The following is a 57091-nucleotide window of genomic DNA, read 5'->3' as shown; positions in this document are numbered from 1 at the left end:
GCCGAGGCGTCCGGCCTGCGGCACCTCCCGGACGGGGTCTTCGCGCCGCTCACCGCCACCACGTACGGCAGCGGTGAGCTGCTGCGGGCGGCGCTCGACGCGGGCGCCCGCACGATCGTCTTCGGCGTCGGCGGCAGCGCCACGACCGATGGCGGCGCCGGAATGCTGAGCGCGCTCGGCGCGCGCTTCCTGCGCGGCGACGGCACGCCCGTCGCGCCGGGCGGCGGCCCGCTGGGCGAACTGGCGACGGCGGACCTCTCTGGCCTGGACCCGCGGCTCGCGTCGGCGGAGATCGTGCTGGCCAGCGACGTCGACAACCCGCTGACCGGGCCGAAGGGCGCGGCGGCGGTCTACGGGCCGCAGAAGGGTGCGAGCGAGGCCGATGTCGCGGCCCTGGACGCCGCGCTCGCCACGTACGTACGCGCCCTGGAGCGGGCCGTCGGGGCGCGCGCCGCCGAGTACGCCGCCGCGCCGGGTGCGGGCGCCGCGGGCGGCATCGGCTTCGGCGCGCTGCTGGGCCTCGGCGCGGCCTTCCGTCCCGGCATCGACGTGATGCTGGACGTGCTGGGCTTCGCGGCCGCGCTGGAGGGGGCCGACCTGGTGATCACGGGGGAGGGCTCGCTGGATGAGCAGACCCTGCACGGCAAGGCCCCGGCGGGTGTCGCGGCGGCGGCGCGGGCGCGGGGCATCGACGTGGTCGCGGTCTGCGGCCGCCTCGCCCTGACCCCGGCGGCCCTGGGCGGCGCGGGGATCCGCCGCGCGTACCCCCTGACCGACCTGGAACCGGACCCCACCCGCTGCATCGCCGAAGCGGGCCCCCTCCTGGAGCGCGCGGCCGAACGCCTGGCGGCGGACTTCCTGGCCTGACCCGAGGCGGTGCGCCGGGACCTTGCCCCCACCCCGCCCCTCCCCGGGCCCTGGGGCGTGGTGGGCCTGCAGCCCCGGCCCAGGACGCCGGACGGGCACCAGGTGTTTGTCCCCCACCCCGCCCCTTCCCGAACTGGGGGCTTCGCCCCCGGGCCCCCGCCGGGCCTGCGCCCCGGGTCCGCGCTGGGCCTGCGCCCCGGGCCTGCGCCCCGGGTCCGCGCCGGGCCTGCGCCCCGGGTCCGCGCTGGGCTGTGCCTCGGGGCTGGTCGCTGGGTGGGTGCCGGGGGTTTGTGCCCCGCCCCGCCCCTTCCCGAACTGGGGGCTCCGCCCCCAGGCCCCCCGCCGGGCACGCCCCGGGCCGTGCCTCGGCCCCGGACGCGGGGTGGGGACCGGGAGTTTGTTCCCGCCCCGCCCCGCCCCTTCCCGATCCGGGGGCTGCCGCCCCTGGGCCGTGCCGGGCTCCGCCCTGACCTGGACGCTGGGTGGGTGCCGGGGGTTTGCGCAGCCCGGCGGGGGGCTGGGGCGGAGCACAGCGCGGCAGGTCGGGTGGGGCCCGGGGCTTGCCCCGGTTCGGGAAGGGGCGGGGTGGGGAAGACCAGCGCCACCCAGACGCGGCAGCATCAGGCGGGAAACGCCGTGGGGCCCGAGCGTGTCGCTCGGGCCCCACGGCGTATGCGTAGGCGGGCCTAGGGGATCTGGGCCGCCCTCGCCTCGCGGCGGTTGTCGCGGAACGCGTTGACGCGGCGGGCCGTGGCGAAGAGGGGGATCACCGCGCCCATGACGACCTGGAGCGCGCACGCCGACTGGAGCAGCAGCTCACCGCCGGGGGCCTCGAAGGCCCAGGCGGCCAGCAGGGCCATGCTGGTGACGATCCAGCCGAGCATGGCCACGGCGAGGCGGCCGCGCGGCTTGGGGTACTCGACGCGGCTCACCATCAGCCACGCCACGCCGATGATCGCCAGCAGGGTCGGCACGAAGGGCAGGCCCAGCAGGACGACCGAGACGACCGTCAAAGCACCGAAGGGGCTCGGCATGCCCTGGAAGACGCCGTCCCGGAGCGTGACACAGGAGAATCTGGCCAGGCGGAGGACGACGGCCAAGAGGACGATGATGGCGCCCACCACCGAGACCCGCTCGTAGGGACTGTCGGCGACCATGCCCCAGACGAGGACGAAGTACGCCGGGGCGAGCCCGAAGCTGATCAGGTCGGAGAGGTTGTCCAGCTCCGCGCCCATGGCCGAGCTGCGCAGCTTCCGTGCGACGAGGCCGTCGAAGAGGTCGAAGACGGAGGCCAGCAGCATCAGCATGACCGCCGAGGCGGCGCTGTGGCGGGTCATGCCGCCGTCCTCGCTGCCCGTGAGGTGCGGGATGAGGACGCCGGTGGTGGTGAAGTAGACCGCCAGGAAGCCACAGGTGGCGTTGCCGAGGGTCAGGGTGTCCGCTATCGACAGCCGCGTCGACAGCGGCATGTCGTCCGTCTCGTCGACGCCGTCCGCGTCGGCCTCGGGCACCCAGGCGGCCTGAGTGTCTGGATCAATCACGGTCAAGGCGAGTCACCCCCGCGGTGGTGGCCTGGCCGACCTCGACCGCGACATCGACGCCCTCGGGAAGGTAGACGTCCACGCGCGAGCCGAAGCGGATGAGACCGATCCGCTCACCCTGCTCGACCTTGGTGCTCTGCGGCACGTACGGAACGATTCGGCGCGCGACCGCGCCCGCGATCTGGACCATCTCGATGTCGCCCAGCTCGGTGTCGAAGTGCCAGACGACCCGCTCGTTGTTCTCGCTTTCCTTGTTGAACGCGGGAACGAAGCCGCCCGGGATGTGCTCGACGGAGGTCACGGTGCCGGCCAGCGGAGCGCGGTTCACGTGGACGTTGAGCGGGCTCATGAAGATCGCGACGCGGGTGCGCCCGTCCTTCCACGGCATGATGCTCTGCACCACACCGTCGGCCGGGGAGATGACGCGGCCCTGAGAGATCTCTCTCTCGGGGTCACGGAAAAACCACAGCATGCCCGCCGCGAGCGCGGTGGCGGGCACGGCGACTGCCGCCCAGCGTCCGGAGCGACGGGCGCGGGTGAGGCTGACCGCCGCCGTGGCGACGGTCGGGAGGAGCCACGGCGACGCTCCGCGCGCGAGGCGGACGCGGCCGCGTTGTGCAGAGGATTGGCTGTGGGGCATGGATGACCTTCGTAGCGGAGGATGCCGCGACGCAAGACTGGGGACGGCGGCTTTCCCGGATGGTATCGGTTGCGAGCGGTAACTGGGCAAGCGCCAGGGCCTGTCGGTGGCTTGTCAGTGGCCGAAGACCCATGGCGCGGTGTGACCTTCTTCTCTCGGATACCACCCCAAAAGGGACATCAGCCTTGGGTTCGGTAATCCTCCAGCAGTCGTCGTCCAATAATCATTTTCTGAATCTCAGCGGTACCTTCGCCGATGAGGAGCATCGGTGCCTCGCGGTAGAGGCGCTCGATCTCGTATTCCTTGGAGAAGCCGTACCCGCCGTGGATGCGGAAGGCGTCCTCCACGACCTCTTTGCAGTACTCCGACGCCAGGTACTTCGCCATTCCCGCTTCGAGGTCGTTGCGCGCACCCGCGTCCTTCTTGCGGGCCGCATTGACCATCATCGCATGCGCCGCCTCGACCTTTGTTCCCATTTCGGCCAGTTTGAACTGGATGGCTTGATGCTGGGCGATCGGCTTCCCGAACGTGTGACGCTGCTGTGCGTACGCAACGCCCAGCTCGAATGCGCGCTGTGCCACGCCACAGCCGCGCGCGGCGACATTGACCCGGCCGACCTCCACCCCGTCCATCATTTGGTAAAAACCGCGGTTGGTCTCTCCGCCGAGCACCCGATCGGCCGGAATGCGCAGTCCGTCCATGATGAGCTCGGTGGTGTCGACCCCCTTGTAGCCCATCTTCTCGATCTTGCCGGGAATGGTCAGTCCGGGCCGCACCTCGCCGAAGCCCGGCTCCTTCTCGACCAGGAAGGTGGTCATGGACTTGTGTGGAGCCACGCCCTCCCGCTGGTCACCGGTCCGGCACAGGACCGCCACCAGAGTGGAGGTGCCGCCGTTGGTCAGCCACATCTTCTGGCCGGTCAGCACGTACTCGTCGCCGTCCGGCACCGCCTTGCTGGTGATCGCCGACACGTCCGAGCCCAGCGCGGGCTCCGACATCGAGAAGGCGCCGCGGATCTCCCCGAGCGCCATCTTGGGCAGGAAATAGTCCTTCTGCTCCTGGGTGCCGTGCTGCTTCAGCATGTACGCCACGATGAAGTGCGTGTTGATGATGCCGGACACGCTCATCCAGCCGCGGGCGATCTCCTCCACGCACAGCGCGTAAGTGAGCAGTGACTCGCCCAGGCCGCCGTATTCCTCGGGGATCATCAGCCCGAAGAGGCCCAGCTCCTTCAGGCCCTCCACGATCCGGGTCGGATATTCGTCGCGGTGCTCCAGTTCGGTGGCGACCGGCAGGATCTCCTTGTCGACAAAATCCCTGACCGTGGAGAGGATCTCCCGCTGGATGTCGGTCAGCCCCTCGGTCTGCGCCAGACGGCCCATATCACTGCCCTCCCAGCTCCGGGCGGCCCGGCTGCTCGCCGCCCCGCTCCTTGATGTACGTGGCGGTGGGCACCATCACCTTGCGCCGGAAGACGCATACGAGCGTGCCGTCCTGCTTGTAGCCCTTCGTCTCCACATACACGATTCCGCGGTCGGTTTTGGACTTCGACGGCGTCTTGTCCAGCACCTTGGTCTCGCCGTAGATGGTGTCGCCATGGAACGTCGGCGCGACGTGCTTCAGCGACTCGACCTCCAGGTTGGCGATGGCCTTTCCGGAGACGTCCGGGACCGACATGCCGAGCAGCAGCGAGTAGATGTAGTTCCCGACTACGACGTTCTTGCCGAAATCGGTCGTCTTCTCGGCGTAGTTGCTGTCCATGTGCAGCGGGTGATGATTCATGGTGAGCAGACAGAAGAGATGGTCGTCGTACTCGGTGACCGTCTTCCCCGGCCAGTGCCGGTAGACATCGCCCACCGCGAACTCTTCGTAAGTGCGGCCGAACTGCATCTCGCTCACGCCTCCGGGGGCTCGAAGGTGGACGTACGGGTCATCCCGGCCGCACGGCCCTTGCCCGCGATGACCAGCGCCATCTTGCGGCTGGCCTCGTCGATCATCTCGTCGCCCAGCATCGCCGAGCCCTTGCGGCCGCCCGCCTCGGACGTGCAGTACTCGTACGCGTCCAGGATCAGCTCGGCGTGGTCGTAGTCCTCCTGCGACGGCGAGAAGACCTCGTTCGCCGCGTCGACCTGGCCCGGGTGCAGCACCCACTTGCCGTCGAAGCCGAGCGCCGCCGCGCGCCCGGCGACCTCGCGGTAGCCGTCCACGTTCTTGATCTGGAGGTACGGGCCGTCGATGGCCTGCAGGTCATGGGTGCGGGCGGCCATCAGGATGCGCATCAGGATGTAGTGATACGCGTCCGCCGGGTAGCCGGGCGGCTGCTCGCCCACGACCAGCGACTTCATGTTGATGGACGCCATGAAGTCGGCCGGGCCGAAGATGATCGTCTCCAGCCGGGGCGAGGCACCGGCGATGGCGTCGACGTTCACCAGGCCCTTGGCGTTCTCGATCTGCGCCTCGATGCCGATCCGCCCGACCTCGAAGCCCATCGTCTTCTCGATCTGGGTGAGCAGCAGATCCAGCGCCTGCACCTGCTGGGCGTCCTGCACCTTGGGCAGCATGACGCAGTCCAGGTTCGGGCCCGCGCCCTCGACCACCGTGATGACGTCCCGGTACGTCCAGTGGGTGGTCCAGTCGTTGACCCGCACGGCCCGGGTCTTCCCCGTCCAGTCGCCCTCGTTCAGCGCCTTGACGATGGAGTGCCGGGCGTCCTCCTTGGCCAGCGGCGCGCACGCGTCCTCCAGGTCGAGGAACACCTGGTCGGCGGGGAGGCCCTGGGCCTTCTCCAGGAAGCGCGGATTGGACCCGGGCACGGCCAGGCAGGAGCGGCGCGGCCGCAGCACTCGGTCTGCGGGGGCGGGCGCGGTCATACGGGAACCTCCAGTGCGGGAAGCGTGTTCGCGGTACGGATCTCGTCGACGATACGGCCGATGATCTCCGTGATACCGAAGTCCTTGGGGGTGAAGACGGCCGCGACACCCGCCGCGCGCAGTGCGGCGGCGTCCGCGGCCGGGATGATGCCGCCCACGATGACGGGAATGTCCTGCGCCCCGGCCAGCCGCAGCCGCTCCAGGACGTCGGGCACCAGCTCGGCGTGCGAGCCGGAGAGGATCGACAGGCCGACGCAGTGCACGTCCTCGTCGACGGCCGCCATGACGATCTGCTCAGGGGTGAGCCGGATCCCCTGGTAGATCACCTCGAACCCGGCGTCCCGGGCCCGTACGGCGATCTGCTCGGCGCCGTTGCTGTGGCCGTCCAGGCCGGGCTTGCCGACGAGCAGCCGCAGCCGCCCACCGCCCAGCTCGGCCGAGGTCTTCTCGACCTTCTCGCGTACGGTCGCGAGCTGGCTGCCCGCCTCCGCGGTGACGGCCAGCGGCGCCCCGCCGACCCCGGTGGGGGCCCGGAACTCGCCGAACACATCGCGCAGCGCCCAGGCCCACTCGCCGGTCGTGACCCCGGCGCGGGCGCACTCCACGGTCGCGGCCATCAGGTTGTCGGTGCCCGCGGCGGCCCTGCGGAGCGCCGAGAGGGCGGTCTCGGCGCGGTGGGCGTCGCGCTGCTCACGCCAGGTGTGCAGGGCGGAGACCACCCGGGCCTCGTTCGCCGGGTCCACCGTCATGATCGCGGTGTCCAGGTCGGCGGTGAGCGGATTGGGCTCGGTGGACTCGTAGGAGTTGACGCCGACGATCTTCTCCTCGCCCGATTCGATCCGGGCCCGGCGCGCCGCGTGCGAGGCGACCAGCTGCGCCTTGAGGTAGCCGGACTCGACGGCGGCCATCGCCCCGCCCATCTCCTGGATGCGCTCGATCTCGGCCTCGGCGTCGGCGGTCAGCTCGGCGACCTTGGCCTCGATGACGTGCGAGCCCGCGAAGATGTCGTCGTACTCCAGCAGATCGCTCTCCTGCGCCAGCACCTGCTGGATGCGCAGCGACCACTGCTGGTCCCAGGGCCGGGGCAGCCCCAGCGCCTCGTTCCAGGCGGGGAGCTGGACGGCGCGGGCGCGGGCGTCCTTGGAGAGGGTGACGGCGAGCATCTCCAGCACGATGCGCTGGACGTTGTTCTCCGGCTGGGCCTCGGTCAGCCCGAGCGAGTTGACCTGGACGCCGTAGCGGAAGCGGCGGTGTTTGGGGTTGTCGATGCCGTACCGCTCGCGGGTGATCCGGTCCCAGATGCGGCCGAAGGCACGCATCTTGCACATCTCCTCGATGAACCGGACGCCCGCGTTCACGAAGAAGGAGATCCGGGCCACCACATCGCCCTTGCGCTCCTCGGGCACCTGCCCGGAGTCGAACACCGCGTCCAGCACGGCGATCGCCGTCGACATGGCGTACGCGATCTCCTGCACCGGAGTGGCCCCGGCCTCCTGCAGGTGGTAGCTGCAGATGTTGATCGGGTTCCACTTGGGGATGTGGTGGACCGTGTACGCGATCATGTCGGTGGTCAGCCGCAGGCTCGGCCCCGGCGGGAAGACATGCGTCCCGCGCGACAGGTACTCCTTGACGATGTCGTTCTGCGTCGTCCCCTGGAGCTTCGCCGGATCGGCGCCGTGCTCCTCCGCGACCACCTGGTACAGCGCCAGCAGCCACATGGCGGTGGCGTTGATGGTCATGGAGGTGTTCATCTGCTCCAGCGGGATGTCCTGGAACAGCCGCCGCATGTCGCCCAGATGGGAGACCGGGACCCCGACCCGGCCCACCTCGCCACGGGCGAGGATGTGGTCGGGGTCGTAACCGGTCTGGGTGGGCAGGTCGAAGGCGACCGAGAGACCGGTCTGGCCCTTGGCCAGGTTGCGCCGGTACAGCTCGTTGGACGCCTCGGCGGTGGAGTGCCCGGCGTAGGTCCGCATGAGCCACGGGCGGTCCTTGGGGCGGGGTTCGCCACTCATCACACGTCCCTGCTGTGCCTGATGGTCCGCTCCGACAAGTCGTCACGGAACAGGTTGATCGCGTCGATGTGCTGGTCGCGCATCGCCTGGTCGCGCACGCCCATGCCCTCCTCGGGGGCCAGGCACAGCACGCCGACCTTGCCCTGGTGGAGGTTGCGGTGGACGTCGTACGCGGCCTGGCCGGTCTCGTCCATCCGGTACGTCTTGGACAGCGTCGGGTGGATCTTGCCCTTGGCGATGAGGCGGTTGGCCTCCCACGCCTCGCGGTAGTTGGCGAAGTGCGAGCCGACGATCCGCTTCAGCGACATCCACAGGTAGCGGTTGTCGTACTCGTGGGTGTAGCCGGACGTCGAGGCGCAGGTGACGATCGTGCCGCCCTTGCGGGTGACGTACACGCTCGCGCCGAAGGTCTCGCGGCCCGGGTGCTCGAAGACGATGTCCACGTCCTCGCCGCCGGTCAGTTCGCGGATCTTACTTCCGAACCGCTTCCACTCGCGCGGGTCCTGGGTGCGCTCGTCCTTCCAGAAGCGGTAGTCCTCGGCGGCGCGGTCGATGATCGCCTGGGCGCCCATCTTCCGGCAGATCTCGGCCTTCTGGGGGGAGGAGACGACGCAGATCGGGTTCGCCCCGCCCGCCAGCGCGAACTGGGTGGCGTAGGAGCCGAGTCCACCGCTCGCGCCCCAGATCAGCACGTTGTCGCCCTGCTTCATCCCGGCGCCGTTGCGGGAGACGAGCTGCCGGTACGCGGTCGAGTTGACCAGGCCAGGCGCGGCCGCCTCCTCCCAGCTCAGATGCTTGGGCTTGGGCATGAGCTGGTTGGACTTGACGAGGGCGATCTCGGCGAGCCCGCCGAAGTTGGTCTCGAAGCCCCAGATGCGCTGCTCGGGGTCGAGCATGGTGTCGTCGTGGCCGTCGGCGCTCTCCAGCTCGACCGACAGGCAGTGCGCGACGACCTCGGCGCCCGGCTTCCAGGCGTTCACACCGGGGCCGGTGCGCAGCACGACGCCCGCGAGGTCGGAGCCGATGATGTGGTACGGCAGATCGTGCCGCTTGGCGAGCGGGGAGAGCTTGCCGTACCGCTCCAGGAAGGCGAACGTGGACACCGGCTCGAAGATCGACGTCCACACGGAGTTGTAGTTGACCGAGCTGGCCATCACGGCGACGAGTGCCTCGCCGGGGCCGAGTTCGGGCAGCGGGACCTCGTCCACGTGCAGGGACTTGCGGGGGTCCTTCTCCTTGGTGGTGAGGCCCGCGAACATATCGGCCTCGTCCTTGCGGACGGTCACCGCGCGGTACGACTCGGGGACGCGCAGGGCGGCGAAGTCCTGGGGGCTCGTGTCCGACGCGAGGATCGCGTCAAGTATCTCGTTCATCGGTGCCTCCGGCGAAGCGTCCGGAAAGGACGCCTGAGGGAACGCTGGGCTCGTGACGGGGGTGAAAGCTGCTGGCTGGCTGCTGTGCCGTCGGTTCGGCGGAGGTTCTTCGGCCGTGGGGCGCGGGTGAGCGCCGTGGGCCCGCCTGGTGACGCAGGCGGTGTCCGGGCGGCGCAAGGCGCGCGTGGGCGGCTTGCGGGGACAGCCGGCGCGCGAGGTGTGCAGCGCGCCGGCCGCCCGGACTCCTTCACCGTATGGCACGGTGTGCCACCCCGCAAGACACTGAGTGCCAACAAATTCTCTCACTTGTCATCTCGGCTGCACGCATGAGCAAGAAACGGCCGCCCCGGGAGGGGCGGCCGTGACGGATGGTGTGCGGTTGTGTGTCTTTAGCTGGCCTTCTCCAGGGACAGTGCGAAGACGTGGGCCCGGGCGGTGCCCGACGCCGGGGCGGCCAGGGTGATCGCGGACAGCTCCTTGGCCGGGTCCAGGGCCACCGCCTGGTGGAAGATCGCCGCCTTCGTGCCGACCGGACCGCTCCGGGCGTGGATCTGGCTGGTCCGTACCGCCTCGGTCTCCCCGTACGCCGGTCCCGACAGCCACGCCGTGAGCTGGACGCTCACCGTCGCGGTCGAGCCGTCCGCGTACGAGGCGACTGCCGGGATCGTCACATTGCCGGTGTCGCCCGCGCCCAGCACATGGAGCCTGGCGTAGCTCCCCGCCGGGACCGCGACCTGCTGGCCCGCCGCGATCACGTTGTTGGGTGACCCCTCGCTGCCGTTGGTGAACGCGAAGGTGATCCCGTCGTCCTCGGTCTGCCCGGTCTGCGGCAGCTGCACCATCGGGTACGTGCGCCCCGTACCGTCGAAGTCCCCGTCGCCGTAGTACATCTCGGTGGTGATGGCGTCGTTGTCGAAGGCGCCCGTCAGGTCGACCTGGGTGACCTGGCCCGTCTGCGGCAGCTCCGGAAGCCCCCAGCGGTCGGCGGGCTCCGAGATCTTCACCGGGGCGAGGTGGAAGTCCGGGCGGGGGCCTGCGGCCGGGTAGATCACCGCCTCCTCGTCGCGGCCGAGGTCCAGCTCGATCACGCCGTCGCCGAGGTCGCGCCACGTGGGAGCCGGGCCGCGCACCCCCGCGACCCTGATCCGCCCGGTCAGTGAGTGCCGCACCCGGCACGGCTCCCCGGCCAGGCTCCGCACCCGCGCCCAGCGCGTCCTGCCGCCCTTGCGCACCGCGCTGACCAGGAACGCGCCCTCGGTGCGGAAGTCGTGCAGCGCCACGTCCCGCCAGGCGTCCGGCACCCCGGGGAAGAAGCGGATGGTCCCGCCCCAGCTCTGGCAGAGCATGTCGTGGATCGCCTGCGCGCCCGAGAGCGGGGTCTCGATGACCGGACCCGCCTCGTAGTAGTGGGTGTTGGGCTGGATGAAGCGCGCCACCAGCTCGCGGAGGTACTTCAGGGCGTCGTCGCCCCGGCCCATCTGGGTGGAGATCGAGGCCGCGCCGGAGAAGCTGTAGCCGCGCAGGGCGCCCTCGAAACCGATCCAGTGCTCCAGCGAGCGGGTGATCAGGTCGCGGCTCTCCTGCTGGTCCCAGTTGACCAGGTAGAGCGGGTAGACGGAGAGCATGTGCGAGTAGTGGCGGTGCGACTTGGCGAACGGGACGCCGGTGCCGACCATGAAGCCGTTCTCGTCCACCGGATACGGGACGAGCTTGTCCAGCACCTCGCGCCACCTGGGCGCCAGCGGGTCGTCCTCGCCCAGCAGTTCGACCGTCTCCAGCAGCGTCTGGCACGACCAGCGCAGCAGCGCCAGGTCGTAGTTGCAGTCCGGGGCCGGGCCGTACTCGGGCGAGAAGGTCTTCGGCAGATGCAGCTTCCCGTCGGCCTGTTCGGTCAGGAAGTGCAGGTAGTAGTTGGTGGAGCGGCGCAGCAGCGGATACAGCACGTCCTCCAGCAGGCCCCGGTCCATGGAGTGCCGGTAGTGGAGCCATACGTTGTGCAGCGCCCACGGCAGATTGCCGACCTCCGCCGAGTCGCCGACGCCGGGCACCGGCACCGTGCCGTTGTCCTCGCACTGCGCGTCGGTGGAGCGGCGCAGCGCGGCCGAGTCGGCGCGGTACTCCGGTTTGAGGGCGCTGATCAGGACGTCGGTGTTCTCGGCGAGGGTGCGCGGAATCGCGTCCAGCTCCAGGTGGTTGGAGCCCAGCACCGGCCAGTACTCCAGCTGGACGTTGAGGTTCCACCACACCCCCGGCCAGGGGGTCGGCTCCACCCAGGGGCCGGTGGTGGCCATCACGGGGGCGTGCTCGCGGGCCGCGCACGCGAGCTTGTAGAGCTGGATCCAGTAGAAGCTCTGCAGCATCGCGTCGGGGACCGACAGAAAGCTCTTGCGGTAGAAGCGGTGCCACCAGTCGCGGTGGGAGCGCAGCAGGCTGGAGACCGGCAGCGCGGACGCCTTGCGGACCGTGGTGACGGCCCGGCCCTCCGCGTCCGTGCCGGGGTGGGAGTGCGCCACGGCCAGGTAGTACGTCCGCTCCCGGCCCGTGCCGCGCTCCTTGTACGCGGTCACCGTCTGGCCGCCCGCGACCATCGGCTGGACGGTGATGCCGAGCCCGTCCTCGGTGCGGCTGACCGGCTTCGGGTTGGGCTCGAACCCCTTCGGCGGGTCCTCGCGGACGATGCGCGGGCTGACGGCGGGGGAGGGGCGGTACTCCCAGCGGAACCCCTCCTCGCCCGCGCTCGCCTCGACCGTCGCCAGCAGCATCGTCCGGTCGTTGTGGATCAGCGCGCGGAGCGTGAGACGGCCCTTGTCGGTGGTGATCGTGCCGCGCAACTCGGCGTCCCACAGGGTGAGTCGCAGATCGACGCCGGTGATCTTCCCGGCCGGGCGCAGCAGCAGATTGCCGACCGGCAGCCGCGCCACGCCCCAGTCGCTGCCGCCCTGGGTGGGGCGGTGGTCCTGCACCTCGCTGTGGTGGACGGTGAAGCGCAGGGCGTTCTCGCCGGGCTCCTGGTAGACCATGGAACCGAGCAGGCCGTTGCCCAGGAACGGGCCCTCGTACCAGGTGCGCGGCATCCGCTTCCAGACCAGGTCCTGCCCGGCCAGGAAGCGTTGCCACTCGGTGTCGGTCCGCATGCCGGTGAGGACCGCGGAGCGCTCGTGCCCGGCCGCCTCCGCCTCCGGTGCGGGGAGGGCGACCCCCGCCGTCGACCCCGCGGCGGCGCCTGCGGCCACCCGGCCCAGGAAACCGCGTCTGCTGACTGCCATCGTCGATCAGCTCCGTCCGAAGAGACATCGAAGTTGCGGAGATTGGTCCGATGATTTGGCTAGACGGGAGCGTAGGAAGGGACTAAAGATGCGTCAAGGCGCCGAATAGATCTGATGTATGGGCTTGCTGTGTCGGACTGTCGCGCCGTTATATCGCCACATGTTCCGTGGGAGGGAACGATGCGCGTCATTCGGTCCAGGGTCACCAGAGCCGCGGCGGGCATCGCCTGCACGGCGGCCGTCCTCGTACCACTCCAGGCCGAAGCCGCAGGTCAGGCGGGCGGCTCGAACGGCTCGGACGCCCGCAGCTGGCGGCTGACCGGGGAGGGGCGGGTCAGCGGGCAGCTCAGCCTCACCCGCGACGGCGGCCTCACCCTCACCGCCCGGCACGGCTCCACCACCGTGCTGCGCCCCTCCGCGCTCGGGATCCGCACCGCCGACACCGACTTCGGAAAGGGCTTGCGGTTCGAGGGGCGCAGCGACCGCGCCATCCACGAGACCTACACGACCACCACCGGTCGCCGGACCCACCACACCTCCGATGCCTCCGAGTCGACCTTCACCTTCCGCAAGGACGGACGGACGCTGAAGGTGATCGTCCGCGTCTCGGCGGACGGGGTGGCGTACCGCTACGCGCTGCCCGGCAAGGGCACGGTCACCGTGCTCGGCGAGACCACGGAGTTCGCCGTGCCGCCGACCGCCGACTCCTATCTGCTGCCGTACGACAACGGGCGCTCGGACTACGAGTCCGCCCACGCTCGCGGCAGCGTCGCCGACGCCAAGGCGGGCGACTACGGCTATCCGTCGCTCTTCCGCGTCGGCAAGAGCTGGATGCTCGTCGAGGAAGCCGACCTGAACAGCTCGTACGGCGGCTCCCGGCTCACCCTCGACGCCGCCACCGACCGCTTCCACCTCACCCTCCCCGACCCCGCCGAGGTCAGCGGCCCGGGCCTCACCACGCCGTGGCGCACGATGGTCATCGGCGACCTCGCCACCGTCACCGAAAGCGACCTGCCGACCGACCTCGCCGAGCCGTCGAAGGTCGCCGACACCTCATGGATCAAGCCGGGCAAGGCGGCCTGGTCGTGGTGGTCGGACGGCTCCAGCCCGACCAGCCTCGCGGCGCAGAAGAAGTTCGTCGACTTCGCCGCCCGGGAGGGCTGGGAGTACGTCCTGGTCGACTCCGGCTGGAGCAACGACTGGATGCCCCAACTCACCGCGTACGCCAAGGAGAAGGGCGTCGGCATCTGGGCCTGGGTGCGGTGGCAGACCATCGACCAGCAGAGCGAGCGGGACCGGCTGTTCGCCCAGTACAAGACCTGGGGCATCGTCGGGCTCAAGGTCGACTTCCTGGAGTCGGACGGCCAGGACCGGATGCGGTGGTACGACGCCGTCTTCAAGGACAGCGCCAAGCACCGGCTGATGCTGAACTTCCACGGCGCGACGATTCCGCGTGGCCAGGAGCGGACGTGGCCGCAGATGATGAGCGTCGAGGCGGTCAAGGGCGCCGAGGGCACCCGCCCCAAGCCCGGCCGCGAGCCGTTCCCGGCGGCCCACTACACGACGCTGCCGTTCACCCGGAACCTCATCGGCTCCATGGACTTCACCCCCGTGACCTTCACCGGCGTGCGGCCTACGAGTGACGCCGCCGAGCTGGCGCTGTCCGTGGTGTACGAGTCCGGGGTGCAGCACTTCGCCGACAGCGTCGAGTCGTACGACGCCCACCCGGCCGCCCTCTCGTTCCTGCGCCAGGTGCCCACGGTGTGGGACGACACCCAGCTCGTCGACGGCGCCCCCGGCGACCGAGCGGTCCTCGCCCGCCGCTCCGGCGACGACTGGTACCTGGGCGCCATCACCTCGGGCGACGCCCGCACCCTGTCCGAGCCCCTGCGCTTCCTGGGCCCCGGCAAGTGGCGCGCCGAGCTGTTCCGCGACGGCGAGGACGGCAAGATCACCACGGAAACCCGCGAGGTCACATCCTCCACCCGCCTCTCGGTACCCGTCCCGAAGAACGGCGGCTACGCGGCCCGCTTCACCCCAGCGAACTAACCATCCCCCACCCCGCCCCTCCCCGTAACCGGGGGCTGCGCCCCCGGCCCCCCGCCAGGGCCCGTCCGGGGCTGGGGGTCGCCTTGGCGGTGGTGTGGTGTGCCTCGCTCGGCCCGGTGGCGGGGTTTGTTCCCCACCCCGCCCCTTCCCGTAACCGGGGGCTGCGCCCCCGGCCCCCCGCCAGGGGCTGCGCTCCCGGGGCCCGTCAGGGGCTGCGCCCCCGGCCCCCGCCAGGGCCCGCCCGGGGCTGGGGGTCGCCTTGGCGGTGGTGTGGTGTGCCTTGCCTGGCCCGGTGGCGGGGTTTGTTCCCCACCCCGCCCCTTCCCGTAACCGGGGGCTGCCGCCCCCGGCCCCCGCCAGGGGCTGTGCTCCCGGACCTCGGCTGCCCTGGGCCCGGGATCGGGGGGTTCTCCGAGTGGGTGTGCTTGAGCGCCGGACGGGGCGCTGGAAATCCAGCCCGTCCGGCGATTGAGGACCGGGGGCCGGGGCGGAGGCCCGGTTCGGGAAGGGGCGGGGCGGGGGGGACGCCGCTGCGCCGGAGCTACCGCTTCAGGGCTCGTTCGATCGTCCGCATGACCTCGCCCAGCGGGGCATCCGTGCGGGCCACCATGACCATCACGTCCTCCTCCTCGGTCGGCGTGGACACGTTCACCGCGGGGCGGCCCGCGCCGATGCCGGTGCCGAACGTTTCGCGCACGATGGCGAACGCGTGGTCCAGCTGCGCCTCGACGTCGCCCTCACCCCGCGCCCGCAGCCAGCGGCGCAGCACGTGGTTGTGGGCCGTGACCACCGCGGAGGCGGCGACCTCGGCCAGCAGGGGGTCGTCGTCGCCGTCGTGGTGGGCGCCCTCGTCGAAGTGGCCCAGGAGGTAGCGGGTGAACAGCCGCTCGTAGCGGGCCACCGAGGCGATCTCGCGCTCGCGCAGCGCGGGGACCTCGCGGGTCAGCCGGTAGCGCTCGACGGAGACCGCCGGGGAGGCCGCGTACATGCGCATGACCTCCTTGATGCCCCGGCACACCGTGTCCAGCGGGTTCTCATGGGGCGGTGCCGCGTCCAGCACCGCGGCGGCGCGCACCAGTGTGTCGTCGTGGTCCGGGAAGATGGCTTCTTCCTTGGACCGGAAATGGCGGAAAAACGTGCGTCGGGCCACGCCCGCTCTGGCCGCGATCTCGTCGACCGTCGTCGCCTCGTACCCCTGCGTCGCGAACAACTCCATGGCGGCCGCCGCGAGTTTGCGGCGCATGGTGAGGCGCTGGGCGGCGGCGCGGCGGCTGCCTGCGCTCTCGCCGCCGTTGGAGGAATTCGAGCGGTTACGCTGCGTACGAGCGGCCTTTACGGGCTGGGACATGTGGGGAACGTAACACGCTTGTGAGTGCTGGTGCGGGGGCGGACCGAAGGACGGTTCCAGCAGTCCACCCCAGCCCAGCGGATTCTCAGGCTTTCGCATACTCGCGGAAGCCGCGCCCCGTCTTGCGGCCCAGGCAGCCCGCCGCGACGAGGTGTTCCAGCAGCGGCGCGGGCGCCAGGCCCGGGTCGCGGAACGCGCGGTGGAGGACCTTCTCGATGGCCAGCGAGACGTCGAGACCGACCACGTCCAGCAGCTCGAAGGGGCCCATCGGATAGCCGCCGCCGAGCTTCATCGCGGCGTCGATGTCATCGGGCGACGCGTAGTGCTCCTGGACCATCTTCACCGCGTTGTTCAGATACGGGAACAGCAGGGCGTTGACGATGAACCCGGCCCGGTCGCCGCAGTCCACCGGGTGCTTGCCGACCTCCCGGCACACGGTGTGCGCGGTGGCCCGCACATCGTCCGAGGTCAGCACGGTGCACACGACCTCGACGAGCTTCATCGCGGGGGCCGGGTTGAAGAAGTGCAGGCCGATCACGTCCTGCGGGCGCGACGTGGCGCGGGCGCAGGCGATGACCGGCAGCGAGGAGGTGGTGGTGGCGAGCACCGCGCCCGGCTTGCAGACCTTGTCCAGCACGCCGAACAGCTCCTGCTTGACGGCCAGATCCTCGGCCACCGCCTCCACCACGAGGTCCGCGTCCGCGAAGGCGTCGAGGGAGTCGGCCGGGGTGATCCGGGCGAGCGCCCGGTCCCGCACCGCCTCCGTCATCCGGCCCTTGGCCACCGACCGCGCCAGCGACTTCGCGACCCGGGCCTTCGCGGCCGCCGCCTTCTCCCCGGTACGGGCCGCCAGCACCACCTCGTGGCCCGCCTTGGCGAACACCTCGGCGATGCCGCTCGCCATCGTGCCCGAGCCCGCGACGCCGACCACCCGCACCGGACGGCCCGATTCCGGCGACGGCGCCCGCAGGGCCGCGCCGTCCGGGACGGCGGTGCCGCTGCCGGGCGCCTCGTACGTATAGAAGCCTCGGCCCGCTTTACGGCCGGTGAGCCCGGCCTCGGCGAGCTGGCCCAGGATCGGCGCGGGGGCGTGCAGCCGGTCGCCGGAGGCCGCGTACATCGCCTCCAGGACGGTACGGGCCGTATCGATCCCGATCAGGTCCAGCAGGGCCAGCGGCCCCATCGGCAGCCCGCAGCCGAGCCGCATCGCGGCGTCGATGTCCTCGCGCGCCGCGTACCGCGACTCGTACATCGCGGCGGCCTGGTTGAGGTAGCCGAACAGCAGCCCGTCGGCGATGAAGCCCGGCCGGTCGCCGAGCGCGACCGGCTCCTTGCCCAGGTCGCGGGCGAGCGTGGTGACCGCCTCGATGGCGGCGGGCGCGGTCAGCACGCTGGAGACGATCTCCACCAGCTTCATGGCGGGCGCCGGGTTGAAGAAGTGCAGCCCCAACACGCGCTCGGGACGGGCGGATTCGGCCGCCAGCCGGGTCACGGAGAGGGCGTTGGTGCCGGTCGCCAGGATGGTGTCCGGGCGGACGACGGCGTCCAGCGCGGCGAAGACGTCACGCTTGATGCCGTAGTCCTCGGGCACCACCTCGACCACCAGATCCGCGTCCGCCGCGCCGGACACGTCGGTCGTGACGTGGAAGCGGTCGAGTGCGGCCGTCCGCTCGCGCTCGGTCATCCGGTCACGGCCCACCGCGCGGGCCGTGGCCACCTCCAGCGCGGTGACGGCCCGGCGGCAGGCGCTCTCGCTGATGTCGATGCCGATCACCCGACGCCCCGCACGGGCCAGGATTTCGGCGATGCCGGTGCCCATCGTGCCGAGCCCGACGACCGCGACAGTAGTGAGCGGGGCCCGAGAGGGGGAGAGATCAGAGGAGGAGGACGTGGGGCTGACGCCGGTCTGTGGGAGACGGTCCATCGCGGACTCCAGAGGGTGTTCCCCGGAAACGGGGATGAAGTGACGACTGGGACTGGCTGAGAGGAGCTGTTCGATGAGGAACGGAGGACGGACGCCGCGATACGGGCAATCCGGACGCGCGTCCGGCGCCTGCTGCGGGAACTCCTCCGGCACGCTCGAAAACTCCGACGGAAGGGCTTGCACGCTCCCTGGCGGACAGCGCCGCACGGAGGAAACTGCCCGTGGGAGACACACGGCGGGCCCTGTCCCGGGGCCGTGCCGTACTGCTGCTGAATGTGCCGAACCGACGTCACGCAAGGCGGCTGCGTCACCAGGCCGCCCGAGCAGGGGTGCTGCTCGTGTCGCCATATTAACTCGCGGGTAACCAAGACGCCAGAGCCGACTGTGAGTCCTGCGCGATGGCGCGGATCACCGGGGAGGGGAGACCTCGACACATGGACGACGAATTCCGCACGCTGACGGAGCGGGTACGGGCCTCGCTCACATCGCAACAGGAGACCGCGGCACACGCCTCGCTCCTCGCACTCGTACGGCAGGGCACCCCCGCCGCACGCGAACAGCTCGCCCGCATCCTGGTCGCGCCGGAGCAGCCGCTGTGGGCGCGCGAGACCGCCGCGTTCGTGCTCGGCAGCGCGGGCGACCGGCGGGCCTTCGAAACGCTCGTCCTGCTCCTCAACTACCGCGAACCCGCGCGCTGCGCGACCGCCGCCCGGGTGCTGGCCCGGCTCGACGATCCGCGCACCGCCCGTGCCGCGGCCGCCCTCGCCACGAATCCGCTGCGCACCGCGTACTCGCTGCACCCCATCCGGCTCCTCGTCGAACTCCGCGCCCCCGAGTCCGTACCGGCCCTGGTCGCGGCCCTGGAACGCCAGTTGGGCGCCCGGGACCGGCACTGGGTCATCGCCCGCGCGTGCGTCGAGGGGCTGGGCGCGATCGGCGACGAACGCGCCATCCCCGCGCTGAAGGCGGCGGCCGAGCACATACGGCTCAGCGCTGCGGCCGCCGCCGCCCTGGCCCGCATCAGCGGCGGCGGCTCCCTGGACCCCACCCCACCCCCACCCCGCCAGGGCCGCGCGAGCGTGCGATGACGCAGCCCCACGCGCCCCTTCCCCCACCCCGCCCCTCCCCGGGGGCCGGGGCCGGGCCCCGGTTCGGGGAGGGGCGGGGTGGGGTGGGGGATCAACTCCCCGGCAGGCGCAGGGCGTAGCGCAGCTCCGGCACCGCCGCCCCGTCCACCTTGTACGTCTCCGCGCCCCCATCCGCCCCGAAGCCCGCCCGCTCGTAGAAGCGGCGGGCGCGCCGGTTCTCCTCCAGCACCCACAGCCGCAGATGCGGGAAGCCGCGCTCGGCGACCCGGCGGCGGGTCTCGTCGAGGAGGGCGCGGCCGACGCCCGTGCCGAGCCGCGAGGGGTGGACGTAGAGGGCGTACAACTCGGCGTCCCCGGGCGGCACATCGCGGTCCCGGTACGGGCCGAAGCAGGACCAGCCGACCACCTCGCCGGTGTCGTCCTCCGCCACCAGGTTGACCACGTCGCCGAGCCCCCGGGAGAAGAACTCCCTACGCCGCTCGGCGTCCTCCTCGACGCTCAGGCCGTCCAGATACGTCTGCGGCATCAGCCCCCTGTAGGCCTTCTGCCACCCCCGCACCCGCACCGTCGCCACCGCGTCGATGTCGGACTCGGCCATCTCCCTTACCCACACCCCGTCCATATGTGTCCACCGTAGGTGGCTTGACCTTGTCACTGGCGGCAGGGACACACGATCTTCGCCATGGAAGATCACTCGAATCCGTATCCCGTCGCCCTCGTCACCGGAGCCGGTACCGGCATCGGCCGCGCCACCGCCCGCGCGCTCGCCGGGGAGGGGGCGCGCGTGGTGGCCGTCGGGCGGCGGGCGGAGCCACTGGCGGAGACGGCCCGCGGCCATGACCGCGTCCATCCGTTCGCCGCGGACATCACCGCACCCGCAGCCGCCGAGGACGTCGTCCGGCACGCCGTCGAGACGTACGGGCGGCTGGACGTCCTCGTGAACAACGCCGGGATCGTCCGCTCCGCGCCCCTGGAGGGCAGCACCCGCGAACTGACCACCAGCCACCTCGAAACCAACCTCGTCGCTCCCATCCTGCTCGCGCGGGCCGCCCTCGCCGCCCTGGAGGCGAGCGGCGGCGTGATCGTGAACGTGTCGAGCGCCGTCGGCCAGCGCGGCTGGCCGGGCAACGCGGTCTACGCCGCGACAAAGGCCGCGCTGGAGACGCTGACCCGCGGCTGGGCGGTGGAACTGGCGCCGCGCGGCGTGCGGGTGGTGGCCGTGGCGCCCGGGGCGATCGAGACGCCGATCTCGGACCACTCGGGGCTGTCGCCCGAGCGGCGGGCCGAGGTGCGCGCCTGGCAGCTCGCCCACACCCCGCTGGGGCGGATCGGACGTCCCGAGGAGGTGGCGTGGGCGATCAGCCGACTCGCCTCGCCCGGCGCCTCGTTCATCACCGGGGCGGTCCTGCCCGTGGACGGCGGGGCCATCGTCGGCTGAACGGAGCTGATAGAACGGCACCGGAGGTGGGGACCGGTGCGGATCGGGGAACTGGCGGCGGCGACCGGCACGACGCCGCGCGCGCTGCGCCACTACGAGCAGGCGGGGCTGATCACCTCCGCGCGGGCGCACAACGGCTACCGGGTGTACGACGAGCTGGCCGCCGTCCGCGTCCGCAACATCCGCCATCTGCTCGCGGTGGGCCTCACCCTGGACGACGTCCGCTGCTTCCTGCCGTGCCTGGACGGCGACATGGCCACGGCGCCGCCCAGCGCCGAGGGGCTCGGCATCGCCCGCGCCCGGCTCGCCGTACTCGACGCCCGGATCGCCGCCCAGACCGAGGCCCGCGACCGCCTCGCGCAGGCTCTGGGGGAAGTCGCTCACAGCAGCGACAGCTGCGCCGGGCCCTGTGGATAACCTTCCCCGGGACCCGGCCCGGGGCCCGGCTCGGGGACGGCGCGGTGCGCGCCCGCCTCGTACGGTCCGATCCCGTACTCGGCGGCGAAGTCGTGCACCATCCCGGTGATCCGCCGCTGGTACCACTTCGGGGCGTACGAGCCGCTCCCGTACAGGGCGTCGTAGCGCTTCAGCAGGTGCGGATGGTGCTGGGTGAGCCAGGCCGTGAACCATTCGCGGGCGCCGGGGCGCAGATGCAGGACGAGCGGGGTCGCCGACGTCGCGCCCGCTTCGGCGATGGCGCGGACGGTCGCGCGCAGTTGCTCGGGGGAGTCGCTGAGGAAGGGGATCACCGGGGCCATCAGCACCCCGCAGGGGACGCCGTGCTCGGACAGCGCCCGCACGGCGTCGAGGCGCCGCTCGGGGGAGGGCGTGCCGGGTTCGACGGTGCGCCATAGCTCACGGTCGGTGAAGCCGACGGAGACCGAGACGCCGACGTCGGTCACGCGCGCCGCCCGTCGCAGCAGCTCCAGATCGCGCAGGATCAGCGTGCCCTTGGTGAGGATGGAGAAAGGATTGGCGCGCTCGATGAGCGCGCCGAGGATGCCGGGCATGAGCCCGTAGCGGCCTTCCGCCCTTTGGTAGCAGTCCACGTTGGTCCCCATGGCGATGTGCTCGCCGCGCCAGCGCGGGGCGGCCAGCTCGCGCCGCAGCAGCTCCGGGGCGTTGACCTTGACCACGACCTGGGTGTCGAAGTCGCGCCCGGTGTCGAGGTCGAGATAGCTGTGCGTCTTGCGCGCGAAGCAGTAGACGCAGGCATGGGTGCAGCCCCGGTACGGGTTCACGGTCCATTCGAACGGCATCCGGGACGCCCCGGGCACCCGGTTCACGATCGAACGCGCGCGGATCTCGTGGAAGGTGATACCTCGGAACTCAGGGGTGTCGAACGTGCGGCTGACGACCGCGTCGGCGGCGAAGAGGGCCGGGGTGGCCGTCTCGCCGTCGCCTGTCAGGTTGTCCCAGCGCATGGCACCCACCTCCGGTGGTCTCGCTCACTACCACAATAGAACACATGTTCCCTTCGTTTTCGTCAACCCCGAATTTGGGCGGGTGACCCCCAGGTGGTTGGCTTGCCAGCGCAGGGCAAGGGCGCCGGCGCGCACGTACGCGAGGCAGCGCACACGTACGCGAGGGCAGCGCAACCGCAACCATCGGAGGAAAGAGCAATGGGCCAGGTCGAGGCCACCACGGAGCGCATCGTCACGGGCAAGCCCGAGGACGTGTTCGACGCGCTCGCCGACTACCGCGAGGTCCGCCCCCGGCTGCTCACCGAGCAGTTCAGCGAGTACGAGGTCCGTGAGGGCGGCGACGGCGAAGGCACTCTGGTGCACTGGCGGCTCCAGGCCACCAGCAAGCGGGTGCGCGACTGCCTGCTGGAGGTCTCCGAGCCGACCGACGGGCAGCTCGTGGAGAAGGACCGCAACTCCTCCATGGTCACCACCTGGACCGTCACCCCGGCCGGGGAGGGCAAGGCCCGGGTCGTCGTGACCTCCGTATGGAACGGCGCGGGCGGCATCGGCGGCTTCTTCGAGCGCACCTTCGCGCCCAAGGGCCTCGCCCGCATCTACGACGGCGTGCTGGAGAAGCTGGCGGCGCAACTCCCGGCCGGGGGCGCCCAGTAGCTCCGTCCACAGCGCCCGTCCGCCCTGGCGGCACGGTCACCGGTTCGGGTGGTTTTCTCCGCGGTGCGCTCCCCAGGCGCACACGCTCTCACTTGCGGTAAAGCCACCCGGACCCGTCTCTTTATCGATTCGTCGCGCTTGCCCCTAGTTGTCGCGCAATGCGAGAAATGGGCGGCGGCGCAGGCGTGACGATGGGGAGACAGACGTGGGCGGGATCACCGAGACCACCTTCGCGAAGGGCCAACGGTCAGCAGGCGCACCCGCCCGCGCCACCGGTGGAACCGGCGAAGGCGACGGAACCGGCGAGAGTGATGGAACGGCGGGACGGCGGACCGACGACGGCCCGCCACCGGGCGGCCCCGCGTCCGAAGGGCCCGCCGGGGCGGGGCTGAGCCCGGCCCGGGTGCGGACGGTCTTCCTCGGGCTGATGCTCGCCCTGCTGCTGGCCGCCCTCGACCAGACGATCGTCGCCACCGCCCTCCCCGAGGTCGTCGGTGAACTCCACGGCCTGGACAAGATGTCCTGGACCGTCACCTCCTACCTCCTCGCCGTCACCATCGTCCTGCCGGTCTACGGCAAGCTCGGCGATCTCGTCGGCCGCAAGAGCGTGTTCATCTTCGCGATCGTCGTCTTCGTGGCGGGCTCCGCGCTCGCCGGATGGTCGCGCACGATGGACGAGCTGATCATCTTCCGCGCGGTGCAGGGCGTGGGCGCGGGCGGGCTGATGATCGGCGTCCAGGCGATCATCGCGGACATCGTGCCGCCCCGGGAGCGCGGCCGCTACATGGGGCTCATCGGGGCCGCGTTCGGCCTCGCGTCGGTGGCCGGGCCGCTGATCGGGGGCTTCTTCACCGACCACGCCTCATGGCGCTGGTGCTTCTACGTCAACGTCCCGTTCGGCCTGGTCACGCTCGCCGTCGTGGCGGCCGTCCTCAAGGTGCCCGAACCGCTGCGGCGGCCGCGCTTCGACTACCTGGGCGCCCTGTTCCTCACCATGTTCTCCACCTGCGCGGTGCTGCTGACGAGTTGGGGCGGTACGGAGTACAGCTGGCACTCGCGCGTCATCCTCGGGCTCGCCCTGGGCGCGGCGGGCTCCGCGATCCTCTTCGTCGTCGTCGAGTGTGTCGTGCCCGAACCGCTCATGCCGATGCGGATGTTCCGCGATTCGGTCTTCTGCGTCTCCGGACTCATCGGCGCGGTGATCGGCGTCGCGCTGTTCGGCGCCGCCAGCTATCTGCCGACCTTCTTACAGATGGTCGACGGCGTCTCGGCCACCGAGTCGGGGCTGCTGATGGTGCCGATGATGGGCGGCATGGTGCTGTCCTCGATCATCTCCGGCCAGCTCATCAGCGCCACCGGCCGCTACAAGGTCTTCCCCATCGTCGGCGGTCTCATCTCGGTCGGCGGCATGTGGCTGCTCTCCCGGCTGGAGGAGGACACCTCCCGCCAGGACTACAGCCTCTGGATGGGCGTCCTCGGGTTCGGCATCGGGCTCGTCCTGCCGGTGCTGATCCTCTCCGTGCAGAACTCCGTATCGCCCGACGACCTCGGCTCGGCCACCAGCGCCAACAACTACTTCCGGCAGATCGGCGGCAGTGTCGGCGCGGCCATCTTCGGCACGCTCTTCGCCCACCGGCTCGCCGACCGCCTCGCCGAGGAGTTCCCCAAGGGGGTCAAGGGGGGCGCCGCGACGGGAGACGTCCGGGCCACCGGAGGGCCGGAGGTGCCCGACCCCGACTCCGTCACCCCGCAGATCGTCCACGCGATGCCGCGCGCCCTGCGCGACGGCTACATCACGGCGTACGCGGACGCCATACCGCGGATCTTCCTCTACCTCGTGCCGGTGCTCGTTCTGGGCTTCCTGCTCGCCTTCCTGCTGAAGGAGAAACCACTGGTGTCCCACACCGACTACGCCGTCCAGCCAGACCCCGGCGTCCAGCCGGATCCCGTCGTACCGGCGGCGCGCTCGGTGCCCCGGCACGCCGGTCCGCCCGCGCCGCCGCCCGTCGCGGGCATCCCGGTCTGCGGCACCGTCCAGCACCACGACGGCACCTCGGTCCCGAGGGCCGCGCTCACCCTCATCGACGTCAGCGGCCGCCAGATCGGCCGGGGTGCCACCGGCGAGGACGGGCGGTACGCGCTGAGCACGCCCGGTACCGGGTCGTACGTCCTGATCGCGTCGGCCGGAGGCCACCAGCCGAGGGCGGTCAGCGTCACGGTCGGCGACCGCCCGGTCGAGCTGGACGTCGTCCTGGGCGGCGCGGGCCGCCTCGCCGGGTCCGTCCTCACGGCGGACGGCACGCCCGTACGGGACGCGACGGTCACCCTCACCGACGTACGCGGCGAGGTCGTCGCCTCCACGCGCAGCGGACGGGAAGGGGGCTACGTGATGACCGAACTGGTCGCCGGGGAGTACACCCTGGCCGCCAGCGCGCCCGCCTTCCGTCCCGCCGCCCTCCCGGTCACCGTGCAGGCCGCCCGCGAGACCCGCCAGGACATCGAACTGGCCGGTGGCGCGGTGCTGCGCGGCGTCGTCCGGGCCGGTGGCGGCCGTATCGTCGAGGACGCCCGGGTCACGCTGCTGGACGCGGCCGGGAACGTGGTCGACACCGCGACGACCGGCGCGGACGGGGCCTTCCGCTTCATCGACCTGTCGGCGGGCGAGTACACGGTGATCGCGGCGGGCTACCCCCCGGTCGCGACGGTGCTCCAGGTGGCGGGCGGCGGCCGTACGGAACGCGATCTGCACCTGGGCCACGAGGACTGACGACCGGTCGGCCTTGAAGGCTGACGACCACCACCGGTCGGCCACGGAAACCGACCACCACCGGGCGCCCGCGCCCCGGACCCCGCCTTCCGCCGGGGTCCGGGGCGCGGGCTTCGCACAGGTGTCCGCGACCTCGCACAAGATGACACCTATTCGGGTATTGGCCCGCGCCGTGACCGGCCCCCGCCGTACCGTTGAAGACGGTGGTGCGGGCGTTGCGTGCGAAGGAGTCTTCCGCCTATGGAGCATGGCACGGAGGTGTCCGGCCGGATCCCGCTCGCGGTGGCCGTCGTCGACGCCGACGGGCTGGTCACGCACTGGAGTTCCGGCGCCCGCAAGCTCTTCGGACGTACCCGCGAGCAGGCCATCGGCGCCCCCGCCGTCGATCTGATGCCGGTCTCGGGGGCCCTGCGCGGCGAGGACCTTGACGACGCGGCGGACGGCGCTCTCGGTGGCCCGCGCTCCTACCCGACAGCGGGCCGCGCCCGGATGACCCTCTCAGCCGACACCGCCCACGCCGACGTTCTGTGGTGGGCGTACCCGCTCGCCGGACCGGGCCCCGAGCGGCTGCTCGTGCTGGCGGCGGACGCCACGGGGCTCACCACAGGCGCCCCGGATGAGCGGGTCGCGCCGGGTTTCGCGCTGCACACCGAGTTCCCCGGCGCCGACCTGCTGGCCGGGCGGCTGCCGGACATCCTGCCGAACATGGGCCCGGCCACCGGCGGCCGGATCGTCGCCCAGATCCTCGAACTCGGCTACCCGGTCCTGGAGATCAGCCACCACGCACGGGTCCCGGTGACCCCGGACTGGGGCATGCCCCGCTACCGCGAGCGCCAGGTGCGCCGGGCGGCCCTGCGCCGCGTGGCCGATCCGCCACCCCGCCCCGCAGCGCTCGATGACGCCGACGACCCCGAGCACCGCGAATACGCCGACGATCCCGAAGACCTCGAATACGCCGCCGTCCGCGAGCGCCTGGAGTTCCTGAACGAGGTCAGCGGACGCATCGGCAGCTCCCTCGACCTGGCCCGCACCATCCGCGAGGTGACCAGCGCCGCCGTCCCCCGCTTCGCGGACTTCGCCGGTACGCACCTGCGCGCCCAGGTCCTCGCGGGCGAGGGCTTCCCCGACGGCCCGCCCGACGTCACCACCGTCTGGCACCGCGTCTGGGTCGAGCACAACGACGAACCGGGGCGCTGGGACGACACGGTGCCGGTCGGGGAGAGCATCGCGTTCCCCGAGCACACCCCGTTCTTCCAGTGCATGGTCACCGGCGAACCCGTGCTCATCCCGTATCTCAGCGACGAGTTGGGCGACCGGATCGCCGGGCAGTTCGAGAAGCGGGACCTGCGCCCGTTGATCAACGGCCGGTCGATCCTCATCGTGCCGCTCAAGGCGCGCGATGTGGTGCTGGGTTTCATGGTGCTGCTGCGGCGCGCGGGCCGTGCGGAGTTCGACGGCATGGACCGCACGACCGGGGCCGAACTCGCCGCCCGCGCCGGGCTCGTACTCGACAACGCCCGGATGTACACGTACCAGGAGAACGTGGCCGAGACCCTGCAGGACAGCATGCTGCCCCAGGTGACGCCGCGCATGGCGGGCTGTGACACCGCCACCCGCTATCTGCCCGGCACCCGGCTCGGCCGGGTCGGCGGCGACTGGTTCGACGCCATCAAGCTGTCCGGTTCGCGCACCGCCCTCGTCGTCGGCGACGTGATGGGGCACGGGCTGAACTCGGCCGCGATGATGGGCCAGTTGCGCACCGCCGTGCAGACCATGGCCGCCCTCGACCTGCCGCCCGCGCAGCTGCTGCGCAACCTGGACGACCTGGCGCAGCGGCTCGGCGAGCACTATCTGGCCACCTGTCTGTACGCGGTCTACGACCCGATCGGATCCGAGCTGCTGATCGCCAACGCGGGCCATATCCCGCCCGTGCTGGTCCGCGCCCAGGACGGCCGCGCCGAGCTGCTGGACCTGCCGACCGGCGCGCCGATCGGGGTGGGCGGGGTGCCGTTCGAGACGGCCCGGGTGCGGGTCGCGCCCGGCGACCGGCTCATCCTGTGTACGGACGGCCTGGTCGAGGTGCGCGGCCAGGACATCGGCGCCGGACTCGCGGCGCTGTGCGAGTCCGCCGCCCATCCGGCGGTGTCGATGGACGACGCGTGCGACACCATCATCCGCGCGCTCGCCGCCTCGTCCCGGGAGCAGGACGGGCGCGGCGGCCGCAAGGACGATGTGGCCCTCCTGATGGCCCGGCTGAACGGCATCCCCTCCGACGACGTCGCGCAGTGGCGGCTGGCCCTCGACCCGGGCGAGGTGGGCCGGGCCCGCCGCCTGGTCCGCGAGCGGCTGCTGCGCTGGGGCCTCCCGCACGCCGTGGAGACCGCCGAACTACTCGTCAGCGAGACCGTGACCAACGCGGTGGGCCATGCCCACACCCACCATGTGGTGCTGCGCCTGGTACGCACCGAGGCGCTGCTGTGCGAGGTCTCGGACGACGACCACGAGCTGCCCGCGCTGCTGAGCGCCGGTCCCGAGGATGAGTACGGGCGCGGGCTGCGGGTAGTGAGCGAGCTGGCCAGGGAGTGGGGCACGAGCCGGACACGGCAGGGCAAGACCGTCTGGTTCGAGCAGGCCCTGCCACGGACCGGCGTACGTGGGGAGCGGCGATGAGCGTGTCGGAGCGTTACCGGGAAGCGTGGGAGAGCTACTGGCGGGGCACCTCGGACGCGCCGGGGGAGGCCATCTGGGACGCCGACCCGTCGCTGAGCGCCGCCCGGGACGTCGACCGCCTGACCCCGCACGCCGACCTCTCCCTCCCCATCCTCGACCTGGGCTGCGGGAACGGCACCCAGACCCGCTATCTGGCCACCCGCTTCGGCCGCGCTCTGGGCGTCGACCTGTCCCACGCGGCGGTCGAGCACGCGCGCCGCGCCGATACGGCCGGGGCCGTCGCCGAGTTCCGGCAGCTGAGCCTCACCGACGCCGTGGCGGTGGGGGAGCTGCACGAGCGGATCGGCGACGCCAACGTCTATATGCGCGCCGTCATCCACCAGAGCGACGCACCCGACCGCCGCCTCGTCGCCGAAGCGGTGGCCACCCTGGTCGGCCACCGGGGCCGGGGCTTCGTCGCGGAGCTGACGGAGGAGTCCAAGACGACGCTGGCCCGCCTGGCCGAGAGCCCCGGCGGCCCGCCCCTCAAGCTCCGCCGCGTCTTCGACCACGGCCTGCGGCCCGCCGACGCGGGGACCACCGAGATCCCGGAGCTGCTGGTGGCGGCGGGGCTGCGGATCCTGGCCGAGGGGCCCACGGCGCTCGCCCAGACGGAGCAATGGGCCGACGGTTCACGGGTGGAGCTACCGGCCCGGTGGTTCGTGGTGGCCCGTGCGCCGGGGCCCGGAAGGGTTATCCACAGGGGTGGTTCGGCTCCCGAACACCGCGTAACGTAACGAACCATGAAGATCCTCATCAGCGCCGACATGGAGGGCGCCACCGGCGTGACCTGGCCGGGCGACTGCCTGCCCGGCACCCCGCAGTGGGAGCGTTTCCGGCGCCCGTTCACCTCCGATGTGAACGCGGCGGTGCTGGGGTTCTTCGACGGCGGCGCGGACGAGGTGCTCATCAACGAGGCGCACTGGTCCATGCGCAATCTGCTGCTGGAGGAGCTGGACCCGAGGGCGGAGCTGGTCACCGGGCGGCATAAGACGCTGAGCATGGTCGAGGGGGTGCAGCACGGCGATGTGGACGGGGTGGCGTTCATCGGGTACCACACCGGCGCGGGCACCGAGGGAGTCCTCGCGCACACCTATCTCCCCAACTCCGTGACCGGCGTCTGGGCGAACGGGGCCCGGGCGAGCGAGGGGCTGCTGAACTCGCTGGTGGTCGCCGAGTACGGGGTGCCGGTGGTGCTGATCACGGGTGACGACATGACGTGTCGGGACGCCAAGGGCTATGCGCCGGAGGCCCGGTGCGTCGCCGTCAAGGACTACGTCTCGCGGTACGCGGCGGTGTGCCGCACCCCCGCCCGTACCGCCGCCGACATCCGGGAGGCGGCGCGGGAGGCCGCCGTGCTGGCGGTGCGCCACGAGCCCCCGCACCGGGGGCCGTTCACCATCGAGCTGGAGTTCGACGCCGAGCATCTGGTGGGGGCGGCGAGCGTCGTACCGGGCGTGGAGCGCAGCGGTGAGCGGCGCGTCGCCTACACCTCACCGACCATGTACGAGGGGATCCGCTGCTTCAAGGCGGTCACGACCGTCGTATCGGCCGCGGTGGAGGAGCAGTATGGCTGACACGGCCCGCAGCAATATGGCTGACCCGTCCCGCCCATCCCGTCCGTCCCGTCCGGAGGCGATCGACGAGCTGGCGCTGGAGGAGGTGGTGCGGTTCACCTCCGAGCTGATCGCGATCGACACCACCAACCGTGGCGGAGGGGAGTGTTCGGAGCGCCCCGCCGCCGAGTACGTGGCGGAGATGCTCAGCGATGTGGACATCGACCCCACGCTGCTGGAGCGTTCGCCCGGGCGCACCAATGTGGTCGCCCGGATCGAGGGCACCGAGCCCGCCGCGCCCGCGCTGCTCGTCCACGGCCACCTCGACGTGGTGCCCGCCGAGCCTGCCGACTGGACCGTGCACCCCTTCTCCGGGGAGGTGCGCGACGGGGTGGTGTGGGGCCGGGGCGCCATCGACATGAAGAACATGGACGCGATGGTCCTCGCCGTCGTCCGGGCCTGGGCTCGGGCCGGGGTGCGGCCCCGGCGGGACATCGTGCTGGCCTTCACCGCCGACGAGGAGGACAGCGCCGCCTGGGGCTCCGGCTACCTCGCCGACCAGCACCCCGAGCTGTTCGAGGGCTGCACCGAGGGCATCAGCGAATCCGGCGCGTTCACCTTTCACGCCGGGCCCGGGCTGCGGCTCTACCCCATCGCGGCGGGGGAGCGCGGCACGGCCTGGCTGAGGCTCACCGCGCGCGGCCGGGCCGGTCACGGCTCGAAGGTCAACCGGGCCAACGCGGTCAGCCGCCTGGCCGCCGCCGTCGCCCGCATCGGCGACCACCGCTGGCCGGTCCGGCTGACGCCCACCGTCAAGGCGGCGCTCACCGAGATCGCCGCCCTCCAGGACATCCCGGCCGATGTGGACGCGCCCGGCTTCGACGTCGACGAACTGCTCGCCAAGCTGGGCCCGGCCGCCGCCCTCATCGAGCCGACCGTGCGCAACAGCGCCAACCCGACGGTCCTGGAGGCCGGTTACAAGATCAATGTGATTCCCGGCAGCGCCTCCGCCTATGTGGACGGGCGGATGCTGCCCGGCGGCGAGGACGAGTTCCGGGACACCCTCGACCAGCTCACCGGCCCGGACGTGGACTGGGAGTTCCACCACCGCGAGGTCCCGCTCCAGGCCCCGGTCGGGCCCGAGGCGCCCACGTACGAGGCGATGTGCGCCGCCGTCCAGCGCTTCGACCCGGGCGGTCACGCCGTGCCGTACTGCATGTCGGGCGGCACCGACGCCAAGCAGTTCTCCCGGCTCGGCATCCGTGGCTACGGCTTCTCGCCGCTGCGGCTGCCCGAGGGCTTCGACTACCAGGCGCTCTACCACGGGGTGGACGAGCGGGTCCCGGTCGACGCCCTGCACTTCGGCGTCCGGGTGCTCGACCACTTCCTGCAGAGGGCGTGAGCGGGTGGTCCAGCAGGTGACGGCCACGGCCCCGTACGGGACCTGGCCCTCCCCGGTCGACGCCGCCCTCGCCGCCTCGCACGACGGCCACCCCGAGTACGTGGGCACGGTCGGGCGCGAGGTGTGGTGGACGGCGCCCCGCCCCGCCGAGGGCGGCCGCCGCGCCCTGATCCGGCGGCGGGCCGACGGCACCGAGGAGCCGGTGCTGCCCCCGCCGTGGAACGCGCGCAGCAAGGTCATGGGCTACGGCGGCACCCCCTGGGCCGCCGCCCCTCGCCCGTCCGGCGGCCCGCTCGTGGTGTTCGCGCACTTCGCCGACCAGCGGTTGTACGCGTACGAACCGGAAGCCCCCGCGCCCGCCCCGCCGCGCCCGCTGACCCCGGTGTCCACGGTCGGCGAGGGCCTGCGCTGGGCGGACCTGCGGCTCCATGTGGACCGGGGCGAAGTGTGGTGCGTCCTGGAGGAGTTCACGGGGGACCGGCCGACCGACGTACGGCGCGTCATCGCCGCCGTACCGCTGGACGGCTCGGCCGCCGAGGACCGCGCGGCAGTGCGCGAACTGACCGACGCCCGCCACGACTTCGTCACCGCCCCCCACCTCGCCCCGGACGGCCGCCGGGTCGCGTGGATCGCCTGGAACCACCCCGAAATGCCGTGGGACGGCACGGTGGCAATGGTCGCCGAGGCGGCGGATGACGGTCCGTTCCGGGGTGCCCGCGCGGTGCTGGGCGGGCCGGAGGAGTCCGTCGCCCAGATCGAGTGGGCCCCTGACGGCTCGCTCCTGGCCACGACCGACCGGACCGGCTGGTGGAACCTCCACCGGCTGCCGCCGCGAGACCCCGCGGCGGCGAGATCCGCCCCGCCCACCGGGCCAGCAGCCGGGGGCGGGGGAGGTGCCGTGCCCAGGTCGGGCCCGGCCGCCGGACCTGGCTCGGCCGTGGGGCCGGGTGCGGGTGCCGTGCCCGGTGCGGGCGCTGGGCCCGTCGCAGGTGTCGCGCCAGCGACAGGCGCTGGACAGGATGCAGCTGCCGGGGTCGAGGACGCGGCCGGGCCTGGGGCGGAGGCTGGGGCCCGGGAACTGTGCTCCCAGCAGGAGGAGTTCGGGGGGCCGTTGTGGAAGCTGGGGCATCGGTGGTTCGCGCCGTTGGACGGCGGGGGACTGGTCGCCGTGTTGCATGGGCGGGGGGCTCAGCGGCTCGGGATTCTCGACCCCGCGACCGGGGAGCTGGCCGATGTCGCCGGGCCGTGGACCGAGTGGGAGCCGACCCTTGCCGTGGACGGCACCCGGGTCGTCGGCGTGGCCGCGAGCCCGCGCAGTGGGCATGAGGTCGTGGAGCTGGACACCCGTACCGGCCACGCCCGCGTCATCGGCAACGCCCACACCGACCCCGTCGACCCCGCGTACTACCCGGAGCCGCAGGTCCGCACCTTCACCGGGGCGGACGGCCGGGAGATCCACGCCCACCTCTACCCGCCCCACAACCCCGGCCACACCGCGCCGCCCGGCGAGCTGCCGCCGTACGTGGTGTGGGCGCACGGCGGGCCCACCGGCCGTGCCCCGCTCGTGCTCGACCTGGAGATCGCGTACTTCACCTCGCGCGGCATCGGCGTCGCCGAGGTCAACTACGCCGGGTCCACCGGCTACGGCCGCGCCTACCGCGACCGGCTGTACGGGCAGTGGGGCGTGGCCGACGTGGAGGACTGCGCCGCCGTCGCCGGGGCGCTCGCCGACGAGGGCGTCGCCGACCGGGCCCGGCTGGCGATCCGCGGGGGCAGCGCGGGCGGCTGGACGGCGGCCGTGTCGCTCACCGCCACCGGGCTGTACGCGTGCGGCACGGTCATCTATCCGATCCTCGACCCCGCCGCCTGGGCCACCGGCGAAACCCATGACTTCGAGTCGCGGTACGCCGAGTCGCTGATCGGCCCGGTCGCCGAGGTCCCGGACCGCTACCGGGAGCGTTCGCCGCTGCACCGGGCCGACCGGATCACCGCGCCGTTCCTGCTGCTCCAGGGGCTGGACGACACGATCTGCCCGCCCGCGCAGTGCGAGCGGTTCCTGGCGGCGATGGCCGGGCGCGGGGTGCCGCACGCGTATATCGCCTTCGAGGGCGAGGGGCACGGCTTCCGCCGCGCCGACACCATGGTCCGCGCCCTGGAGGCCGAACTGTCCCTGTACGCCCACGCCTTCGGCCTGCCAGCGGACGGGCTGCCCGAGCTGGAGCTGCGCACATGACAGCGATAGCGTGAGCTGCGCTGAGATGCGCTTTGTGATCCGATACGCGAGCTGTTTCGCCATCATTCGTACTGGAGGAGCCAGTTGACACCCGCACGGGCCCCGCGCCTCGTCGGCCATGAGCCGCTGCCCACCGCCCTGGCCGGTGGGTGGCCGCAGGGCGGCGCGCCCGAGACCTGGCTGCTCAGCGTCTCGGCCTTCACCGCCGCCCTCGACGCCGCCGCACCCGCCAAGATCCTCGACGCCGAGGAGCGGGAGCGGGCGGGGCGGTTCCTGCGCGCCGAGGACCGGGAGCGGTATGCGGCGGCCCATATCGGGCTGCGGCAGCTGCTCGGCGGCTATCTGGGCGTGGACCCGGCCGCCGTGCCGTTCACCCGGGAGGACTGCCCCGGCTGCGGCGGTCCGCACGGCCGTCCCGCAGTGGTCGGCGCCCCGCTCCACTTCAATATGTCGCACGCCGGTGACCTGGTGCTCTTCGCCTTCGCCGGGACTCCGGTCGGGGTCGATGTGGAGAAGCTCCAGCCCGCCTCCGTGGTGAGCCAGGTGGCCCAGAGCCTGCACCCCAGGGAGCGTGCCGAGCTGGAGGCGCTGCCGGAGCAGGAGCGGCCCGCCGCCTTCGGCCGCTGCTGGACGCGCAAGGAGGCGTATCTGAAGGGCATCGGCACCGGGCTGTCCCAGGACCCGGCGAAGGATTACGTCGGCACCGCCCGGGAGCCGGTGCCGGTGGGCCCGTGGGCGCTGATCGACGTACCGGTGGAGTCCGGTTACGCGGCCGCGATGGCGCTGCGCGACCCCGGCCGGGAGGGGTAAGCCCGGCCGGGGAGATGCGTCAGGTCGCGGTCGGTGCGGGCACCGGGGCGGGGGCCTCGGTGTCGGCCCCGGCGCCGGTCCCGGCCGCCGGGCGGCGCAGCAGGTAGACCCCGACGACGGCGACCAGGGAGGCGGCGGAGAGCGCGTAGAGCCCGCCGTTGGTGCTGCCCGTGCTCTCCTCCAGGTAGCCGAAGAGCGTCGGGGCGACGAAGCCGCCCAGGTTGCCGAGGGAGTTGATGACGGCGAGCCCGGAGGCCGTGACCTTGAGGTCGAGGCTGGACTGGGCCAGCGGCCAGAAGAGGTTGGCGCCGCACTTGCTGCCGACGGCGGCCAGCGTGATGGCCGCGAGGCCGAACCACGGGGAGCCGAGCGTGGCCAGGAAGGTGCCGATGGCCGACAGCACCAGCACGATCGCGAGGTAGGGCCGCCGGTCCGGCATGCGGTCGGTGTAGCGGCTCATGGTGTACATGGTGACCACGGCGCAGATCCACGGGACGGCCGAGAGCAGCCCGACCTGGAAGGGCGAAAGCCCGCCGATGTCGTCGACCAGGCTCGGCAGCCAGAAGGTGATGGCGTAGCCGGTCAGCGCCATGGCGAAGAAGACGAGCGTGAGCAGCGCGACCTGCGGGTGGAGCACCAGCCGCAGCCGGGACACCTTGGGCTCGCGGCTGCGGGACGCCCGGTCGCGCTCGACCGCCGCGCTCAGGGCGGTCCGCTCCTCGGCGGTGAGCCAGCGGGCGTCGCCGATCTTGGAGACCAGGAAGAACGCGGCGATGAGGCCCACCACGATCGAGATGGCGCCCTCCATGGCGAACATCCAGCGCCACCCGGCGAAGCCGCCGAGCCCGTGCATTTCGAGGAGCGCGCCGCTGATCGGGCCGGTGACGATGTAGGCGGTCGCGGAGCCGCCGAGGAAGATGGCGCTGGCCCGGCCCCGGTAGGAGTTGGGCAGCCAGGTGGTGAAGTAGTACATGACGCCCGGGAAGAACCCCGCCTCCGCGATGCCGAGCAGGAAGCGCAGCACGTAGAAGGAGGTGACGCCGTGCATGAAGCACATGGCGAGCGTCACCGCGCCCCAGCTGATCATGATGCGGGTCAGCCAGACGCGGGCGCCGAAGCGCTCCATGAGCATGTTGCTCGGCACTTCGAAGATCGCGTAGCTGATGAAGAACAGCCCGGCGCCCAGTCCGTAGGCGGCGGCGCCGACTCCGATGTCGGCACTGAGGTCGTCCTGGACGAAGCCGACGTTGGTGCGGTCCATCTGATTGACGACCAGCATCAACACCAGCATCGGCATGACGCGCCGCAAGAACTTGCTCACCGCCCGGTCGACCAGCTCCGGGGCGGGCGGCGCCGCTTCCTGGCCGGGGGGTCCCTGCTGTGCCATGGTGCTCTCCTGGCGATATGTTCATCCCTGTGAACAGTCAACGAGTGGTGCGCAGGACCATACGGTTCTGCATGCACTCGGTCAATGGCCCGTGAAGCAACGATTCCGCAGTGCTGACCTGGCCTTCAGGTCTTCCGCCGAGTTCGATCGCGTCCGAAAAGTCAAGAGGGCCTTCGCGGGTGGCGTTCATGAATATGACCAAGTTGGTGTGGCACGGTCAAAGTCGGTGGCGCGGGAGCGGCCTCCGTACGATCATTGACCAATGCCCGATCACGCGTATCTCGCCGAGGGGGCCCGCGCGGCCATCCGGCCCCACCGGCGCGAGGACGGCGGCGAATTCGTCCGGCTCGCGCGGCAGAGCGCCGACTTCCACCGCCCCTGGCTGACGTTGCCCACGACCGACGGGGCGTACGAGGGCTTCATCGGTCAGCTGGAGCGGGAGGACCGGCGCGGCTTCCTGGTCTGCGTACGGGAGACCGGCGCGCTCGCCGGGTTCATCAACATCAACAACATCGTGCGCGGCGCGTTCCAGTGCGGCGCGATCGGCTACGGCGCCTTCCCGCCCGCCGCCGGGCACGGCTATATGTCCGAGGGGCTCGGGCTGGTGCTGCGGCAGGCCTTCGGGCCGCTCGGGCTGCACCGGATCGAGGTCAACATCCAGCCCGGCAACGAGGCGTCGACCGCGCTCGTGAAGCGGCACGGCTTCCGGCTGGAGGGCTTTTCGCCCGACTTCCTCTACATCGAGGGCGCGTGGCGCGACCACGACCGCTGGGCCATGACCAGCGACATGCTGGGGCCGGAGTGAATCTCCCGGCCGACGAACAGGAGGCGCCCCCGGCCTGATCCGGCCGAGGGCGCCTCACCAGGGGGTTCTCATGCGCCGGGGTTGCGGTCCACGTACTCGAAGATCGAGCCGTCCGGGTGGCGGGCGATGAGCATGCGGCCGGTGGGGGCGGGGATCGGGCCCGCGACGATCTGCGCGCCGACCGCCGTCAGATCGGCGATCGCCTCGTCCACGTCCTTCACCGCGATCGTCGCCGCGATCTTGCGGAGGATCTCCATCTCCGACTCCGGGCCGCTCATCAGAAAGAAGCAGCCGACCGCCGCGACCGAGACGCCGCCGCGCTGGAAGCGGGATGCCTCGGCGCCGGTGAGCCGTTCGTAGACGCTGATGGCGGAGTCCAGATCGTCGACGCAGACCCGCAGTGAAGTCCCCATGATGTCCATGCGGGCGAGCCTAGTTGAACCGCATGTCAGACGCGGCACAGGACCTCGCCGTGCAGGACGGCGAACCATCCGTCGGTCCGGCCGCCCCACTCCCGCCAGGCACTCGCGATGTCCCGTAGCTCCGCCTCGGTGGCGTGGCCGCCCTCCATCGCGCGCCGGGCGTACGAGGACGCCACCGTGCGGTCCGCCCACAGCCCGCTCCACCACGCCCGCTCCTCGGGGGTGGCGTAGCACCACGTACCGGCGGTCGAGGTGACGGCGGTGGCGGGGAAGCCCGCCTCCAGGGCCCAGGAGCGCAACTGGCGCCCGGCGTCCGGCTCGCCGCCGTTGGCGCGGGCGACCCGGCGGTAGAGATCCAGCCAGGTGTCCAGCCCGGGGACGCGCGGATACCAGGTCATGGCGGCGTAGTCGCTGTCGCGGGCCGCGACGATGCCGCCGGGTTCGCACACCCGCCGCATCTCGCGCAGCGCGCGCACCGGGTCGCCGACGTGCTGGAGCACCTGGTGGGCGTGGACGACGCTGAAGGAGTCGTCGGGGAAGTCCAGAGCGTGGACGTCGGCGACCGCGAAGCGGGTGTTCGTCAGCCCGCGCTCATCGGCGGCCGCCCGCGCCTGCTCCAGGATGGACGGCTCCGCGTCGACGCCCACGACCTCGCCCTGGGGCACCAGTTCGGCCAGATCGGCGGTGATGGTGCCGGGGCCGCAGCCGATGTCCAGGATGCGCATGGCGGGTTGGAGATGGCCGGTCAGATAGGCCGCCGAGTTGGCGGCGGTGCGCCAGGTGTGCGAGCGCAGCACCGACTCATGGTGTCCGTGGGTGTAGACGGCGTCGTTCGGCATGACGGAAACCCTACGCCGCCATCTCGCATCACGAGAAGAGTTGTCTTGCTATGTGGTCAAGCGATGCGCACGGGAAAGGCGGTGGGGAACGGCAACTTCCGTTCCCCACCGCCCCTTTGACGGCCTGGCCATGCGCCTCAGGCGGGCGCCCGATCCAGGTCCCGCATGCTCACCACGCCCACCGGGCGCCCCGCCCGGACCACCGGCAGCCGCCGCACCTCGTGCTGCCGCATCAGCGCGGCCGCCTCGGCGATCTCCTCGTCGGGGCCGATGGTCACCGGGTTCGGGGTGCAGATCAGATGGCAGCTGACCGTCAGCGGATCGACGCCGTCCGCGACCGCGCGCAGCGTGATGTCGCGGTCGGTGAGTACGCCCAGCAGCTCACCGTCGAGCGCCACCAGCACCCCGCCGATGTCGTGCGCGCGCATCATCTGCGCCGCTTCCACCAGCGAGGCGTCGGGGCGCACCGAGGCGACCTTCGGCGTCATGACGTCTTTCACGTACTGCGGCATATCGTTCGCCTTCTTCAGATCCGGGCACGGGACGGTCGGGCCATACGCTAGCCATGAGGCCTTACGCCTCGGTGCGCAGGCCGAGCGCGGAGACCACCTCCTGCACGGTGTGGAACGTTTCGTCGGCGGGCAGCTCCTCGGCCAGCGCGATCAGCTGGTCCGGTGCGTGCCGCTCGTGCAGTATGCGCAGCACGGCGCTCCGCCCCGCCGGGAACGTCGTACGGCCCAGATGGCGGGCGAACTCGAAGCGGATCGACTCCGCCTGGCCGGTCGCCCCCGGTGTGGGCACCGGCCCGGTCGTCACCTCCGGGTCGTCGTCGGCGGCGGGCTCCGGGTCGTGCCACTCCTCGACCCGGGTCGGATGGCCGGAACGGATCAGACCCTGAAGCTCCTGCTTCATCTCATCGTCCCGGTGCACGCTCACCCGGTTGCTGCCTCGCTGCATGTCGGTCCCCTTCCTACACGGGTCCGTGGTGCTCGTGGGATGGTCATGTCCCCGAGAGTTCACTGCGTTCCGCCGCCCCCGGTATGTCCTCCCTCCCGGCGGTCCGGGTCTTTCGTCCCTCCCGCGTACCCGTCACCACGACATCGACACAGGCCAGACGGCTGGCGTTGCGGAAGATTTCTTTCGCCGGTTCACGGTTTTACGGGCCTCCGGGCCGGGGACTCGACGGGTGGCCGAGCGGCCCGCAGGGAGTGAGGGCGGCGCCGGGCACGGGAGATCAGGGGCTCGTGCCCGGCGCCTCTGCGTGTCCGGCGCCTCTGCGTGCCCGCGCCGCGGACCTTATTAACGCGGCATGGCGCGGGTACCCGGCGCGCATGACTGACACCTCCGCGAACCCCATGGCGGACAATCCGCTGCTGGCCAGACACGGTGAGGCACTGGACCTGTTCACCGAGCGGGTGCACGCCGTACGGGCCGACCAGTGGGACGCCCCCACGCCCTGCACCGAGTGGACCGTGCGGGACCTGGTGAACCACCTGGCGGTCGAGCAGATGTGGGTGCCGTCGCTGCTGCGCGAGGGCGCGAGCGCGAGCGCGAGTGGCGAGGGCGATGTCCTGTCCGGCGATCAGCTCGGCGAGGATCCCGTCGCCACCTGGGACGCGGCCGCGGCCGTCGCCCGTACGGCCTTCCGCGAGCCGGGCGCGCTGGAGCGCACCGTCGCCCTCTCCTACGGCGCGAGCCCCGCCACCGAGTACTGCGCCCAGATGACCGCCGACGCGACGGTCCACGCCTGGGACCTGGCCCGGGCCATCGGCGCCGACGAGCGGCTCCCCAAGCCGCTCGTCGACTTCTCCGTCCGGGAGGTCGCGCCGTACGCGGCCGAGCTGGAGAAAAGCGGCCTGTTCGCGGCCCCGGTGGAACCCCCACCGGGCGCCGACGCCCAGACGAAGCTGCTGGCCCTGCTGGGCCGCGAGACGTAGCCCCGCTAGACGTAGCGCCAGGAGACGTAGCGCCACAAGACGTGGCGCCACCGCTTAGGGGCCGACTCCCGCCGGCACCGGACACTGGATCGGACATGGCTCACCGGTGGCGACCCCCGTGGCGTCCCCGAGGGAGACGAGAAGCAGGCGCAGCAGGTGGGAAAGCTGGTCCCGCTCTTCCGCGGTCATGCCTGCCACGAGCGCGCGTTCGTTCTCGATGTGTCCTTCGACGACCCGGTCGACCAGCTCCAGGCCCTCGGCCGTCAGGGTGATCTTCACCCTGCGCCGGTTGTGGGCGTCCGGCTCGCGCGTGAGCAGGCCCCGGTTCAGGAGCCGGGCGACGCGGTTGGTCATCGCCGCGGCTCCGATCATGCTGGCGGAGGCCAGCTCCTTGGAGCTGAGGGTGTACGGCGCACCGGCTCGCCGCAGTGTCGCGAGGACGTCGAATTCCCAGCTCTCCAGCCCTTCGGAGCGCAGGTAGTCGTCGACCTGCAGACCGGTCAGCCGGGCGGCACGGGACAGTCGCCCGATCACGCCCATCGGGGAGGCGTCGAGGTCTGGCCGGACGCGCTCCCACTGTTGCAGGATCACGTCGACGGCATCGGTCACGCCGGTGGGTTCGGAGGGCTTACCTGCCGTGGTCTCGCTCATGGCCAACTTGTCGTCGGCTGCCTGCCGCTCGTACGTCACGCGTCGGTTGCCCTCCGCTCCTTGATCGACCGAACCTCAACTTTGAGGTCGAATCATTCGACGCTAAATCTTCTGAAACTGAGCATACAACCCACTGAACGCGGGATGGCGCCCGACCGGTCGACTTCGGCCACGTACAGTTCGACAGCGAATTGTTTGACGTCGATGGCTGGAATCTGCTTACGTGTGAAGCGCATTGACCGGGGTGGCGACGTCCGTTTTGCGTCGTCCGCGTTGGCATGCCCACATCAAATCCATGCTCGCACCAGACATCACCGAACGTCCCCAACTCCACGAACACTTCAGCCCAGCCTGAGATGGAAGCCAGTTTTAGGAGTCACTTCGTCATGCCTGTGCGCATCCTCTCTCTCGTCGGCAGCCTCAGAGCCGGCTCGTTCAACCGACAGCTCGCCGAAGCCGCGGCCAAGGTGAGCCCTGACGGCGTGACCATTGAGATCGTCGAAGGGCTGGCCGAACTCCCTTACTACGACGAGGACATCGACCTCGGCGGCATCACCCCGCGCCCAGCCGTCGCCATGCGCCAAACCGTCGGCGAGGCGGACGCCCTCATGGTCTTCACCCCGGAGTACAACGGCACGACCTCGGCCGTTCTGAAGAACGCCCTCGACTGGCTCTCCCGCCCGTACGGCGCGAGCGCCCTGTCCGGCAAGCCGACGGTCGTACTGAGCGCGACATACGGCCAGTTCGGCGGCGTATGGGCGCAGGAAGAAGTCACCAAGGCGCTCGGCGTCGCCGGCGCCCAGGTGATCCCCGGCGAGGGAGTCGCCGTGGGCGGAACGCAGGAGCGCTTCGCCGACACCCACCCCGCCGATGACTCCGAGATCGCGATGCAGTTGCGCCGGGCGGTCATCAGCGCCGCCACGTCCGCCGGTCGGCCGGTCGGCCGATTGCAGGAGGCCTGACCGCATCGCTCTCGGAGTTCCGTGGCCTGCGGTGCGTCACGACGGCGTGTACCGGACCGCAGGCCACGGGCCCGCACGGTCCGCACCGGGCCGTGCACCTCGTGAGCATCACCACCACTGCCCCGGAGAGGCACAACCATGACAACCGACACCGGGACGAAAGCGCTCGAAGCGCCGTTCGCCCGTACCGTGGGGACCCTGGCCCCGATCGCGATCATCCTGGCCAGCCAGGCGTACGCCACGATCTCGCTGATCCCCAACTTCGCCTCGGCCTGGCACACCAGCGACGAGGGGGCCGCCTGGGCCACCACGTCCTTCGCCATCGCCTTCGCCTTCGGCTCGCTGCTCGCCGCGCCGCTCAGCCACCGGCTCGGCCGCAGGGGCGCCCTGGTGTGGTCGATCTCCGCGATGGCCGTGATCACGATGCTGGTGCCGTTCACCGAATCGCTGCTGTCCGGCTCGCTGGTCCGAGCGGTGCAGGGCGTCGCGGCAGGCGTCTTCTCCCCCGTGGTCTACGCCTACTTCGGCCAGCGGCTGCCCGCCTCCCGGCTCGCCACGGCGATCACCATCATCTCCTGTTCCCTGGGCGGTTGCCTGGTCGTCGGACAGGTCGCCGCCCAGCTGCTGGAGCCGGTCTTCGGCTGGCAGTCGCTCTTCTGGATCTCCGGCCCGCTGCTGGCGCTGTCGGCCGTGGCGGTGCACAAGGTGATGCTGCCCGACCTCCCCAGCCCCACCGCCGCCGAGGGCTCGCCCCAGAAGGCCGAACCGTCGGCCCCCGCGCCTCGCTCCGGTCTGCTGCGCATCGTCCCCTTCCTGGTGGGCGGCGTGATCTCGCTCGGCGGCATCACCTCCGCCTACACCGCGATCCAGCTGTACGGACCCTCCGGCCTGGCCGGTGACCACGACGCCATGCTGGGGCTGCGCGCCAGTGCCCTGCCCGCCCTGGTCCTCTCGGTGGTGCTGGCGCCCGTGCTCGCCCGCATCGTCCCCAAGTGGCGTGCCGCCGGGGCCCTCACGGTCTGCGGTATCGGTCTGGGCACCGCCGCGCTCCTGAACGACAGCGTGGTCGGCATGGGCGCCGCCATGTTCTTCACCATGCTCGCCTCCTCCAGCGCCACTCCGGCCCTGGTGCAGTCGACCGGTGCGGCGGCAGGGGCTGCCGCCGGTACCGCGCTCGCCGTCTTCAGCTTCGTGCTGAACCTGTGCGCCGGGCTGGGCGCGCAAGTACCGGCGATCTTCGGGGAATTCGTCCCCACGGCCCTCTTCCTCGCCGCCGCGTACCTGATCGCGGCCCTCGTCGTCACCCTGTTCGGGCCGACCGGCGCCCAGCCGCGCAAGGACAAGATCGCGGCCCGCGGGGTGCCCAGCGAGAAGGCCGAACCCGTCACCCAGCCCAGCTGAGTCACGTCACCGAACTTCGAGGAGATCCGCGATGACCGTCACTCTCCCCACCTCCGGCAGCACCGCCACCTCCGCTCCGCGCTCCCTGTGGGCGGACGAAACCCCGGACCTGGACGCCTACTTCGCGCGGATCGGCTACTCCGGCCCGCGCGAGGCGACCCTGGCGACCCTCACCGAACTGCACCGGCGCCATGTCGAAACCATCTGCTTCGAGTCGATCGACGTGGGGCTCGACATCCCCATACCGACCGGCATCTCGGGCATCCAGGAGAAACTCGTCCACCGTGGGCGAGGAGGCATGTGCCTGGAACACAACCTGCTGTTCGCGGCCGTCCTGGAGGCCCTGGGCTTCACCGTTCACCGGCACCTGGCCCGCGTCCGCCGAGGCAACACCACGGACGTCCGCTTCCGCTCGCACACCATGCTGACGGCGGAGGCCGAGGGGCGCACCTACCTCGTGGACGTCGGCTTCGGGGACGCGGGGCCGCTCCACCCCGTTCCCTTCGAGCACGAGGGGCAGTCCACCGTCGGCGACTGGACGTGGCAGGTGGTCAGGGAGTGCGAGGAGACCTGGGTGTTCCGCACGCTCAACGGGGACAGCTGGTTCGACGTCTACGCCTTCGGGCTGGAGACCCAGGCCCCGAGCGACTTCGTGGCGTCCTTCCACTACACCGCCACCCACCCCAAGTCCGTCTTCACCGGGCACATCGTGGCCCAGCGCGGTGACGACAAGTTCCGCCACGTCCTCCGCGACCGCGTGCTGCGGACGCAGCATCCGGACGGCTCCATCGACGAAGCCCATCTCACCGCGGACCAGGCGGTGGAGGAGTTGCGTGAGGGCTTCCGCGTCACCCTCTCCGACGAGGAAGCCGCCGCCGTACGGGCCTTCCTCGGGTGGCTTCCCGAGTGACCTGAGCGGCCCTCAAGCGGTCGAGGTCTGGTCGAGGTCTGGTCGAGGCCGGGACGGTCCGTCCGTCCCGGCCTCGACAGGCCGGGTCAGAGGCGGGCCGGGGGGCGGGTCCAGTGGCGGTGGGCGGCCAGGGCTTCGGCGAAGGCCCGGGTGAACTCCTCGCTCGCCGCGCCCGTCGTCGTATCGGTGACCACGCCCCAGTCCGCGCAGACGTGCCCGTGCCCGGCGGACAGGTGAAGGCCGTCGGGACTGAGCGCGGCGAGGAGGCCGACGCCGGAGCCGAGCGCGCCGATGGGCTTGCCGTGGCGGTAGGCGTCGCGGACGAAGCGCATGGCGGCCTCGTCGGCGGCCAGGTCCGGGGTGCCGGGGGGCCCGCCGGGCAGCAGGACGGCGTCGTAGAGGACGGAGGCGACGGTGGGCAGGGCGCGGTCCACCGCGCAGCCGTTGCCGTCGCTGCCGCGCACCTTGCCGTCGTGGGCCGCGAGCGCCTCGACGACGGCGCCCTCGGCGGTCAGCGCCTCCCGGGCCTGGGTGAGTTGTACGACGTCCACGCCATCCGTGACCAGCACCGCGACGGTGCGGGTGCGGATGGAGTGGTCGCCGCCCAGGTTGTCCAGGCTGAGGGCGGGCGAGGCGACGGGCTTGTGGTTGTCGGGGCCGGGGACCGGGTTGGCGATGCCGATGCCCTCGGCGACCGACGTGGCCAGGCCGTAATCGACGTGGGCCAGTTCCTCGACCGTACGCTCGCGCACCCGCACCGCGCCCACCTTGCCCAGTTCGAAGCGGAAGGCGGCGACGATGTGCTCGCGCTCCCAGTCGCTCATGCTGTTCCAGAACATGGCGGCCTGGCTGTAGAAGTCCTTGAAGCTGGGGCTGCGCTTGCGGATCTTGTCGCCGTCGACCCGCTCCGCGTAGTGCGAGTACGCGTAGCCGTCCGCTCCGGCGATGGCCGGGCAGCCGCCGCCGAGCGAATTGGGGGAGTAGTTGGTGCCCCGGTGGATCTCGCTCTGGTGGTAGCCGTCGCGGTGGTTGGTACGGACCGGCGCGACCGGCTGGTTGACCGGGATATGGGCGAAGTTGGGGCCGCCGAGCCGGATCAGCTGGGTGTCCAGGTACGAGAAGTTGCGGGCCTGGAGCAGCGGGTCGTTGGTGAAGTCGATGCCGGGCACGACGTTGGCGGTGTGGAAGGCGACCTGTTCGGTCTCGGCGAAGTAGTTGTGCGGGTTGCGGTCCAGGACCATGCGGCCGATGGGCCGGACGGGCACCTGCTCCTCCGGTATGAGCTTCGTGGCGTCGAGCAGGTCGAAGTCGAAGTTGAACTCATCCTCCTCCGGCACCAGCTGGACGCCCAGCTCCCACTCCGGGTACTCGCCCGCCTCGATCGCGTCCCACAGATCACGCCGGTTGAAGTCCGGGTCCCGGCCCATGCACTCCTGGGCCTCGTCCCACACCAGCGAGTGCACGCCGAGCTTGGGCTTCCAGTGGAACTTCACGAACGTGCCCTTGCCGCGCGCGTCCACGAAGCGGAACGTGTGCACGCCGAAGCCCTGCATCATCCGGTAGCTGCGCGGGATCGCCCGGTCCGACATCAGCCACATCATCATGTGCATGGTCTCGGGCTGCAGGGAGACGAAGTCCCACAGGGTGTCGTGCGCGGAGGCGCCGGTGGGGATGTCGTTCTGCGGTTCGGGTTTCACCGCGTGCACGAAGTCGGGGAACTTGATGCCGTCCTGGATGAAGAAGACCGGCATGTTGTTGCCGACCAGGTCGTAGTTCCCCTCCGAGGTGTAGAACTTCGTGGCGAAGCCGCGGACGTCGCGCACGGTGTCGGCCGAGCCGCGCGGCCCCTGCACGGTGGAGAACCGTACGAAGACGGGCGTGCGCACGGACGGGTCCTGCAGAAAGGCGGCCTTGGTGAACTCCGCGCAGGACTCGTACGGCTCGAAGTACCCATACGCGCCCGCCCCGCGCGCGTGCACCACCCGCTCCGGGATCCGCTCATGGTCGAAGTGCGTGAGCTTCTCGCGGAAGTGGAAGTCCTCCATCAGCGTGGGGCCGCGCTCGCCCGCCGCGAGGGAGTCGTCGGTGTGGTCGACCGCCACCCCCTGATCGGTGGTCAGCGGCCCTTCGACGGGGTCGGCGGCCAGGTGCGCTTCGCGCTGCCGCTCCTTGCGGTCCGGCTGCTGGGTCATCACGCGGCTCCCTTGTGTTTCGAGCCCGACGCCTTCGCGAACTCCTCCAGGAACGCTTCGTCGAACGCCTTGAGGTCGTCCGGCCTACGGCTGGTGATCAGGGCGTTCGGCCCGCCCTCGCAGATCTTGACCTGCTCGTCCACCCAGACACCGCCCGCGTTGGTGATGTCGGTGCGCACGCTGGGGAACGAGGTGAGGGTACGGCCGCGTACGACATCGGCCTCGACCAGCGTCCAGGGGGCGTGGCAGATGGCGGCGACCGGCTTCCCCGCGTCGAAGAAGCCCTTGACGAACGCGACCGCCCGCTTGTCCAGGCGCAGCAGGTCGGGATTGGCGACGCCGCCGGGCAGCACCAGACCGTCGTACTCGTCCACGCGCGCGTCCTTCACCGTCTGGTCGACCTCGAAGGTGTCGGCCTTGTCGAGGTGGTGGAACGCCTGGACGCGGCCGGACGCGGTGGACACCAGCCGGGGCGTGCCGCCGGCGTCGCGGACCGCCTGCCACGGATCGGTGAGTTCGACCTGCTCAACGCCCTCGGGGGCGACGAGAAAGGCGACCATCATGGTGTTCACGTCCTTCCGGTGTCCGTAGTACGTACGTCATCCGTCGTCGGTCTTCTTGTCCCGGTGCGACGACCGGTGGGGCAGGAATTCCTGCATCTTCGCCTTCAGGCCCTGGCGGACCATGCCGGTGCGGTCCGGGTCGCCCTTGACCATCGATTCGAGCGTGGACTCCATCTGCTCCCAGGTCGCGTGCGGCGGGATCGGTGGTACGGCCGGGTCGGTCAGGAACTCGACGCACACCGGGCCGTCCGCGGCCAGTGCCTCGCGCCAGGCGGGTTCGACCTGTTCGGGCTTCTCCACCCGGATGCCCCGGAGGCCGAGCGATTCGGCGAACCGCGCCGAGGACACGTCCGGGATCTCCTGGGAGGGCAGGAACTGGGGCGCGCCGCCCATCGCCCGCATCTCCCAGGTCACCTGGTTGAGGTCCTGGTTGTTCCAGACGGCGACGATCAGCCGTGGGTCGTCCCATGTGTGGCGGTACTTGGCCGCGGTGATCAGCTCCGCCATGCCGTTCATCTGCATCGCGCCGTCCCCGACGAGCGCCACCACGGGCCGGTCCGGCTGGGCGAACTTGGCGCCGATCGCGTACGGCACGCCGCTGCCCATCGTGGCCAGGGTGCCGGACAGGGAGCCGCGCATCCGGCCGCGCATCCGGATGTGGCGGGCGTACCAGTTGGCGACGGAGCCGGAGTCGCAGGTGAGGATGGTGTCGTCGGGGAGCAGCGGGCTCAGGCAGTGGGCCACGTACTCGGGGTTGATGGGGTCGGCGGACACCTCGGCGCGCCGTTCCATCACCTCGTCCCAGCGCTGGACGCCCTCGATGATCTGGTCCTGCCAGTCGCGGGACTCCTTGCGGCGCAGCATGGGCAGCAGCCGCAGCAGCGTCTCGCGGGCGTCCCCGACGAGGTTGACCTCGTACGGGTAGCGCATCCCGATCATGTGCGGATCGAGGTCCACCTGCACGCCGCGGACCTTGCCGAACTCCGGCAGGAACTGGGTGTACGGGAAGCTGGAGCCGATCGTCAGCAGGGTGTCGCAGTCGCGCATCAGCTCGTACGAGGGGCGGGTGCCCAGCAGCCCTATGGGACCGGTGACGTACGGCAGGTCGTCGCTGAGCACATCCAGCCCGAGGAGCGCCTTGGCGATGCCCGCGCCGAGTGTGTCGGCCACCTGCCGCACCTCGCCGCGCGCCCCGGAGGCGCCCTGGCCGACCAGGATGGCGACCCGCTCGCCCGCGTTCAGCACCTCGGCGGCGCGCTCCAGCGCGCTGCTGGAGGGCACCGCGGACCAGCCGCTGCGGTCCAGGCTGGAGGGCACCATCTTGAACTCGTGGGTGGGCGGGGTGTATTCGAGGTCCTGGACGTCCGCCGGGATGATCACGGCGGTGGGGGCGCGCCGGGCGTAGGCGGTGCGGATGGCCCGGTCCAGGACGTTCGGCAGCTGCTCGGGGACGGTCACGGTCTCCAGGAAGTCGGAGGCGACGTCCTTGTAGAGGCTGTGCAGGTCGACTTCCTGCTGGTACGAGCCGCCCATCGCGCTGCGGTGGGTCTGGCCGACGAGCGCCACCACCGGGACGTGGTCCAGCTTGGCGTCGTAGAGCCCGTTCAGCAGGTGGATGGCGCCCGGCCCGGAGGTCGCCGCGCAGACGCCGAGCCGTCCGCTGAACTTGGCGTAGCCGACCGCCTGGAAGGCCGCCATCTCCTCGTGCCGGGCCTGGATGAACCGTGGTTCGTTCTCCGCCCGCCCCCAGGCGGCGAGCAGTCCGTTGATGCCGTCGCCGGGGTAGCCGTAGACATGCTCGACGCCCCACTCGCGCAGCCGGGCGAGGACATAGTCGGCGACTGTGGTGGTCATGTCGGTCACTCACTCCTCATGGGGGTGCTCGGAATCGCTGATGCGGGAGGGCGGGGCAGGCCGGGGCAGGGCAGGGCGGGGCTCAACCGGCCAGCTGCGGCAGCACCTTGGTGCGGTAGAAGTCGAAGAAGCCGCGCTGGTCGGGGCCGATCTGGTTGACGTAGACGGTGTCGAACCCGGCCTCGGCGTACGCGGACAGCGCGCCGATATGGGCGTCCACGTCGTCGCCGCAGGTCACCTTGCGGGCCGTCCGCTCGGGCGTGACGAGTTCGGCGGCCTGCTCGAAGTGGGCCGGGGTGGGCAGCGTCGTCAGCAGCTGGCCGGGCAGCGACTCGACGGCCCACAGCCGGTGCGCGGTGCGCAGCGCCTCGTCGGCGTCCGGGCCCCAGCACACTTTCAGGCCGCCGCGTACGGGCTTGTGGTTGCCGCTGGCGCCGCTGCCGCGCCGGAACCGCTCCACCAGCTCCGCGTCCGGGGACATGGTGATGAAGCCGTCGCCGACCCGGCCGGCCAGCGCGCTGGCGGCCTCCCCGGACGCGGCGATGTCGATGGGCACCGGCTCGTCGGGGACCGTGAACAGCCGGGCGTTCTCCACCGTGTAGTGCTTGCCGTGGTGGTTGACCCGGCGCCCCTCGAACAGCTGGCGCATCACCATCACGGCCTCTTCCAGCATCTCCAGCCGGATCGGGGCCGGGGGCCAGCGGTCGCCCAGCACATGCTCGTTGAGGGCCTCACCGCTGCCCACGCCCAGCCGGAACCGGCCCTCCAGCAGGACCGCGCTGGTCGCCGCCGCCTGGGCGACGACGGCGGGGTGGACGCGGAAGGTGGGGCAGGTGACGGCGGTCTGCACGGGCAGCGAGGTGGCCTGCGCCAGCGCGCCGATCACCGACCAGACGAACGAGGCCTGGCCCTGGGCCTCGTTCCAGGGGTGGTAGTGGTCGGATATCCACAGCGAGGTGAACCCCGCCTGTTCCGCCATCCGCGCCTGCTCGATCAGCTCGGCGGGACCGTGTTCCTCGGCGGCCAGGAAGTAGCCGTACTCGGTCATCGGACCCTCCTTGAGCGCGGATGCGGTGGCACGAGTAACCGGCGCGCAGGGAAGAAAACACGGGAGGGAATCTTGTTCGGCGAGCAGCGTGTGCCCTTTTTGTCGGATTTACTCCCGCGGTGACACACCATAGCCCACATGGGGGACGGCCGCAGGGTGGACCTCAGGCCTCCCGGACCCGGGGGCGGCTGAGGGCCAGGGCGATGTGGCGGGAGACCCGGTCCGCCGCCCCCGCCTCGGCCATCTCGAAGGCGCTCCGCCCGCCCGTACGGAACAGCGTGAGCGCGCCGAGCACCGGGGACGTGGGGGAGACCCGCAGCGGGATGCAGAGCAGCGAGGTGACCTCCTCCCGGACGAGCACGGGCGCGCCCGTGGCGTCCCGCCCGAAGGCGTTCGCGTCGGGCGGGCTCACCCGCAGGGCCGACACCCCGTCGTCCAGCGCGTCGACCACCAGCGGGCAGTCGGCCGGGTCCTGCGCGGTCAGCGACGCCGTACGGTCCCCGGCCGCCTCCGGCGGGCCGAGGGCCACCATCCGGTGCGGCGCTTCGCCGCCGTCCGGGGCCAGGTCGGCGATCACCCAGTCCGCGAACCGGCCGTGCAGCAGCTCCACCGCCCGCCCGAGCACATCCTCCGGGCCGCCGCCCGCGAGGGTGACCCGCAGCAGCGCCGTCGCCATGTCGTCGACCAGGTCCAGCAGCGCGGCGTGGCGCGTCACCTCGGCCAGATCCGGCTGCGCGGCGGCCCTCGGCGCCGGGAGGGTGGCCGAGGAGGCGGTCGCCGGGACGCCCCGGTCCGGCTGGAACGCGGCCAGCACCGCGGGCTGCGGCTCGCCCGGCGGGCGCAGCGCCGCCAGCGTCACCCGCACCGAGCCGTCCGCCCCCGGCTGCGACAGACGCACCGTCAGACTGCGCCCGCCCTCCCCGCGCGCCACGGCCGCGACCTGCGAACGCAGCGCCGCCTGGCCGTCGCGGCGCAGCGACGAGGTCAGGGGGCGGCCGGTGGCGTACCCGGCGCGGGTGTTGAACAGCTGGGTCGCGGCGAAGTTCATACGCCGTACGACGGACTCCCGGTCCAGCAGAACGACGGGGATCGGCAGGCGCTGGAACAGGGCGCGCAGCAGCTGCTGTTCATGCGGGTCGGCCCGGCCTCCCGGAGGGACCCGGCTGGCCGCGGCCAGCTCCTCGTACCCCGGCCACAGCACGTCCACCACGTGCTGAAGCTCGAAAAGAGCGGCGTCCAGCAAGGACAGCCGCTCCTGCGAGGGCAGTGCCCTCGCCGTTCGCAATTCGTCGACACGTCTGCGGAAATCCGTGAGTTCCGCACCAAAATCCTGCGCCCGGGGCATGCGCACACGGTAGCCGGACCAGCTGTCCCGTGCCGGTCCGGTGTTGTTTTCCGCGCAAGGCAGCGGGAAGCCGAACGAAACAGGACCTCCACTGTCCTACCGATGGAAAGGACCGGAATCGGCGATGCCGGAACGCTCGTACAGCCGTCCGCAGTGTCAGACCGATGCCCCCTCGCTCGGCCGGGGCCTCGCGGAGCTGGCGGAACAGGCCGCCTCGTGCACTCCGGCCAGCTGCGGGGCCACCGCCACCGCGCTCCTTCCCCAGGACGCGCCCGGCGGCGTGGAGGACGACCGGACGACCGCCGCCACCCACCCCGATCTGTCGGCGCTGGTGTCGGTGCAGCTGCTGTCGGGCGAGGGCCCGATCCTGGCCGCCCTGGACACCGGCCGCCCGGCCGGCGCCGACGATCTGCTGCACGATCCGCGCTGGCCCAGCTTCCGGGCACGGGCGCTGGACGCGGGGGTGCGGTCCAGCGCGACGCTGCCGTTCGCATGCGACGGGCTGTCGGTGACCATCTCCGTCTACGGGCTGCGCCCCGGCCCCCTGGAGAAGGCGGCCCAGGGCGCCACCGAGCTGCTCGGCGACCTCACCACCGAGAGCCTGGCCAAGGACCGCCTCTACCAGGCCGCCCTCGTCCAGGTGGACCAGCTGGACGCGGCGCTGCGGTCGCGCCCGGTGGTGGACCAGGCGTGCGGGATCGTGATGTACGTACTGGGCTGCGACGCCGACCGCGCGTTCGACCTGCTGCGCCGGACCTCGCAGCGGACGAACCGGAAGCTGGTGGAGCTGGCCGAGACGGTCGTACGGACCCGTGGCCGAGGCCTGGAGCGCCAGCTGATCGCCCTGAGCCAGGACTGAGGCTCCAGTCGGCTGATCATCTCGGGGTGTCGTCCCCCGCCGCCGCCACCGCGGATCTGCGAAGGTGGACAGCGTCGGCACACAGGTGCACGCACGGGCACGCGCGTGCCCACACGAAAGGTGTGGACGAATGCGACGGCAGTGGACCGCACCGGCCCCGGCCGACCGGGACGACGGCGGCCTGCCGGTCCTCCCGGAGCTGGCCGCGTGCTTCGCGGCGGCCGCGGACCGGGCCGTGCCGGAGCCGGTCGGCGGCTCCGCCGACCTGCGCACGGCCGCCTGCGGCTACTGGGCGCGGCGCGGGCTGTGGACCGACCCGGCGCATGTGGTGGCCGCCCCCGGCGCCGAGCCGCTGCTGCTCGCGCTGCTCGCCTCGGCCCCCGGCGGCGACGTCCTGCTGCCCCGCCCCTGCGCCGCCTGGTACGAGCCGCTGGTGCGGCTGCTGGACCGGCGCGGCCACCACGCCCCGGTCCCGGCCGAGTGCGGCGGGCTGCCCGATCCGTTCGCGCTGCTGGAGACCGTCCGCCGGGTCCGGGCCGAGGGCGGGGTGCCGAGCGTCCTGCTGCTGTCCGTAGCCGACGACCCGACCGGCACCGTGGCCCCGCCCGAGCTGCTGCACGAGGTGTGCGAGGCGGCGGCGGCCGAGGGGCTGCTGATCGTGAGCGACGAGACCTGGCGGGACACCGTGCACCATCCGCACGGCACGGTGCTGCTGAGCCCGGCCGAGATGGCACCTGAGGACGTGGTCGTGCTCACCGACCTCGCGGGCGCCTTCACCCCGGTCGGCTGGCCCGCCGCGGTGGCCCGGTTCCCGGCCACCGAGCGCGGGGACGAGCTGCGCTCCCGGGTGCTGTCCACGCTGACCGCCGTACGGGCCGGGCTGCCCGCGCCCGTCTCCGCGGCCGCCGCGTACGCGCTCACCGAGCCCGAGCCGGTCCGTACCCGGATGGCCGCCGCGGCCCGCGCGCATGGGGCGGTGGCGGCCGCGGCGTACCGGTCGCTGACCGCCGTCGGCGCGCTGTGCCGCCCGCCGCAGGCCGGGCGTCATCTGTACGCGGACCTCGACGAGCTGCGCGGGGTGCTGGCCGCCCGCTCGCTCACCGACTCGGTGGAGGTGGAGCGCGAGCTGGCCCGGCGGCTCGGCCCGGCGGTGGCGGGCGGCCACCGGTTCGGCGACCCGCCGCACACCCTGCGGGTCCGGCTGTCGACGCTGCCGCTGCTCGGGGCCTCCGACGCGCTGCGGCTCGCCGCGCTGGCCGCCCAGGACCCGCTGGAACTTCCCTCCGTGGCAGAGGAGTTGACCGCCTTCGAAGCGGCCTTCCGGGACCTCGTCCGGGCCGGGACGCCGTGAGAGGCCGACCGCGAAGGGAGCGCACCCCATGACCGACCAGGCTGGACCCACCGAAGCGGGCGAGGGCCACGGCACGTCCCGGCTGCCGCTCCCGGCCCGCGCGTCCCGTCCGGCTCGCGTCGCGGCCCCGCCGCTGCCCGCCCCGCGCCCGCTCGGCGAGGTCCGCACCTGGCCGAGGTCGTTCGTCCACCGGCTCACCTCCCCGCTGCCCGGAGTGCGCGCGCTCGCCCGGCTGGCCCGCGAGGGGCGGCTGCGGCCGCCGCTGGAGACGCTGCGCCAGATCCCGGAGCTGCCCTTCGCGCCGGGCCCGCTGCCCGCGACCGGCCCCGCGCAGACGGCGCTGACCTGGGCGGGGCACGCGAGTTGGGTGCTGCGGATCGGCGGGCTGACCGTGCTCACCGACCCGGTCTGGGCGCGCCGGATCCTCGGCACCCCGCCCCGGGTCACCCCGCCCGGGGTGCGCTGGGAGGATCTGCCGCCCGTCGACGCGGTCGTCATCAGCCACAACCACTACGACCACCTCGACGCGCCCACCCTCAAGCGGCTGCCCCGGGCCACGCCGCTGTTCGTCCCGGCCGGTCTCGCCGGGTGGTTCCGGGCGCGCCGGTTCACCCGGGTGACCGAGCTGGACTGGTGGGAGGCGGCCGAACTGCCGGGTGCGGGCGGCCCGGTCCGCTTCGACTTCGTCCCCGCGCACCACTGGAGCAAGCGCACCCTGACGGACACCTGCCGCTCGCTGTGGGGCGGATGGGTCGTCACCGCGCCCGACGGGCAGCGGGTGTACTTCGCGGGCGACACGGGCTACGGCCACTGGTTCCGGGAGATCGGCCACCGCTACCCGGGCATCGACCTGGCGCTGCTGCCGATCGGCGCGTACGACCCGCGCTGGATGCTGCGGGCGGTGCACACCGATCCCGATGAGGCCGTACGGGCGTATCTGGACCTCGGGGCGCGGACGCTCGTGCCCATGCACTGGTCGACGTTCCTGCTCTCCGCCGAACCGCCGCTGGAGCCCCTGCACCGGGTCCGCGCCGCCTTCGAGGCGACCGGCCGCCCCCGCGAGGAGCTGTGGGACCTGCCGGTCGGCGGCTCCCGGGTACTGGAGTAGCGACGGCAGGTGCGTTACGGGCGTACGTAACTAGGCGGGGCATAAGTGGCGAGTGGTGAAAGTCGCTCATAACTTCCTGTTCATGCGCACATTCAAGCTTCGCCACCTCGCGGTCGCCACGGCCGCCCTCGCCATCGGAATGACCCAGCTGCCGGGCGCCCACGCCGCTCCGGCCCCCACCGTGCACACCGTGAAGCCGGGCCAGTCGATCCAGGCCGCGGTGAAGGCGGCCCAGCCCGGCGACACCATCCAGCTGCGGGCCGGTGTCTACCGGGAGAACGTCCAGATCACCAAGAGCCTGACCCTGCGCGGCGTCGGCCGGACGACCGTCCTCACCGCGCCCGACAAGGCCTCGGCCAACGCCTGCGGCAAGGCCGGACACGGCATCTGCGTCACCGGTACGGCCCAGCGCCGGGTCAAGAATGTCCGGATCCGCTCGCTGACCGTCACCGGCTTCCCCAAGAACGGCATCTGGGGCTCGCAGACCGTCCGGATGGACGTACGCAACACCCTCGCCGAGAAGAACGGACAGCAGGGCATCGGCCAGCAGCTGTCCACCCGCGGGTCCTTCCTCCGCAACATCTCCCGCAACAACAAGGAATCGGGCATCTTCCTCGCGAACACCGTCGACGCCGAGGGCGGCGCCACCGACGCCAAGGGCACCCGGGTCGCCGAGAACCGGCTGACCGGCAACCGGATCGGCGTCGTGGTGCGCAGGCTGCGGAACCTGACCGTCGAGCAGAACACCGTCACCGGCAACTGCGGCGGCGTGTTCGTCGTGGGGGACGAGTCCAAGCCGCGTGCCGGGGACCTGACGGTGGCCCACAACGCCGTCCAGGCGAACAACGCCTACTGCGCGCCCAACGCCCGGCTGCCGTTCATCCAGGGCGCGGGCATCGTGCTCACCGGCACCGACACCACCCGGGTGACCGGCAACCAGGTGCACAACAACGTCGGCACCTCGCCCATGTCCGGCGGCATCGTGCTGTTCAAGAGCGTCGTCGGCGTCGCCAACAGCAAGAACACCATCAGCCGCAACGTGATGACCGGCAACAAGCCCGCCGACGTGGCCGACCGGGACAAGGGCCCCGGCAACACCTTCACCGGCAACGTCTGCACGCTGTCGGTGCCCACCGGCCGGTGCTGAGATGACCACCACCGCCACCCCTGCCCCCGACAGCACGGCCGCGCCCGAGGCGGCCATGCGGCTGCGGGAGATCGCCTTCGGCGCCGCCCGGGCCGCCGCCGTACGCGCCGCCGCAAGGCTGCGCGTCGCCGACGCGCTGGGGGAGGAGCCCACCTCCATCGGCGAACTCGCCGCCACGGTGGACGCCGAACCCGACCCGCTGTGCCGTCTGCTGCGCGCCCTGGCCAGCTGCGGGATCTTCGCCGAGACCGACGACGGCCGCTTCGTCCACACCGACATGTCCCGGCTGCTGCGCGAGGACGCCCCGCGCAGTCTGCGCGCCATCTCCCTGTGGTGCACCGAGCCGTGGACCTGGGAGGTCTGGCCGAGGCTCGACCGGGCGGTGCGCTCCGGCGGCATCGTCTTCAACGACCTCTACGGCAAGGACTTCTTCGCCTATCTCCACGAGGACGCGCCCGAGTCGGCCAAGATCTTCGACCGGGCGATGACGACCTCCAGCAGGCAGTCCGCGGCCGATGTCGCGGCCTTCGTCGACCTCGACGGCATCAAGGAGGTCGCCGACATCGGCGGCGGCCAGGGCCATGTGCTGGCCAGCCTCCTGGAGAAGCGCCCCGATCTGCGCGGCACCCTGCTGGACCTGCCGCAGGTGGTGGCGGGCGCCGACCCCCGGCTGCGGGACGGCGGGGCGCTGGCCGACCGGGCCACGCTGGTGCCGGGCGACTGCCGCCGGGAGATCCCGGTCCAGGCCGATCTCTACATCATCAAGAACATCCTCGAATGGAACGACGAGAACACCCGCCGCACCCTCGCCAATGTGGTCGCGGCCGCGCGGCCGGGCGCCCGGGTCCTCGTCATCGAGAACCTCATCGACAACAGCCGCTCCTCGTTCACCACGGCCATGGACCTGTTCCTGCTGCTCAACGTGGGCGGCCGCAAGCACACCACGGACAGCCTGGTGGCGCGGATGACCGAGGCCGGGCTGAACGTCACCGAGAGCCGTCCCGTCAACTCGTACCTGCACGCCATCGACAGCACGGTGCCCGGCTAGCCGCCGGTGCCCGGAACGCGACGAAGGTGCCCGCACCCGCGGGCACCTTCGCTGTTTCCCGGCGTATTCGGTCTGTGGGGGCCTCAGGCCCAGCGGAACGAGGTGAGGTGGGCGAACGCCACCACGTTCGCCGTGTAGTCCTTCGCGGTGTGGTCGTACGCACCGCCACAGGTGATCACGCGCAGCTGGGCGTCGTTGGTGTCCCCGTACACCTGCCGGTCGGGGAAGTCCTTCTTCTTGTACGTCCGCACCTTGTCGACGACGAACGTGGCGAGGATGCCGTCGTCGCGGGCCACGGTCACCTTGCTGCCCGCTTTCAGGGTGTTGAGCATGGAGAACACCGCGGGGCCGGTCTTGGTGTCCACGTGCCCGGCCACGATGGCGTTGCCGCGCTCACCGGGGGAGGGGCCGGCCTTGTACCAGCCGACGAGGTTGTTGTCGGTGTCGGGCGGCGGGATCAGCGTGCCCTGGCGGTTGAGCGACAGAGCCGTGAACGGGGCGCCCACCCCGATCGAGGGGATGTCCAGCCGGTTCGGGGCCGACCGAGGCAGCGCGGGCCCGGGCCGGGAGGCGGGCTTGGCCGCCGGTGACGGCACGTCGGGCCGGTCCGCCGGGGGCACCTCCGCCGTCTCCGGCTGCGTATCCGTGTCGGAGGCGGTGGCCGCGGGCGTGGCCGGTGCCACCGGGGAGGACTGGGAGGACGCGTCGACCGAGTTGTAGATGAGGAAGACACCGATGAGCGCCGCCGCCGCGGCCCATCGGAGCGTGCGGGTGTTGCTGTCGCGGGTGTTGCCGTCAGTACCGCCCTGCTTGCCCTGTTTGCCCATGCGGGTGTTCGCCTTTCTCACAGCGCCCGTCCGTGGCGCTGCCGTGGCACCTCCGCCGAAGCGAGCGGTGGTGCCACGGCAGCACGGGGTGAATCAGAAGCGTCAGGCTCAGATCGCGGTGCCGGACGGCTTGCGGCGACGCAGGGCGTAGGCGCCGGCGCCGAGCCCACCGAGGAGCAGAACCGAACCGGCGGCCATGCCGCTGCCCGTGGTGGCCATGCCGCCACCACCGGTGTGGACGCCACCCTTCGGCTTCTCGTGGCTCTTCCAGGACCCGCCGTCCCAGTCGCCCTTCTTGTCCGACCAGTCCTCGTGGTGGCGGGGGTCCTCGTCCTTGCCCTTGGACGGGTCGCTGCTGGACCAGTCGTCCTCGTGGTGGCGGGGGTCCTCGTCCTTGCCCTTGGACGGGTCGCTGCCGGACCAGTCGTCCTCGTGGTGGCGGGGGTCCTCGTCCTTGCCCT

General features: G+C 71.8%; 47 protein-coding genes and 1 pseudogene (1 of these 48 cut by a window edge). 23 read left to right on the top strand and 25 right to left on the bottom strand.

Going from position 1 to position 57091, the window contains the following annotated elements; translation table 11 throughout:
* On the top strand, positions 1-867 hold the 3' portion of the coding sequence (locus ACWC5C_RS28625; protein ID WP_450880051.1) for a glycerate kinase. It extends 267 nt beyond the left edge of the window; the window shows 867 of its 1134 coding nt (coding positions 268-1134); its start codon lies off the left edge, out of view; its stop codon occupies positions 865-867.
* A 686-nt stretch (positions 868-1553) separates the two neighbouring features.
* Here ACWC5C_RS28625 and pssA read toward each other — a convergent pair.
* The 8 genes from pssA to ACWC5C_RS28585 form a co-directional block, all read right to left on the bottom strand.
* Positions 1554-2414, bottom strand: coding sequence for a CDP-diacylglycerol--serine O-phosphatidyltransferase (gene pssA / locus ACWC5C_RS28620; RefSeq protein ID WP_450879933.1), 861 nt, complete (start codon positions 2412-2414; stop codon positions 1554-1556).
* Positions 2401-3048, bottom strand: a complete 648-nt coding sequence (locus tag ACWC5C_RS28615; protein WP_385448830.1) for a phosphatidylserine decarboxylase — start codon at positions 3046-3048, stop codon at positions 2401-2403. Before ACWC5C_RS28615 ends, pssA begins: the two co-directional genes overlap by 14 nt.
* A 179-nt stretch (positions 3049-3227) precedes the next feature.
* A complete protein-coding gene (locus ACWC5C_RS28610) occupies positions 3228-4430 on the bottom strand; it encodes an acyl-CoA dehydrogenase family protein (RefSeq protein ID WP_450879931.1) in 1203 nt (400 codons plus the stop codon).
* Between the two features lies 1 nt (position 4431).
* Positions 4432-4938 carry a MaoC family dehydratase gene (locus ACWC5C_RS28605; protein WP_385448847.1) on the bottom strand — a complete coding sequence of 169 codons (507 nt, stop codon included), beginning with the start codon at positions 4936-4938 and terminating at the stop codon, positions 4432-4434.
* Between the two features lie 5 nt (positions 4939-4943).
* The gene (locus ACWC5C_RS28600) at positions 4944-5918 is read right to left on the bottom strand and encodes an HpcH/HpaI aldolase/citrate lyase family protein (protein ID WP_450879929.1); all 975 of its coding nucleotides are present in this window, start codon (positions 5916-5918) and stop codon (positions 4944-4946) included.
* Positions 5915-7933, bottom strand: a complete 2019-nt coding sequence (locus ACWC5C_RS28595) for a protein meaA (RefSeq protein WP_450879927.1) — start codon at positions 7931-7933, stop codon at positions 5915-5917. Before ACWC5C_RS28595 ends, ACWC5C_RS28600 begins: the two co-directional genes overlap by 4 nt.
* Entirely contained in the window at positions 7933-9306 is a 1374-nt protein-coding gene (gene ccrA / locus ACWC5C_RS28590) for a crotonyl-CoA carboxylase/reductase (RefSeq protein WP_450879925.1), read from the bottom strand. Before ccrA ends, ACWC5C_RS28595 begins: the two co-directional genes overlap by 1 nt.
* Positions 9307-9695: 389 nt before the next feature.
* A complete protein-coding gene (locus ACWC5C_RS28585; protein WP_450879923.1) occupies positions 9696-12572 on the bottom strand; it encodes a glycosyl hydrolase family 95 catalytic domain-containing protein in 2877 nt (958 codons plus the stop codon).
* 180 nt (positions 12573-12752) lie between these two features.
* Between ACWC5C_RS28585 and ACWC5C_RS28580 the strand changes: the two genes are divergently transcribed.
* Complete coding sequence (locus tag ACWC5C_RS28580; RefSeq protein WP_450879921.1) at positions 12753-14621, top strand: glycoside hydrolase family 97 catalytic domain-containing protein; 1869 nt, start codon at positions 12753-12755, stop codon at positions 14619-14621.
* A 541-nt stretch (positions 14622-15162) separates the two neighbouring features.
* On the opposite strand, the gene ACWC5C_RS28575 is transcribed toward ACWC5C_RS28580, so the two are convergent.
* Positions 15163-15969 (bottom strand): TetR family transcriptional regulator, encoded by an 807-nt coding sequence (locus tag ACWC5C_RS28575; RefSeq protein ID WP_450879919.1) that lies wholly within the window; start codon positions 15967-15969, stop codon positions 15163-15165.
* Between the two features lie 85 nt (positions 15970-16054).
* A complete protein-coding gene (locus ACWC5C_RS28570) occupies positions 16055-17893 on the bottom strand; it encodes a 3-hydroxyacyl-CoA dehydrogenase family protein (RefSeq protein ID WP_450879917.1) in 1839 nt (612 codons plus the stop codon).
* A 434-nt stretch (positions 17894-18327) separates the two neighbouring features.
* Between ACWC5C_RS28570 and ACWC5C_RS28565 the strand changes: the two genes are divergently transcribed.
* On the top strand, positions 18328-18981 hold the full coding sequence (locus ACWC5C_RS28565; RefSeq protein WP_450879915.1) for a HEAT repeat domain-containing protein: 654 nt from the start codon (positions 18328-18330) through the stop codon (positions 18979-18981).
* A gap of 91 nt (positions 18982-19072) precedes the next feature.
* Here the strand turns inward: ACWC5C_RS28565 and ACWC5C_RS28560 are convergent, their stop codons facing one another.
* The gene (locus tag ACWC5C_RS28560) at positions 19073-19579 is read right to left on the bottom strand and encodes an N-acetyltransferase family protein (RefSeq protein ID WP_450879913.1); all 507 of its coding nucleotides are present in this window, start codon (positions 19577-19579) and stop codon (positions 19073-19075) included.
* A gap of 84 nt (positions 19580-19663) precedes the next feature.
* Here ACWC5C_RS28560 and ACWC5C_RS28555 point away from each other — a divergent pair, with 84 nt between their 5' ends.
* Entirely contained in the window at positions 19664-20419 is a 756-nt protein-coding gene (locus tag ACWC5C_RS28555) for an SDR family NAD(P)-dependent oxidoreductase (protein WP_450879911.1), read from the top strand.
* A 36-nt stretch (positions 20420-20455) separates the two neighbouring features.
* On the top strand, positions 20456-20836 hold the full coding sequence (locus tag ACWC5C_RS28550; protein WP_450879909.1) for a MerR family transcriptional regulator: 381 nt from the start codon (positions 20456-20458) through the stop codon (positions 20834-20836).
* Here the strand turns inward: ACWC5C_RS28550 and ACWC5C_RS28545 are convergent.
* Entirely contained in the window at positions 20800-21843 is a 1044-nt protein-coding gene (locus ACWC5C_RS28545; RefSeq protein ID WP_450879907.1) for an Rv2578c family radical SAM protein, read from the bottom strand. The genes ACWC5C_RS28550 and ACWC5C_RS28545 overlap by 37 nt on opposite strands.
* Before the next feature lie 198 nt (positions 21844-22041).
* On the opposite strand from ACWC5C_RS28545, the gene ACWC5C_RS28540 reads away from it, so the two are divergent.
* The 8 genes from ACWC5C_RS28540 (at position 22042) to ACWC5C_RS28505 (ending at position 33974) form a co-directional block, all read left to right on the top strand.
* Positions 22042-22497, top strand: a complete 456-nt coding sequence (locus tag ACWC5C_RS28540; RefSeq protein WP_385446950.1) for an SRPBCC family protein — start codon at positions 22042-22044, stop codon at positions 22495-22497.
* Positions 22498-22702: 205 nt separating this feature from the next.
* On the top strand, positions 22703-25264 hold the full coding sequence (locus ACWC5C_RS28535) for an MFS transporter (RefSeq protein ID WP_450879905.1): 2562 nt from the start codon (positions 22703-22705) through the stop codon (positions 25262-25264).
* A 240-nt stretch (positions 25265-25504) separates the two neighbouring features.
* Positions 25505-27934 carry a SpoIIE family protein phosphatase gene (locus ACWC5C_RS28530; RefSeq protein ID WP_450879903.1) on the top strand — a complete coding sequence of 810 codons (2430 nt, stop codon included), beginning with the start codon at positions 25505-25507 and terminating at the stop codon, positions 27932-27934.
* Positions 27931-28710 (top strand): class I SAM-dependent methyltransferase, encoded by a 780-nt coding sequence (locus ACWC5C_RS28525; protein ID WP_450879901.1) that lies wholly within the window; start codon positions 27931-27933, stop codon positions 28708-28710. The genes ACWC5C_RS28530 and ACWC5C_RS28525 overlap by 4 nt, the downstream gene beginning before the upstream one ends.
* 6 nt (positions 28711-28716) lie before the next feature.
* Positions 28717-29550 (top strand): M55 family metallopeptidase, encoded by an 834-nt coding sequence (locus ACWC5C_RS28520; RefSeq protein ID WP_450879899.1) that lies wholly within the window; start codon positions 28717-28719, stop codon positions 29548-29550.
* Between the two features lie 16 nt (positions 29551-29566).
* On the top strand, positions 29567-30931 hold the full coding sequence (locus tag ACWC5C_RS28515) for a M20/M25/M40 family metallo-hydrolase (RefSeq protein ID WP_450880049.1): 1365 nt from the start codon (positions 29567-29569) through the stop codon (positions 30929-30931).
* A gap of 4 nt (positions 30932-30935) precedes the next feature.
* Entirely contained in the window at positions 30936-33164 is a 2229-nt protein-coding gene (locus tag ACWC5C_RS28510) for a prolyl oligopeptidase family serine peptidase (RefSeq protein WP_450879897.1), read from the top strand.
* An 84-nt stretch (positions 33165-33248) separates the two neighbouring features.
* The gene (locus ACWC5C_RS28505) at positions 33249-33974 is read left to right on the top strand and encodes a 4'-phosphopantetheinyl transferase family protein (RefSeq protein ID WP_450879895.1); all 726 of its coding nucleotides are present in this window, start codon (positions 33249-33251) and stop codon (positions 33972-33974) included.
* 19 nt (positions 33975-33993) lie between these two features.
* Here the strand turns inward: ACWC5C_RS28505 and ACWC5C_RS28500 are convergent, their stop codons facing one another.
* Positions 33994-35361 (bottom strand): MFS transporter, encoded by a 1368-nt coding sequence (locus tag ACWC5C_RS28500; protein ID WP_450879893.1) that lies wholly within the window; start codon positions 35359-35361, stop codon positions 33994-33996.
* 262 nt (positions 35362-35623) lie between these two features.
* On the opposite strand from ACWC5C_RS28500, the gene ACWC5C_RS28495 reads away from it, so the two are divergent.
* Positions 35624-36166 carry a GNAT family N-acetyltransferase gene (locus ACWC5C_RS28495; protein ID WP_450879891.1) on the top strand — a complete coding sequence of 181 codons (543 nt, stop codon included), beginning with the start codon at positions 35624-35626 and terminating at the stop codon, positions 36164-36166.
* Positions 36167-36234: 68 nt separating this feature from the next.
* Here ACWC5C_RS28495 and ACWC5C_RS28490 read toward each other — a convergent pair whose 3' ends face one another.
* The 4 genes from ACWC5C_RS28490 to ACWC5C_RS28475 form a co-directional block, all read right to left on the bottom strand.
* Entirely contained in the window at positions 36235-36588 is a 354-nt protein-coding gene (locus tag ACWC5C_RS28490; RefSeq protein ID WP_385446941.1) for a VOC family protein, read from the bottom strand.
* A gap of 26 nt (positions 36589-36614) precedes the next feature.
* Positions 36615-37427 carry a class I SAM-dependent methyltransferase gene (locus tag ACWC5C_RS28485; RefSeq protein WP_450879889.1) on the bottom strand — a complete coding sequence of 271 codons (813 nt, stop codon included), beginning with the start codon at positions 37425-37427 and terminating at the stop codon, positions 36615-36617.
* Positions 37428-37564: 137 nt separating this feature from the next.
* A complete protein-coding gene (locus ACWC5C_RS28480; protein ID WP_450879887.1) occupies positions 37565-37939 on the bottom strand; it encodes a CBS domain-containing protein in 375 nt (124 codons plus the stop codon).
* 61 nt (positions 37940-38000) lie between these two features.
* Positions 38001-38384, bottom strand: coding sequence for a DUF2795 domain-containing protein (locus ACWC5C_RS28475; protein ID WP_450879885.1), 384 nt, complete (start codon positions 38382-38384; stop codon positions 38001-38003).
* Between the two features lie 374 nt (positions 38385-38758).
* On the opposite strand from ACWC5C_RS28475, the gene ACWC5C_RS28470 reads away from it, so the two are divergent.
* Positions 38759-39364: a TIGR03086 family metal-binding protein gene (locus tag ACWC5C_RS28470; protein ID WP_450879883.1), complete on the top strand. Its 606-nt coding sequence runs from the start codon at positions 38759-38761 to the stop codon at positions 39362-39364.
* Positions 39365-39418: 54 nt separating this feature from the next.
* On the opposite strand, the gene ACWC5C_RS28465 is transcribed toward ACWC5C_RS28470, so the two are convergent.
* Positions 39419-40054, bottom strand: coding sequence for a MarR family winged helix-turn-helix transcriptional regulator (locus ACWC5C_RS28465; RefSeq protein ID WP_450879881.1), 636 nt, complete (start codon positions 40052-40054; stop codon positions 39419-39421).
* Positions 40055-40401: 347 nt separating this feature from the next.
* Between ACWC5C_RS28465 and ACWC5C_RS28460 the strand changes: the two genes are divergently transcribed.
* The 3 genes from ACWC5C_RS28460 (at position 40402) to ACWC5C_RS28450 (ending at position 43288) form a co-directional block, all read left to right on the top strand.
* Positions 40402-40977, top strand: a complete 576-nt coding sequence (locus ACWC5C_RS28460; RefSeq protein WP_450879879.1) for an NADPH-dependent FMN reductase — start codon at positions 40402-40404, stop codon at positions 40975-40977.
* Between the two features lie 138 nt (positions 40978-41115).
* The gene (locus tag ACWC5C_RS28455; RefSeq protein WP_450879877.1) at positions 41116-42378 is read left to right on the top strand and encodes an MFS transporter; all 1263 of its coding nucleotides are present in this window, start codon (positions 41116-41118) and stop codon (positions 42376-42378) included.
* Positions 42379-42409: 31 nt separating this feature from the next.
* Positions 42410-43288: an arylamine N-acetyltransferase family protein gene (locus ACWC5C_RS28450; protein WP_450879875.1), complete on the top strand. Its 879-nt coding sequence runs from the start codon at positions 42410-42412 to the stop codon at positions 43286-43288.
* Positions 43289-43374: 86 nt separating this feature from the next.
* Here ACWC5C_RS28450 and ACWC5C_RS28445 read toward each other — a convergent pair whose 3' ends face one another.
* From ACWC5C_RS28445 to ACWC5C_RS28425, 5 genes are all read right to left on the bottom strand, one after another.
* The gene (locus ACWC5C_RS28445) at positions 43375-45480 is read right to left on the bottom strand and encodes a catalase (RefSeq protein ID WP_450879873.1); all 2106 of its coding nucleotides are present in this window, start codon (positions 45478-45480) and stop codon (positions 43375-43377) included.
* Positions 45480-46043, bottom strand: coding sequence for a type 1 glutamine amidotransferase domain-containing protein (locus ACWC5C_RS28440; RefSeq protein ID WP_450879871.1), 564 nt, complete (start codon positions 46041-46043; stop codon positions 45480-45482). The genes ACWC5C_RS28445 and ACWC5C_RS28440 overlap by 1 nt, the downstream gene beginning before the upstream one ends.
* A 36-nt stretch (positions 46044-46079) precedes the next feature.
* The gene (locus tag ACWC5C_RS28435) at positions 46080-47897 is read right to left on the bottom strand and encodes a thiamine pyrophosphate-requiring protein (protein ID WP_450879869.1); all 1818 of its coding nucleotides are present in this window, start codon (positions 47895-47897) and stop codon (positions 46080-46082) included.
* An 82-nt stretch (positions 47898-47979) separates the two neighbouring features.
* Positions 47980-48945, bottom strand: coding sequence for a TIGR03557 family F420-dependent LLM class oxidoreductase (locus tag ACWC5C_RS28430; protein ID WP_450879868.1), 966 nt, complete (start codon positions 48943-48945; stop codon positions 47980-47982).
* Positions 48946-49108: 163 nt separating this feature from the next.
* Entirely contained in the window at positions 49109-50290 is a 1182-nt protein-coding gene (locus ACWC5C_RS28425) for a PAS domain-containing protein (protein ID WP_450879866.1), read from the bottom strand.
* Between the two features lie 124 nt (positions 50291-50414).
* Here ACWC5C_RS28425 and ACWC5C_RS28420 point away from each other — a divergent pair, with 124 nt between their 5' ends.
* The 5 genes from ACWC5C_RS28420 (at position 50415) to ACWC5C_RS28400 (ending at position 55803) form a co-directional block, all read left to right on the top strand.
* Positions 50415-51149, top strand: a complete 735-nt coding sequence (locus tag ACWC5C_RS28420; protein ID WP_450879864.1) for an ANTAR domain-containing protein — start codon at positions 50415-50417, stop codon at positions 51147-51149.
* Positions 51150-51279: 130 nt separating this feature from the next.
* A complete protein-coding gene (locus ACWC5C_RS28415) occupies positions 51280-52500 on the top strand; it encodes an aminotransferase class I/II-fold pyridoxal phosphate-dependent enzyme (protein WP_450879862.1) in 1221 nt (406 codons plus the stop codon).
* Positions 52501-52528: 28 nt separating this feature from the next.
* Entirely contained in the window at positions 52529-53608 is a 1080-nt protein-coding gene (locus ACWC5C_RS28410) for an MBL fold metallo-hydrolase (RefSeq protein WP_450879860.1), read from the top strand.
* Between the two features lie 82 nt (positions 53609-53690).
* Complete coding sequence (locus ACWC5C_RS28405) at positions 53691-54755, top strand: right-handed parallel beta-helix repeat-containing protein (RefSeq protein WP_450879858.1); 1065 nt, start codon at positions 53691-53693, stop codon at positions 54753-54755.
* A 1-nt stretch (position 54756) separates the two neighbouring features.
* Positions 54757-55803, top strand: a complete 1047-nt coding sequence (locus ACWC5C_RS28400) for a methyltransferase (protein ID WP_450879857.1) — start codon at positions 54757-54759, stop codon at positions 55801-55803.
* Positions 55804-55886: 83 nt separating this feature from the next.
* Here ACWC5C_RS28400 and ACWC5C_RS28395 read toward each other — a convergent pair whose 3' ends face one another.
* Positions 55887-56651: a class F sortase gene (locus ACWC5C_RS28395; RefSeq protein ID WP_450879856.1), complete on the bottom strand. Its 765-nt coding sequence runs from the start codon at positions 56649-56651 to the stop codon at positions 55887-55889.
* Positions 56652-56738: 87 nt separating this feature from the next.
* A pseudogene (locus ACWC5C_RS28390) lies at positions 56739-57091 on the bottom strand (hypothetical protein); the annotation flags it as partial.

This window comes from Streptomyces sp. NPDC001700 (assembly GCF_053596435.1).
Note: the sequence above shows the minus strand (reverse complement) of the source record. Positions and strands in the feature narration are given on the sequence as shown.

Bases quoted from the DNA above. Each gene is read 5' to 3' on its own strand.
- ACWC5C_RS28615 (WP_385448830.1), bottom strand. From the start codon at position 3,048: ATGCCCCACAGCCAATCCTCTGCACAACGCGGCCGCGTCCGCCTCGCG.
- ACWC5C_RS28610 (WP_450879931.1), bottom strand. From the start codon at position 4,430: ATGGGCCGTCTGGCGCAGACCGAGGGGCTGACCGACATCCAGCGGGAG.
- ACWC5C_RS28605 (WP_385448847.1), bottom strand. From the start codon at position 4,938: ATGCAGTTCGGCCGCACTTACGAAGAGTTCGCGGTGGGCGATGTCTAC.
- ACWC5C_RS28600 (WP_450879929.1), bottom strand. From the start codon at position 5,918: ATGACCGCGCCCGCCCCCGCAGACCGAGTGCTGCGGCCGCGCCGCTCC.
- ACWC5C_RS28595 (WP_450879927.1), bottom strand. From the start codon at position 7,933: ATGAGTGGCGAACCCCGCCCCAAGGACCGCCCGTGGCTCATGCGGACC.
- ccrA (WP_450879925.1), bottom strand. From the start codon at position 9,306: ATGAACGAGATACTTGACGCGATCCTCGCGTCGGACACGAGCCCCCAG.
- ACWC5C_RS28585 (WP_450879923.1), bottom strand. From the start codon at position 12,572: ATGGCAGTCAGCAGACGCGGTTTCCTGGGCCGGGTGGCCGCAGGCGCC.
- ACWC5C_RS28580 (WP_450879921.1), top strand. From the start codon at position 12,753: ATGCGCGTCATTCGGTCCAGGGTCACCAGAGCCGCGGCGGGCATCGCC.
- ACWC5C_RS28575 (WP_450879919.1), bottom strand. From the start codon at position 15,969: ATGTCCCAGCCCGTAAAGGCCGCTCGTACGCAGCGTAACCGCTCGAAT.
- ACWC5C_RS28570 (WP_450879917.1), bottom strand. From the start codon at position 17,893: ATGGACCGTCTCCCACAGACCGGCGTCAGCCCCACGTCCTCCTCCTCT.
- ACWC5C_RS28565 (WP_450879915.1), top strand. From the start codon at position 18,328: ATGGACGACGAATTCCGCACGCTGACGGAGCGGGTACGGGCCTCGCTC.
- ACWC5C_RS28560 (WP_450879913.1), bottom strand. From the start codon at position 19,579: ATGGCCGAGTCCGACATCGACGCGGTGGCGACGGTGCGGGTGCGGGGG.
- ACWC5C_RS28555 (WP_450879911.1), top strand. From the start codon at position 19,664: ATGGAAGATCACTCGAATCCGTATCCCGTCGCCCTCGTCACCGGAGCC.
- ACWC5C_RS28545 (WP_450879907.1), bottom strand. From the start codon at position 21,843: ATGCGCTGGGACAACCTGACAGGCGACGGCGAGACGGCCACCCCGGCC.
- ACWC5C_RS28540 (WP_385446950.1), top strand. From the start codon at position 22,042: ATGGGCCAGGTCGAGGCCACCACGGAGCGCATCGTCACGGGCAAGCCC.
- ACWC5C_RS28530 (WP_450879903.1), top strand. From the start codon at position 25,505: ATGGAGCATGGCACGGAGGTGTCCGGCCGGATCCCGCTCGCGGTGGCC.
- ACWC5C_RS28525 (WP_450879901.1), top strand. From the start codon at position 27,931: ATGAGCGTGTCGGAGCGTTACCGGGAAGCGTGGGAGAGCTACTGGCGG.
- ACWC5C_RS28520 (WP_450879899.1), top strand. From the start codon at position 28,717: ATGAAGATCCTCATCAGCGCCGACATGGAGGGCGCCACCGGCGTGACC.
- ACWC5C_RS28515 (WP_450880049.1), top strand. From the start codon at position 29,567: ATGGCTGACCCGTCCCGCCCATCCCGTCCGTCCCGTCCGGAGGCGATC.
- ACWC5C_RS28500 (WP_450879893.1), bottom strand. From the start codon at position 35,361: ATGGCACAGCAGGGACCCCCCGGCCAGGAAGCGGCGCCGCCCGCCCCG.
- ACWC5C_RS28495 (WP_450879891.1), top strand. From the start codon at position 35,624: ATGCCCGATCACGCGTATCTCGCCGAGGGGGCCCGCGCGGCCATCCGG.
- ACWC5C_RS28490 (WP_385446941.1), bottom strand. From the start codon at position 36,588: ATGGACATCATGGGGACTTCACTGCGGGTCTGCGTCGACGATCTGGAC.
- ACWC5C_RS28485 (WP_450879889.1), bottom strand. From the start codon at position 37,427: ATGCCGAACGACGCCGTCTACACCCACGGACACCATGAGTCGGTGCTG.
- ACWC5C_RS28480 (WP_450879887.1), bottom strand. From the start codon at position 37,939: ATGCCGCAGTACGTGAAAGACGTCATGACGCCGAAGGTCGCCTCGGTG.
- ACWC5C_RS28475 (WP_450879885.1), bottom strand. From the start codon at position 38,384: ATGCAGCGAGGCAGCAACCGGGTGAGCGTGCACCGGGACGATGAGATG.
- ACWC5C_RS28470 (WP_450879883.1), top strand. From the start codon at position 38,759: ATGACTGACACCTCCGCGAACCCCATGGCGGACAATCCGCTGCTGGCC.
- ACWC5C_RS28460 (WP_450879879.1), top strand. From the start codon at position 40,402: ATGCCTGTGCGCATCCTCTCTCTCGTCGGCAGCCTCAGAGCCGGCTCG.
- ACWC5C_RS28455 (WP_450879877.1), top strand. From the start codon at position 41,116: ATGACAACCGACACCGGGACGAAAGCGCTCGAAGCGCCGTTCGCCCGT.
- ACWC5C_RS28450 (WP_450879875.1), top strand. From the start codon at position 42,410: ATGACCGTCACTCTCCCCACCTCCGGCAGCACCGCCACCTCCGCTCCG.
- ACWC5C_RS28445 (WP_450879873.1), bottom strand. From the start codon at position 45,480: ATGACCCAGCAGCCGGACCGCAAGGAGCGGCAGCGCGAAGCGCACCTG.
- ACWC5C_RS28440 (WP_450879871.1), bottom strand. From the start codon at position 46,043: ATGATGGTCGCCTTTCTCGTCGCCCCCGAGGGCGTTGAGCAGGTCGAA.
- ACWC5C_RS28435 (WP_450879869.1), bottom strand. From the start codon at position 47,897: ATGACCACCACAGTCGCCGACTATGTCCTCGCCCGGCTGCGCGAGTGG.
- ACWC5C_RS28430 (WP_450879868.1), bottom strand. From the start codon at position 48,945: ATGACCGAGTACGGCTACTTCCTGGCCGCCGAGGAACACGGTCCCGCC.
- ACWC5C_RS28425 (WP_450879866.1), bottom strand. From the start codon at position 50,290: ATGCCCCGGGCGCAGGATTTTGGTGCGGAACTCACGGATTTCCGCAGA.
- ACWC5C_RS28420 (WP_450879864.1), top strand. From the start codon at position 50,415: ATGCCGGAACGCTCGTACAGCCGTCCGCAGTGTCAGACCGATGCCCCC.
- ACWC5C_RS28415 (WP_450879862.1), top strand. From the start codon at position 51,280: ATGCGACGGCAGTGGACCGCACCGGCCCCGGCCGACCGGGACGACGGC.
- ACWC5C_RS28410 (WP_450879860.1), top strand. From the start codon at position 52,529: ATGACCGACCAGGCTGGACCCACCGAAGCGGGCGAGGGCCACGGCACG.
- ACWC5C_RS28405 (WP_450879858.1), top strand. From the start codon at position 53,691: ATGCGCACATTCAAGCTTCGCCACCTCGCGGTCGCCACGGCCGCCCTC.
- ACWC5C_RS28400 (WP_450879857.1), top strand. From the start codon at position 54,757: ATGACCACCACCGCCACCCCTGCCCCCGACAGCACGGCCGCGCCCGAG.